The organism is Demequina subtropica (assembly GCF_000971235.1).
Taxonomy (GTDB): domain Bacteria; phylum Actinomycetota; class Actinomycetes; order Actinomycetales; family Demequinaceae; genus Demequina; species Demequina subtropica.
In genome coordinates, this window is the sequence record NZ_BBMB01000009.1 from 53871 (window position 1) to 110719 (window position 56849).

The window sequence follows — 56849 nt, forward strand, 5'->3', positions numbered from 1 at the left end:
TTCGAGGGCAACCCCTGGCTCTTCGCGGTGGGCGCCGGGATCTTCCTCTTCGTGGTGCTGGGCATCGGTGTGCTGATCTCGACGGTCTCGCAGACCCAGGCTCAGGCGATCCAGCTCGCGATCATGCTGCTGCTCCCGCAGATCCTGCTGTCGGGCTTCATCTTCCCGCTCGACGCGATGCCGACCGCGATCGCGGCGATCGGGCGCTGCCTGCCCCTCACGTACTTCGTCGAGATCGCGCAGGGGATCTTCCTGCGCGGCGCCGGCATCAGCGCCCTGTGGATCCCCTTCGCGGTCCTCACGGGGATGGCTCTCCTGGTGTTCTCCGCCGCGGTCCTGCGGTTCCGGCGCGATCTCGCGCCGAGCGCGCACCACCGGGCGAAGGCGAAGGCCGCCTGATGCCCGCGTGGGGAGCCCACGGGCTCACGGTCGAACGGGGCGGACGCGCGGCCCTCGCCGACGTCACCCTCACCGTCGAGCCCGGCGAGATCGTCGCGGTCGTGGGCGGCGACGGTGCGGGCAAGACCACGTTGCTGCGCGCGCTCGCGGGCGCGATCGCCCCGACCTCGGGGGACGTGGCCGCCCCGGCGCTCGAGCGCATCGGCTTCATGCCCACCGCCGCCGGCGTGTGGCGCGACCTCTCGGTCGACGAGAACATCGCGTTCGTCGCCGCGGCCCACGGGCTGTCCGGCGAGACGCTGCGCGAGCGCCGCGCCGCGCTGCTCGCCGGCGCCGGCCTCGAGCATGCGACGTCGCGCCTCGCGCGCAACCTCTCGGGCGGCATGCGGCAGAAGCTCGCGTTCTCGCTCGCGATGCTGCACCGGCCCGACCTGCTGATCCTCGACGAGCCGTCCACGGGCGTCGACCCGGTCAGCCGCGTCGACCTGTGGCGCATGGTGTCGCTCGCCGCGTCGCAAGGCGCGGCCGTGGTGATGGCCACCACGTACCTCGACGAGGCCGAGCGTGCCCATCGCGTGATGGTGCTCGACGCGGGCGAGATCCTGCTCGAGGGGGCGCCGGCGCAGGTGCTCGCGAGCGTCCCCGGCCACGTGGTCGAGTCCGCGGAGCCCGGCGATCCCGGCCGCACGTGGAGACGGGGCCGGCGCTACCGCGTCTGGTCGCCCGACGAGCCGCCGCACGGCACCGCGCGAGTGGCCGACATCGAGGACGCCGTGGTCGCCGCGGCCATCGCGAAGGGGGCCTGAGCCATGGCCGAACTGCTCATCCGCGCGACGGACGTCACGCGTCGCTTCGGGGACTTCACCGCCGTCGACCAGGTATCGCTCACGGTCGAGCCCGGAGAGATCGTCGGCCTGCTCGGCGCGAACGGCGCCGGCAAGACCACGCTGATCCGCATGATCCTGGGCCTGCTGCCGCCCACCGACGGCCGGCTCGAGCTCATGGGGCGGGCCCCCGATCGCGAGGGTCGCGCGCGCCTCGGCTACGTGCCGCAGGGGCTGGGGCTGTGGGACGACCTCACGGTCGAGGAGAACCTCGCATTCGTCGACGAGGCGTTCGGCTCGCGCGCGACTGCGGTGCCGGAGGCCCTCGCGACCTCGCGCGAGAGCCTCGTCGGGGGCATCGGCCTCGGGCGTCAGCGCCAGCTCGCCTTCGCCGCGGCGCTGGGCCACGGGCCCGAGCTGCTCGTGCTCGACGAGCCCACGTCGGGCGTGGACCCGCTGTCCCGCGCACGGCTGTGGGACACCATCCACGAGAGCGCCGACGCCGGCGCGGGCGTGCTCGTCACCACGCACTACATGCAGGAGGCCGAGCAGTGCGACAGGCTCGTGCTGATGTCGCAGGGGGTCGCGGTGGCGTCCGGGCAGCTCGCGGACATCGTCGGCGGCACCACTGCGCTCGCGGTGCGCACCGAGCGGTGGCAGGACGCCTTCGCCGCGCTCGACGATGCGGGGGTCCTGGTCATGCTCTCGGGCACCCATGTGCGCGCGGTCGACGCCTCGGCGGAGCGTGTGCGCGCTGCGCTCGGAGGCCTCGAGGCCGAGCTCGAGGCGGTGCCCGCGACGCTCGAGGAGGCGATGGTCGCGCGCGAGCGCGCGGCGGCCTGAGCGCATCGTCCCCGGTCCGAAGGCGCATGCGCGCGCGGCGGCGCGTGCGTCCCGGGCCGGCCCCGCGCGATGCCTAGGGTGGGCCGCATGACTCGACGCATGCGTGCCTCCGACGCGGTGCTCGCGCTGTGGCCCGCGGCGGTGCTCACGGCCGCGGGCGTGGCGGGATTCGTCGGGCTCCTCGACTGGGTGCGCGAGAACGAGGAACTTGCGCGCGTCGACCAGCCGCTGCTCGAGCTCCTCGCGGACCAACGCTCGCCCGGGCTCGAGACCTTCTTCTCCGTGGTGTCGTTCGTGGGCGGGCCCGCGGTGCTGCCCGTGGTGGTCGCGCTGATCGCGCTGGTGTGGTGGCGCGTGTCGCGCTCGTGGTGGGAGCCCGTGCTGCTGGTGGTCGCGATGGTGATGTCCACGGCGCTCACGGTGGTGCTCAAGGCCGTGGTCGGGAGGGACAGGCCGGCGGACGTCCTCATGGTGGTGCCGGGGGGCGAGTCCTCCGGCTCGTTCCCCTCGGGCCACACGGTCGGCGCGACGACGCTGGTCCTGGTGGTGGGCTACCTGCTCTGGCATGAGGATGCCGAGGCGTCGTGGGCGCTCACGGGCTGGGTGCTCGCGTCCGCGGCCATCATCGCCGCGGTCGGTGCGGCCCGCCTGTACCTCGGCTACCACTTCCTCACGGACGTCATCGCCGGCCTGTGCGTCGCGCTCGCGGTGCTCGGCGTGGTCGTGGGCGCGGAGCGCTGGCACGATCTCTGGCTCGAGCGGCGCGACCCGCCCGCGCGGCCTCGCGCGCTCGCCGCGGCCGACGAGGACCTCGTATGGATGCGCGACGCGGGCGATGACGGCGACGCGGAGGCGGCGGAGGCCGAGCGAGGCGTCGAGGGCGACGGCCGCTGAGCGGAGCGGTCCCGGCGACGATGCCGCGCAGTGAAGGGCCCGAAGACGAAGGTGCCCCGGGAGGTCGGCTGCGCTGGGGGGCACCGCGGCCGTCCCTCCCGGGGACGTCTTCAGCGATCTGGGCCGTTCTCAGGCCCGTCGCATGGTTCAGTGTAGGGCCTGACCATGGTCACGGCAACGAGGATCGCAACGTTTTTTCCACGCATGTCGCGGCGCCCCTCGCGGCGCCGTGGGATCGCTCCCAGGGGGCGGCTACGAGGCGGTGATCTCGATCTCCATCCCGCGGGTCCGGTGGTCGCCCACCGAGCAGTACAAGGTGTAGGTCCCCGGCTCGAGCGTGACCTCGAACGAGTCGGTCTCGCCGGGCTCGATCACGGCCGTCGCGCCGCCAGGGTCGCCCTCGAGCACGAGGTCGTGACCCATGGCGCCGTCGTTCGTGAGCACGAGCTCGACCGGCCCCGCCGGCACATCGGTCGCGCTTGCCGCGAAGGCGTACTCCGTCGCGGAGACGTCGACCACCGTGGCGTTCGTCTCAGGGGATGAGACGGAGGGGGCGTCGGCGTCGCCGCCGCACGCGGACAGCGCTCCGACGAGCGTGAGGACCGCGATCGCGGTCACGGGGCGAGACGGGGACAGGCGCATCGTGACCTCCTGACCGGACCACGGTACGTCCGCATCGTGGACGGTGACCGTAACGATTCGGTCACGCCGTACGGGACGCTCCGCGCCGAAAGTTTCAGGAATGTAAAACATCGCCTCCCGTCCGCGATCCGGCCCAGGCGCCGTGCCAGGATCCTTTGCCACGACCGCTGCGCGCTCAGTCGCCGGTCGACACCTGCACAAGGAGGGCAACACCCATGCGGAACCCGTCCCACCTGCGCCGCGCTGCCGTGGTCTCCGGCATCGCCGTCACGGCGCTGACGCTCGCCGCCTGCTCCGGCGGCGACTCCGACACGGACACCAGCGGCGAGCCCGCCGACGGCGGCTCGACCAGCGAGGCGCTCATCGTCGGCACCACCGACAAGGTCACCACGCTCGACCCGGCCGGCTCGTACGACAACGGCTCGCTCGCGGTCCAGACCCAGGTCTTCCCGTACCTGGTCAACACGGACTACAACAGCACCGACGTGGTCCCCGACCTCGCCGAGACCGCCGAGTTCACGTCGCCGACCGAGTACACGGTCACGCTCCCCGAGGGCCTCACCTGGGCGAACGGCAACGCGCTCACCTCCTCGGACGTGAAGTTCTCCTTCGACCGCAACCTCGCGATCGCGGACCCGAACGGCGCGTCGAGCCTGCTCTACAACCTCGACAGCGTCGAGACGCCCGACGAGACGACCGTGGTGTTCCACCTCAAGACGGCGGACGACCAGGTCTTCCCGTTCATCCTCACGAGCTTCCCCGGCGCGATCGTCGACGAGGAGGTCTTCGCGGCCGACGCGATCACGCCCGACGAGGAGATCGTCGCGGGCAACGCCTTCGCCGGCCCGTACACGATCACCTCGTGGGACTTCAACAAGACCGTCGAGTTCACGCCCAACGAGTCCTACCAGGGCCTGCTCGCAGCCCCGGTCAACGGCGGCGTGATCCTCAGCTACTTCGCCGAGTCGTCGAACCTCAAGCTCGCCGTCCAGGAGGGCGACATCGACGTGGCGTACCGCTCGCTCTCGGCGACCGACGTCGAGGACCTCTCGGGCAACGACGCGGTGCAGGTCGTCAACGGCCCCGGCGGTGAGATCCGCTACATCGTGTTCAACTTCGACACGCAGCCCTACGGCGCGGCGACCCCCGAGGCCGATGAGGCCAAGGCTCTCGCGGTCCGTCAGGCCGTGGCCGACCTGGTCGACCGCGACGCGATCTCGGAGCAGGTCTACAAGGGCACCTACACGCCGCTCTACTCGTACGTCCCCGAGGGCTTCGCGGGCGCGACCGAGTCGCTCAAGGAGCTCTACGGCGACGGCGCGGGCGCGCCGGACGCCGACAAGGCGGCCCAGACCCTCGCCGATGCCGGCGTGGAGACGCCGGTCAAGCTGAGCCTGCAGTACAACCCCGACCACTACGGCCCGTCCTCCGGCGACGAGTACGCCCTGGTCAAGTCGCAGCTCGAGGCCACGGGCCTGTTCGAGGTCGACCTCAAGTCGACCGAGTGGGTCCAGTACTCCGAGGACCGCACCGCCGACGTCTACCCGGCCTACCAGCTCGGCTGGTTCCCGGACTACTCGGACGCGGACAACTACCTCACGCCGTTCTTCCTCACGGAGAACTTCCTGGGCAACCACTACTCGAACCCCGACGTGGACGAGATGATCCTCGCGCAGGCCGTCACCACGGACCCCGCCGAGCGCACCTCGCTCATCGAGGAGATCCAGGACACCGTCGCGGGCGACCTCTCGACCCTGCCGCTGCTGCAGGGCGCGCAGGTCGCGGTCGCGGGCGCCGACGTCTCGGGCGTCACCCTCGACGCGTCGTTCAAGTTCCGCTTCGCTCCTCTGACGAAGTAGGGCATCGCGCCGATGGGGCAGCCGGACAGCCGGCTGCCCCATCGGCCTGTCCGTTCCATCCCGGGAGCGCGCTCCCGGAAAAGTGAGGTACCCCATGTCGACGACGACTGACGTCGCCGCGGACGCGGTCTCCGAGCCGCCGCCCGCACTCGCACCCAAGGCCGCCCGTGGCGGCGGATTCGGACGCTACGTCCTGGTGCGGCTCCTGCTCATGATCCCGACGGTGCTGATCCTCGTGACGCTCGTCTTCTTCCTGATCCGGCTCACCGGGGATCCGATCACCGCCGCGCTGGGCGGGAGGCTCCCGGCCGATCAGCTCGCCGAGCGGATCCACGAGGCCGGCTACGACCGTCCGCTGATCGTCCAGTACCTCGAGTACCTCGGCCAGATCCTCACCCTGGACTTCGGCAACACCATCACCGACAACCAGCCGGTCACGTCCGTGCTCGCGGAGTACGGCGCGGCCACGCTCGAGCTCGTGACGTACTCGCTCGTCGTCGCGTTCCTCATCGGCATCCCGTTCGGCCTCATCGCCGCCGCCAACCGCGACCGTTGGCCCGACGCGGCGCTGCGCGTGAGCGCCATCTTCTTCTACGCGACGCCCGTCTTCTTCGCGGGCCTGGTCGCCAAGCTCGTGTTCTCCGTCTGGCTCGGCTGGTTCCCCGTCTCGGGCCGGGCCGGCGTGCGTACCGAGCTCGCGCTCGGCCGCGACGGCGGGACCGGCATCTACCTCATCGACGCGATCCGCAGCGGCAACGGCGAGTACGTGTGGGACGTCCTGTCGCACGCGGTGCTGCCCGCGATGACGCTCGGCCTTCTCACCGCCGGCATCTTCCTTCGGCTCGTGCGCACCAACGTCATCGGCACCCACAACATGCCCTACATCGACGCCGCACGCTCCCGGGGCGTCAGCGAGTCGCGGCTGATCCGCACGCACGCGTACCGGCCGGCGCTCATCCCGATCATCACCGTGATCGGCCTGCAGATCGCCCTCATGCTGGGAGGCGCGGTGCTGACCGAGACCACCTTCGAGTGGCAGGGGCTGGGCTTCCAGCTCGCGAAGTACCTGCAGGCGCGCGACTTCGTCGCCGTCCAGGGCATCGTGGCGCTCATCGCGATCATCGTCGCCCTCGCCAACTTCATCGTCGACATCATCGCGGCCCTGATCGACCCGAGGGTGAGGTACTGAGATGACCACGTCCCGTCTGCTCGGCCGCCTGCCGGTCGTCCACCAGCTGCGCCAGGCCGTCGGCCTGCAGCGCGGCATGCTCGTCGCCGGGCTCGTGCTCACCGGCGTCTTCCTGGTCCTCGCGGTCCTGGCGCCCGTCCTCGCCCCCTACGGCTACTCGCAGCTCTCCGACGAGTCCGGGAACTTCGGCGCCCAGCAGGCGCCGTCCGCCGAGCATTGGCTCGGCACCACGGTCGGCGGGTACGACGTGCTCTCCAGGGTGATCTGGGGAGCGCGGACCGCGCTGCTCGTCATCATCGTCGCGGTGCTGCTGTCGGTGTTCGTGGGCATCCTGCTGGGGCTCGTGTCGGGCTACCTGGGCGGCTGGGTGGACCGCGTGCTCGTGGTCGTCGCGGACGCGATCTACGCGTTCCCGACCCTGCTGCTCGCCATCGTCGCCGCGATCGCCATCTCTGGCGGCCAGTCCGGCCTGTGGTCGGGCGTCTTCGCTGCCGCGATCTCGATCACCGTCGTGTTCATCCCGCAGTACTTCCGCGTGGTGCGCGCCGAGGTGGTCCGCGTCAAGGCGGAGGCGTTCATCGAGTCGGCCAAGGTCATCGGCGCCTCCACCCCGCGCATCATGTTCCGCCACGTCCTGCGCAACTCGACGCGCACCCTGCCCGTGATCGTCACGCTCAACGCGGCCGAGGCCGTGCTGACGCTGGCGGCGCTGGGCTTCCTGGGACTCGGCATCGAGCCGACCTCCGCGGCGGAATGGGGCTTCGACCTCAACAAGTCCATCAGCGACGTCGCCGCGGGGATCTGGTGGACGGCGGTCCCGCCGGGCATCGCGATCGTGCTGGCCGTGCTGGGCATCACGCTCATCGGCGAGAGCCTCAACGACCTCGCGGACCCGCGCCTGCGCGCGCGCCGTCGAGGCAAGGGCACGCCGGCCGATGCGGTCGCGCAGTCGGAGCCCGTCGCGCGTGAAGAGCTGGGAGAGGTGCAGTGATGGCAGGCGAGAGCACGAACGCGGTCGAGATCCGCGACCTCAACGTCACCTTCGCGACGGACGGCGGCGACGTGCACGCCGTGCGCGGCGTGAGCCTCGACGTGCGCCCCGGCGAGGTGCTCGCCATCGTGGGAGAGTCGGGCAGCGGCAAGACCGTCACGGCGCGCACGATCCTGGGGCTGCTGGGTTCCACCGCGGTCACGAGCGGCGCGGTGGTGGTCTCCGGCACCGACGTGGTCGGTCTCGACGCGTCGGGGCTTCGCCGCCTGCGCGGCGAGAAGGCGGCCATGATCTTCCAGGAGCCCTCGATGGCGCTGAACCCCGTGTTCAGCGTCGGCTGGCAGCTCGCGGAGGGCCTGCGCGCGCACGGCCGCATCTCGAAGGCGGAGGCGAAGGCCAAGGCGGTCGACATGCTCCGGCGCGTCGGGATCCCCGAGCCCGAGCGGCGCGTCAACGACTACCCGCACCAGTTCTCCGGCGGCCAGAAGCAGCGCATCGTCATCGCGATGGCGCTCGCGATGCAGCCCGCGGTGATCATCGCGGACGAGCCGACCACGGCGCTCGACGTGACCGTGCAGGCCGAGATCCTCGACCTCCTGCGCCGCCTGCGCGATGAGGAGGGGACCGCGATCGTGCTCATCACCCACAACATGGGCGTGGTGGCGGATCTCGCCGATCGCGTCGCGGTGATGCTGCACGGCGAGGTCGTCGAGACCGCGCCCGTCGCGGACATCTTCGACGCGCCTCAGCACGAGTACACGCGGCGCCTGCTCGACGCCGTGCCGCGCCTCGAGGCGGCCGACCGGCCGCCGCTGCCCGAGCCCGCCGCGGCGCCGCTCGTGGTCGCCAAGGACCTCATCATCGAGTACCCCGGCCGCTTCGGCCGGCGCTCCACCTTCCGCGCGGTGCACGAGGTCAGCTTCTCGATCGCGCCGGGCGAGGTGCTGGGCCTGGTGGGCGAGTCCGGATCCGGCAAGTCGACCATCGGCCGCGCGATCGCGGGCCTCACGCCTGTCGCGGGCGGCTCCCTGCAGGTGCTCGGCACGGAGATGCTGGGGGTCAAGGAGCGCGAGTTCCGGCCCAAGCGGCGCGAGATCGGGTTCGTGTTCCAGGATCCGGCGACCAGCTTCAACCCGCTGCTGACCATCGCGGACAACGTGGCGGAGCCGCTTATCGTCCACGGCCAGGCGAGGCACGCGGGCGACGCCCGGTCCAAGGTCGATGAGCTGCTCGAGGCGGTGCAGCTGCCGGCGACGTTCGGCGACCGCTACCCGCATGAGCTCTCGGGAGGCCAGCGTCAGCGGGCGTCGCTCGCCCGCGCGCTCGCGCTCGACCCCAAGCTGCTCATCGCGGACGAGCCGACGTCCGCCCTGGACGTCTCGGTGCAGGCGCGTGTGCTGGAGCTGTTCATCGAGCTCCAGGAGCGCTTCGGCTTCGCGACGCTGTTCATCAGCCACGACCTCGCGGTGGTGGACATGCTCGCCGACCGCATCGGCGTGCTGCACCAGGGTCGCCTGGTCGAGGAGGGCACGGGTGCCGAGGTGCTCGGCGCCCCCAAGGACCCCTACACGCAGCGGCTGCTTGCGTCCCTGCCCGTGCCGGACCCGGCCGAGCAGGCGAAGCGCCGCGAGGAGTGGGCGGCGCTCAGCAGCTGACCGACGCCCCTCCCGGCGCATGCAGAACGCCCCCGCCTCCGACCTTCGGGTCGGGGACGGGGGCGTTCCGCGTGCGGAGGCTAGACCTCCCGGCGGCGCATGACCATCAGCCCGGCGCCCGCGAGCATGAGCGCGACCGCGACCACGAGCAGCCCTGCCGGCTCGGCGCCGGTGGAGGCGAGCTCCTCCGCCTCGTCGGCGTCCTCGGTCGCGGGGACGGCGGTCTCCTCGGCCGTGTCCTCGACCGCGATGTCCTCGTCCTCGACCACGGTGTCCTCGTCCTCGTCCTCGACCGCGGCCGGGACCACAGTGACGGTGACCGATGCGGTGGCGCCGGCGAGCGTCGCGGTGATGGTGTGCTCGCTCGCGTGCGGGAAGGTCACCGAGAGCCCATCGACCACGTCGGTGCCCACGGAGCTCGACAGCACCGCCGACGACGTGTCGACCGTGCGGCCGAGGTGGTCGGTTCCCGTCACCGTGAAAGCGAGCGAGCCGCCCTGGTCGACGGACGTGGCCGACGGCGTGAGGGTGAGCTCCACATCGGTCACCGCGTAGACGGTGACGTCGCCCGTGAGGACCGTGTCGGCGTCGAGCCAGTCGCCGGAGCCATCGGCCGCGAGGTTCCAGCCCATGCCCGCCGGCGCGGCGGGGAGGGTGCGGTAGCCCGCGTCGAAGGTCGGGGCGTACACGCGCACGGGGCTGTGGGAGGTCCCGCCCGCCGAGTCGAACGACACCTCGAAGTTGTGGCCGGTGATCGTGACCGAGGAGATGCGCCACGTGGCGATGGAGATGACGCCCTCGTTGTGGATCTGGCCCAGGTCGCTGATGGCGCCGCCGTTGGTCTCGTCGCCGACGGCGCCCAGGATCCTTCCCGTGGAGGTGACGTGCACCTCGGGTCCGGTCGGGTCGGAGTCCATGACGGACAGGTACCCGCTCGCGATGTGGAGCGTGCCCGCGACCTCGAGCGAGCCGAAGCCGGTGGCACCGTAGCCCGCGCCGATGACGGTGGTCGGGCCGGAGATGCTCGTGCCGCCCGAGACGGTCACCACTGCGCCCGAGGCGATGACGACGTCGCCGCCGTCGCCGCCGTAGCCGCCGCCGATGCCCGCGCCGTAGTCGCTGCCCGTGACCGTGACGGTGCCGGCGTTGACGGTGACGTCGCCCGCATCGGTGTAGTCGGCGCCGCCGATGCCGGCGCCGAGGCTGTCGCCCACGGCCGTGACCGTGCCGCCGTCGATGACGAGCGCGTTGCCGGCGTTGACCTGGATGGCCGCACGCGTCATGGACGGGGCGGAGGCGGTCAGCGTGCCGCCGCCCACCGAGTCGTCGATGGTGAGCGTGTGGCCGCCCGTGATGCCGAGCGAGTCGGCGTCGAGCGAGTGGCCCGCAAGGTCGAGCGTGAGGTCGCACGTCGCGTCGACGGTCCCGACCGTGAGGTCTGCCGTGAGCACATGGGACGTGGCGCCGCTGCAGCCGCTCATGAGCGTGGTGAGGCCGCCGGCGCTGGCGGTCGCGTACACGGTGAGGTCGCCCGTGAGCACGGTCGAGGACGTGAGCCACGTGCCGCTGCCGTCGGACGCGGTGTTCCACTCGGTGCCGGCGGGCGGGGTCGGCAGCGTGCGGTAGCCCGTGTCGATGGTCGCGGCGTACACCTGGATCGCGTCGGGGCCCGTGGCGCCGGGCACCGAGAAGCCGATGACGGAGTTGTAGCCGGTGACGGTGACGCCGTTGACGTAGCCGGTCTCGAGCGCGATGACGCCCTGGTTGTGGACCTGGCCGTCGCCCCACATCGTGCCGCCCGCGGTGGTCTCCGAGCCCGGCTCGCCCATGATGCGGCCCGTGGACGTGACCGTCACCTCGGGTCCGCCGACGATCGAGTCGGGGACCGTGAGGTTGCCGGAGCCGATGCGGAGCGTCCCCGCGATGGTGAGGGCGTCCATGGCCGTGCCGCCGTAGCCCCGGCCGACGATCGACGCGAGGCCGGACGTGGTGGAGGCGGTGACGTCCGCGCCGGCGCCGATGGTCACGCTGCCGCCGTCCTCGCCCAGACCGCCGCCGATGCCGGCGCCGCTGTAGCCGATGGCGTCGACCGTGCCGGACTCGATGACGAGCGAGCTCCCCGCGTGGATCTGGATGCCCGCGCGGCTGTCCACGCCCGTGGCCGTCAGCGTGCCCGTGCCGCCGGCGCTCGAGTCGGTGATGGTGAGGTCCTTGTGATCGGTGCCGAGCGACCCGAGCGTGAGCGCGTGCCCGGCGAGGTCGATCGTGAGGTCGCACAGCGTGTCGACGATGCCGCCGGACGTGATGTCGGCGGTGAGGACCACGGTGTCGCCGTCGACGCAGGACGACTGCACGGCGTCATCGAGCTCCGTGATGTTGCCGACCGGGATGGTGGTGGCGGCGTGGGCTGCGTGCGCGGTGGCAGGCAGGAGGAAGGCGGCGACGAGGGTCGCCGAGAGCATGCGGCGCACGGGTGCCTTTCGGGGGGACTTCTGGGGACCCTCAGCGGCACCCCAGCGCGAGGCGTGCGGGCACGCCTCGCGCACATCCAACCACAGGACGGCACCGAGTGCCGACACTGTGACGCACGTCTCTCCCGGGGTGAAATACCTGGTAGAAGCGCAAGCAGGCTAGTCCCCGGCGCCCGCCTCCAGCCCGGTACGGATCGCGTCCATCACCGTCGGGTCGGCCAGCGTGGTGACATCCCCGGTGGGTCGGTCCTCGGCCACGTCGCGCAGCAGCCGCCGCATGATCTTGCCGGAGCGCGTCTTGGGCACCTCCGACACCACCAGGATGGTGCGCGGCTTGGCGAGCGAGCCGATCTGCCGCCGCACGTGCTCGCGCAGCGCGGCGGCCACCTCCTCGCCGTCCTCGGGCACCCCGTGGGCGTCGCCGCGCACGATGACGAACGCCACCACGGCCTGCCCGGTCACCTCGTCCGAGGCGCCGACCACGGCGGCCTCCGCGACCCAGGGGTGCGCGACCAGCGAGTGCTCGATCTCGGTGGTGGTGAGCCGGTGCCCCGAGACGTTCATGACGTCGTCGACGCGGCCCAGCAGCCACAGGTCCCCGTCGACGTCCTTCTTGGCGCCGTCGCCCGCGAAGTACATCCCGTCGAAGTGGTTCCAGTACGTCGAGACGTACCGGTGCCGGTTGCCCCAGATGCCGCGCAGCATGGAGGGCCACGGCTCGGTGATCACCAGGTACCCGCCCTCGCCGTTGGCCACGGGGCGTCCCGCATCGTCCACCACCTCGACGCTGATGCCCGGGGTCGGGGTCATCGCCGAGCCGGGCTTGGTCGAGGTCACGCCCGGGAGCGGGGAGATCATGATCGCGCCGGTCTCCGTCTGCCACCACGTATCCACGATGGGGCAGCGGTCCCCGCCGATGACCCGGCGGTACCACATCCAGGCCTCGGGATTGATGGGCTCGCCCACCGAGCCGAGCAGCCGCAGCGAGCTGAGGTCGAACTGGTTCGGGATCGCCTCGCCCCACTTCATGAACGTGCGGATCGCGGTGGGGGCGGTGTAGAGGATGGTGACCTTGAACTGCTCGACGATCTCCCACCAGCGACCCTCGTGAGGCGTGTTAGGGGTGCCCTCGTAGAGCACCTGCGTGGCGCCGTTGATCATCGGCCCGTAGACGATGTACGAGTGCCCGGTGATCCAGCCCACATCGGCCGTGCACCAGTAGACGTCGTCCTCCTTGAGGTCGAAGACGATGCGGTGCGTGTGGGCCGCGCCCGTGAGGTACCCGCCGGTCGAGTGCCACAGGCCCTTCGGGGTGCCGGTGGTGCCCGACGTGTAGAGGATGAACAGCGGGTGCTCGGCCTCGACCCAGACGGGCTCGTGCTCGGCCGGCTGCGGATCCACCGCATCGTGCCACCAGACATCGCGCCCCTCGGTCCAGGCGGTCTCCTGCCCGGTGCGCCGCACCACCAGGACGTGCTCGACCGAGGCGCACGGCTCGGGATGCGCGGTGCCCTCGCCGTGGCTCGCGAGAGCCTCGTCCACGAGCGGCTTGAGGGCGAGGTGCTGGCCGCGACGGTTGCCGCCGTCCGCCGTGATGACGAGCTTGGCCTCGGCATCGTCGATGCGCTGGCGCAGGCTCTCCGCGCTGAAGCCGCCGAAGACCACCGAGTGGATGGCGCCGATGCGCGCGCACGCGAGCATCGCGACCACGGCCTCGGGGATCTGGGGAAGGTAGATCGCGACGCGGTCGCCCGTGCCGACGCCCAGGCTGAGCAGGCCGTTCGCGGCCTTCTGCACGCGCTCGTGGATGTCGCGGTAGGTGAGCGTCTCCGTGTCGCCGGGCTCCCCGACGAAGTGGAAGGCGACGCGATCGCCGCGTCCCTCGCGCACGTGGCGGTCGACCGCGTTGTCGCACGCGTTGAGGGTGCCGTCGTGGAACCAGCGCGAGACGGGCGCGTCGGACCAGTCGAGGATCTCGGTGAAGGGGGTGCGCCAGGCGAGCCGCAAGGCGGCCTCGCGCCAGTACTGGAGCCTGTCGACCCCGGCCTTCTTGTACTCGTAGGAGGTGGCGTTCGCGTGTGCGGCGAACGCGGCGTGCGGCCTGAACGACCGCGACTCGTGGTGCAGGTTCTCGAGGGTATGGGCGACGTTGTCCATGCGCGTCACCCTAGGACGAAGGTCCCAGGCGTGTGAAGCGTTTGTTAGATGGCCTGGTAAAGACCGGTGTCGAGGCTCGCCGCGCGGATCGCGCCCGTGCGTGCGAGCCTGGGGTGATGAGTGGAGCAGAAGGATTCGACTACCGCACCCGCACCAACGGCGAGGTGCACATCTTCCATCACGGCAAGCTCGCGAAGATGCTGCGCGAGCGGCCGGCCGAGGACTTCCTGGCGGCCGTCAAGGACGGCGATGCGCAGGAGGCCATGGCGGCCGCGGTGGGCAACGACGGGCAGGGCGGGGGAGTGCAGGGCTCCGCGACGGGCCCGGGCACCCACCTGCACGGCAACGGTGCGGCGCACCCGCACCAGGAGTTCCGCCGCAAGAGCGGCTGAGCCGCCGGGGCGCTACTCGACCGTGAACTCCGCCGCGAGCGAGATGGCGACGGCGGGCGGGACGTCTGCGATGTACTCGACGGGCACCGCCCGCTCGAGCACCTCGGCGAGCACGTCCTCGGGGACGTCGCAGTTGCGCGCGAGCAGGTTGCCCTCGGCATCGACCTGGTCGGTGCAGTGCTCCTGGATCAGGGGGTCGTCGTAGAGCGCCGTGTAGCCGGCGTTGTACTGGAGCCCCGCGAGTCCCGTGATGCCCTCCTCGGACAGCACGCGAGCGATGGCTGCGGGCTCGCCCAGGATGATCGGGGACCACTGGTAGACGCGGTAGGTGCCGGGTGTGAGGCTCTCGTGCTCCGCGTTGAACGCCGCGGTCTCGTCCTGCTTCGCCGCGATCTCGTCCTCGGTGGCCGTGGACCAGTCGAAGCCCTGCCAGATCGCGTTCAGCTCGTCCGCCACGTCGCACAGGGTGGAGCCGGTGAACTCGACGTTGCTCTGCGTGAGCGTCGTTTCGCCCGGGGTGGCCACGTAGTACTCGGGCACGAACTCGGCGCCCCATCCCGGGGTCACCACCACATCGTCCCGCGTCACGATGATGCTGCCCTCGGAGGCCAGGAAGCCCAGCCCCGCGGTGTCGGTGGTGTAGCCGGGCACCACGGTGACCGTGTCGATGCCGGCGACCTGGCGGAGCGCGGCGTCGACCTTGGGGAGGACGCCGTTCGCCTGATCCGTGTCGGGCGTCCACGTCTCGCCGCAGGCAGGCGGCTCGAACAGCCCGTCGACGGAGGCGTCCACCTCGGACAGGCGGAAGGTGAGATCCACCGTGTCGCCGCTCGTCGCGGCGGTGCTCGGGCCCGCCGTGCTCGGCGCCTCGCCGGTGTCCTGCGAGGCCTTCCATGCCTTCACCCCGAACCACCCCGCCGCGGCGGAGGCGACGGCGACCACGAGTGCCGCGAGGGCGAGAAGGAACTTGCGCATGGATGTCCTCGGCAGGGGTGGGCTCAGCCCACCGTCGACGCGAGGGGGCTGTGGCGAGGATACGTCATCTGGGCGGCATGTCCGATGCGGCTCGCCCGAGCGCGGGGGCCGTGGCCGGGGCCGTCGCAGAGCCCCTCGCCGGTCCCCGGAAGGGGCGCGCGATCGCGGTCCTCCCGATCAGGAGGTCGCGGCCGCCACGCTGTCCCAGAGCCACCCGGCCCCGAAGCCGAGCGCCAGGCCCATCACGCCCACGAGGGCGCCCATCAGCGTCTTGTTCATGCGTGCCCCCGTTCGATGTACCTGTCCCGCCGGTGCCTGCGACGGTGACGGCCGTCGCGGCAACAAGTTCCCCCTGAGGGGACGGTACCGCGCTCAGGCCTCCCGGTCGCGGCGAGCGGCCAGTGAGAAGCCCCACAAGGTGACAAGGGCCACAGCGACGAGGCCGACGACGACGGCCGGACGCGGGCGCGCCGAGGAGCGCAGGCCCACGGGACGGCGGAACACGAGCATCCCCCAGCCGTGGCGGCGGGCGGCCCTGCGCATGGTCCTGTCGGGGTTCACGGCGAAGCCGTGGCCCACCGCGTCGAGCATCGGTGCGTCCGTGATGGAGTCGGAGTACGCGTACGAGCGCGAGAGGTCGTAGCCGTGCTCCTCGGCGAGCTCCTGGATCGCGTACGCCTTCGCCGGCCCGTACGCGTAGAAGGAGATCTCGCCGGTGAAGCGCCCGTCCGCGACCTCCATGCGGGACGCCACCACGGCATCGGCTCCGAGGAGCCGCGCGATGGGCTCGACCACCTGGTACGCCGATGCGCTGACGATGACCACGTCGCGGCCGTTGGCCTGGTGCCGTCGGATGAGGTCGAGCGCCTCCTGGTACACGATCGGGTCGATGTGCTCGTGCAGGGTCTCGGCGACGATCCCCTCGACGTGCGCGACGTCCCAGCCCGCGACGAGCTCGCTGAGCGCGTCGCGCAGCCGCGAGGTCTGCTTCTCGTCGGCGCCGCCCACCTCGAAGAGGAACTGCGCGAAGGCCGTGCGCAGGGCCTTGGTGCGTGTGATGAGGCCGCCCTCGAAGAACGAGCGCGAGAAAGCCATGGACGACGACCTCGCGATGATGGTCTTGTCCAGGTCGAAGAACGCCGCGCTGCGGGGCGATCCGGTTGCCTCCATGGCGTCACTCTAACCGGGGGCGCCGACCCCGCTTCGCGTGCCGATGTCCCCGGTCCGTCGGCGTGCGATCGGGATCCACGGTCGGGCGCCGATCGCGCCCGCGGCGCGCCGATCCCGAGCACAGTGGCGCCGTGACCTCACCCGCCGACGTGCTCGCACCCCTCCTCGCGCTCCCCGGCGTGACGGACGTGCTCCTCCACGATCCGGGCGGAGCGTGGATCGATCGCGGCGACGGGCTCGAGCGCCGCCCGCTCACGCTCGACGGACCCGAGCGCGTGCGCGACCTCGCGGTCGCGCTCGCGGCCTCGGCGGGCCGGCGCCTGGACGATGCGGAGCCCACCGTCGACGCGCGCCTCCCGGACGGCACGCGCCTGCACGCGGTGCTGCCTCCCATCGCCGACGGCTGCACCGCGATCTCCCTCCGGCGCGTCCGCGAGGTGCCCTTCGCGCTCGCGGACCTGGTCGCGGCGGGCATGCTCGCGAGAGAGCTCGCGGAGCTGCTTCGGGGGCTCGTGCGGGCGCGCGTCCCGGTGCTCGTCTCGGGAGGCACGGGGGCGGGCAAGACCACCCTCCTGGCCTCGCTGCTCGCCCTCGCGGAGCCGACCGAGCGCATCGTGCTCATCGAGGAGGCGGGCGAGATCGCGGTGAGCCACCCGCATGTGGTGCGCCTGGTCGAGCGTCGGCCCAACGTCGAGGGCGCGGGCGGCATCGGGCTCGACCGGCTGGTCCGCGAGGCGCTGCGCATGCGGCCCGACAGGATCGTGCTCGGCGAGTGCCGCGGCGCCGAGCTCCGCGAGGTCCTTGCGGCGGCGAACACCGGTCATCGTGGATCGCTCACCACGGTCCATGCCAACTCGGCGGGGGACGTGCCCGCGCGGTTGGCCTCCCTCGCGATGCTCGCGGGGCTGTCCCCCGCCCAGCTGGCCTCGCAGGCGGGCGCGGCGTTCGCGGTGGTGATCCACGTCGAGCGGACCGCTCGAGGCCGCCGGGTCGCGGAGGTCGCGCGCCTCGAGGCGACCGGCGCCGAGTTGCGCGTCGCGACCGCGGCGGTGCTCGACGGCGGCTCCCTGCGCTTCGGTCCCGCCTGGATGGGCGTCCGCGCGCTCGCGGAGGGAGGCTCCGCATGAGCGAGGGGTGGGACGAGTCGTTGCCGCGCGTGGTCGGCCTGCTCCGCGCGGGCCTGCCGGCGGCCGAGGCGTGGCGCAGGGCCGGGGTCGTCCTGCCGACGCCTCCGGTGGACGGGCTCGATCGCGCGGTCGTCGCGGCCGCGGGCCTCGCCGAGCGCACGGGGGCGCCGCTCGCCGCGATGCTGCTCGCGATCGCGCGCGCGGCGGCCGACCAGCGCGAGTCCGAGGCGCTCCGGCGCGCGGCGCTCGCCGGGCCGCGCCTCAGCGCGCGCGTGCTCGCGTGGCTGCCGCTCGCGGGGATCGGGATGGGCGCGCTCGTCGATCCACGGACGCTCGGCGTGCTCGGCGCGACCCCGCTCGGCTGGGCGCTACTCGCGCTCGGCGCGGTGCTGACGTGGGCCGGACGGGCGTGGACGCGGCGCATCGTCCGCCGTGCCGAGGAGGTCGGAGGGGAGCACGATGCGGTGGTGGCGGCCGCGGCGCTCGTGGGCGCGGCGCTGGGCGCCGGGGGTCCGGTCGGCGATGCGCTCCGCGCCGTCGCCGAGGCGTTGGGGGAGCCGGGGCTCGGCGAGGTCGCGCTCGCGCTTCCGGGCGGCGGCGGCCGGCCTCCTCCGCGCGGGTCGCGATGGGAGCCGGTGGCGCGCGCCGTGGTGCCGGCGGTCGCGGCGGGTGCGAGCCCCGTCCCGTCGCTCGCGGCCGCGGCCGAGACGGCGGCCCGGAGATCCCGGACGGAGGCCGCGATCGCCGCGGGCGAGCTGGGCGTGAGGATCGCGCTGCCGCTCACGCTCTGCCTGCTGCCGGCCTTCGTGGTGGTCGGGCTGCTGCCTCTGCTCGTCGCGGTGGTGGGCGGGACTCTCGGGGGTGTGGTCGGGGGAGGCGGGCGCTAGCGGGCCTGCTCCGGCTCGGCCTCGGCGGAGTCGGGCGCGGCGTCCACGTGGACCAGCATGTGCGGGACGCGCGTGAGCAGGAGCCACACGGGCAGCACGGCGACGCACAGGATCGGCAGCACGGCCGCGGTGCCGCAGATGAGCGCGGCGCCGAACAGCGCGATCCAACCGTCGCGACCGATCGCGAACAGCACGCCGAGCACGCCGGAGGCGATCGCGAGCGTGAGCGACATCCCGGGCACGACCGCGTGCGCGAGCAGCCCGAACGCCACGCCGGTGAACAGCGCGGGGAAGATCCGGCCGCCGCGGAAGCCCGAGGCGCCCGAGATCACGATCGCCGCGAGCTTGACCAGCACGATCACCACGAGCGCGCCGATGCCGTACTCGTCGCGCTCCGCGAGGATCTCCGCCGTCTGCTCCGCGCCCTTGAACATGGTGATCTGGCCGCCGACGAGGGCCAGCACGCCGAGCAGGGCGCCGCCCACGGTCGCGTAGGCGACGGGGTGGCGCAGCCGCCGCGCGAGCCGGTGGGCGGGCGTGAAGGCATAGGCCGCCAGGGCGCCGACGGCGGCGCCCGCGGTCGCGACCGCCGAGGCGGTGAGAAGGTCGACCCATCCGGGCGAGTACTCCGGCAGGCCCATGTCCCAGCTGGTGCCGCCAAGCAGGTGGTAGGTCATCGCTCCCGTGCCGGCGGCCACGAGCGGCGCGAACAGCCGGTCCCACAGCTGGCCGGGCTGGGCGCCGCCCATCACCGAGGTGAGCACCAGCGCGGAGGCGACCGGCGTTCCCAGCATCGCCCCGAGCATCGCCGAGGTCGAGATCATGAGCACCACGGGCACGGGCACCTCGGGCAGGAGGCGCCGGTAGACCACGACCGCGAGGCCGACCGCGATCATGATGATCGGCCCCTCGGGCCCGAGGCTCACTCCGCCCGCGAGGCCCAGGATGAGCGCGACGGCCACCCCGGGGAGCGTGCGCAGCGGGAGCGGGGCGGAGACGAGGTCCACGGTCGCGGTGTCGTGGCCCCCGTGCCCGGGAGCCTTCCACAGCGTGAGGCCCACGAGCGCGCCGGTGACCGTGAGGATCAGCGCGGCCCACCACCGTGCCTCGCCGTCGACGCCGAGCGCATGCGGCAGCGAGTCCCACCACACGTGATGGAGGACCTCGGCGATCGCATCCACCCCGAACAGGATGAGCGCGCCTGCGACCCCGAGGATCGCGGCGGGCACCGCGCTGCGCGCGAGCACCCCGGCGCCGGGGCTGGAGGTGTTGTCCGACATGCTTCCCCTCGGCCGGGTGGTGGGCGCGGGCCGGTGCGGCCCCGTTCGCCACTCTAGAGCTGCATCGTGGCCGAGCGCAGGGCGCATGCCGGCGCAGGTCGCAGGTCGCAGGGCCGCGGCGCGCGCGGCGGCGGCGCGCGATGCGTCCCGTACGCTGGCGGCGACCGGGAGGATGCGGATGGACACGCAGGCGGACGCGCCGCGGCTGCTGTACCTCGTCAAGCAGCTCGAGCTGGCCGTGCGCGCGCGGCTCGACGCGGTCCTGCGCGAGCATCGCATCACCGTGCCGCAGTACACGGCGCTCACCGTCCTCGAACGGCACCCGGAGATGACCTCGGCGCAGCTGGCGCGGCACTCGTTCGTGTCGGCGCAGGCGATGGACGGCGTGGTGCGGGCGCTGCTCGACGCGGGCCTCATCGAGCGGCATGCCGATCCGTTCCATGCGCGGAGGCTCGTGATCTCCCTGACGCCCGCGGCCCATGTGCTGCTCGCAGGCTGCGCCCCGGACATCGACCGCATCGAGGCAGAGGCGTTCGGCGCGCTGACGGTGCGCGAACGGGCGGACCTGGCCGGTTGGCTCGGCGATGCGCGGGCCGTCCTCGGGGCATCCGGAGCAGGGCCGGCCGCACGGGACGATGCGGACAAACCTTGACTTGTTATCAACTTCCTTGATAATCGAAGGGCGTGGGCGGCACAACGGTGTGCCGCGGTGGTCCACGCGTCGACGAAGGGAAGTGCGATGATCCCGACAACGGTGTCAGGACGGGCCCGCGGCGGCCGAAGGCAGGGGGAGGGCCGGCGCAGGTCAAGGGTCGCCGGGGCGTTGGCGACGCTCGCGCTTGCGGGCATCGCGATCGCCGGCGCATCGACGGCCGCGCAGGCGCATCCGCATGGGGGCAAGGGACTCCCGCGCCTCTCCGCGGCGGTGCCGGGAGCGCTCCAGGAGTGCGAGAGCCTCGCGGGCTTCGCGTTCGCCTCGACGGTGATCACCACGGCCGAGGTGGTCCCGGCCGGGACCCTCACGAACGCCGGCGCCGACGTGGGCGAGCACTGCCTGGTGCAGGGGCACATGAACGAGCGCGTCAGCGGATTCGATGGTCGGACGTACCGCATCGGCTTCGAGATGCGCCTCCCCGTCGAGTGGAGCGGGCGGTACCTCTACCAGGCGAACGGCGGGCTGGACGGCAGCGTCTCGACCGCGACCGGCACCTTCACCGGCGGCCAGCTCCAGAACGGCCTCCAGATGGGCTTCGCCGTCCTCAGCTCCGATGCGGGCCACACGGGCGCGCAGATCCCCGTGTTCGGCTTCGAGCCGCAGGCGCGTCTGGACTACGGCTACCAGGCGGTCGGCACCCTCACCCCCATGGCGAAGGCGCTCATCGCGGATGCCTACGGGCGCGGCCCGGATCGCTCGTACATCGCGGGAGGCTCGAACGGCGGCCGGCACACGATGGTGGCCTCGGCCCGCTACGCCGACGAGTACGACGGCTTCCTCGCGATCGCCCCCGGCTTCAACCTGCCCCAGGCCGCGGTCGCCCAGATCTGGGGTGCGCAGCAGTGGGCGGAGGTCGCGACCGACCCGGCGGACCTCGCCACCGCGTTCACGCAGGCCGAGCGTGACCTGGTCGCGGCGGCCTTGATCGACCGATGCGACGGGCTCGACGGGCTCCGCGACGGCCAGGTCCTCGACACCGACCGCTGCCAGCGCATCTTCTCGATCGACCGCGCCGTGCCTACGTGCGACGGTGATCGGGACGGCTCGTGCCTCAGCGCCGAGCAGAAGGCCGTGATCGCCCGGGTGTTCGCGGGTGCGACCACGAGCGACGGGGCGGAGATCTACAGCAGCTTCCCGCTCGACCCGGGCATCACCCAGGCGGGGTGGGGCTGGTGGAAGTTCACCGCGTCCGTCCAGCTCGACCCGCTCGCCGTGGGCACCGTGTTCGGCACGCCGCCCGCGTACATCGCGGATCCGCTCGCCGTCGACATCGACGCCGCGGCGGAGTCGATCTACGCGACCTCCGGCCCGTACACCGAGAGCGGCATGGAGTTCATGACGCCGCCCGAGCCCACGGATCTCGACACGTTGCGCGATCGCGGCGCGAAGATGATCGTGGTGCACGGGACCGCGGACGGTGTCTTCTCACCCGACGACACGGCCGCGTGGTACGACGATCTCGACGCTGCCTACCGCCACCAGGCGGACCAGTTCGTGCGGTACTTCGAGGTGCCGGGCATGGGCCACGTCAGGGGTGGTCCCGCGACCGATCAGCTCGACGGGCTCGGCGCGCTCATCGCGTGGGTCGAGGAGGGCCAGGCGCCCGACCGCATCGTCGCCACCGCCCGCGGCGAGGGCAACGCCGGTGGGGTCAACACCGAGGTCCCTGCGACCTGGGCATCCGACCGCAGCCGCCCCCTGTGCCCGTATCCGCTGGTCGCGCGCTACCGTGCGGGCGATCCCGAGGAGGCCTCGAGCTTCGTGTGCAAGCCCAGCGGGGGAGGCCACGGGCGCGGGTAGCCGACCCGAGGGAGGCGGCGCGGCGCGCTCCGATGCCGCGCCGCCTCTCCGCGCGCGATGTCCCCAGGCCCGGCGGGGTGCGCAGTTCTCGCCGGTTCGCGAGAGGCACGATGCGCGCGCCGCGGAGGTCGCGCACCGTGGGAGGCCCCTGGAGAAAGGAGCCCCCATGGAACGCAGGGACCTGCGCTACGACGAGGGCATGGCGACGGTCGAGTACGCGCTCGTGACCGTCGCGGCGGCCGGATTCGCCGGCCTGCTGGTGGTCATCCTCAAGTCCGACGAGGTGCGCGAGCTGCTCGTGGGCATCGTGCGCAGCGCGCTCGGGGGATGAGGAGGCGCGGCGACCGCGGCTCGGCGGCGCTGGAGCTCGCTCTCGCGCTGCCGGCCGTGGTCGTCGTGCTCGCGTGGATGCTCGCCGCGGTCCACGCGGCGGCGGTGGGCGTGTCGCTTCCGGCCGCGGCGCTCGCGGGAGCGCACGCCGCGACGGTCGCGGGTGACGATGCCGGCGAGGCGGCGGCGCGCCGCGCCGCCGGCGGGGACGCGCAGGTCGCCGTCGTCCGAGGCGGCGGATGGGTCGAGGTCACCGTCGCGGTCGACCTCGGATGGCCGTGGGGCGAGCGATCCGCGCGGGCCGCGCTCCCGGCCGAGCGGTGACGGAGGTGAAGCGCCGCATGGACGATGCGGGCGCGGGCGCCGTGGTCGCGCTGGCCGTCGTGCTCGTCGCCACCGCGCTGGTGATGCTCCTCGCCGCCGGCGTCGCGCGCATCGCAGCGCAGTCGCGCGCCCAGGCCGCCGCGGACGCGGCCGCGATCGCCGGCGCCATCGTGACGCGGGCCGAGGCGGCAGGCGGAGTCTCGGAGGGTGCCGCATCCGCGTGCGCCGTGGCGGGCCGGGCCGCCACGGCGGTCGGGGGCGAAGCCGTCCGCTGCGACGTCGATCCCACCGGTGCCGTGGTGGTCGCGGTCGAGTCCTCAGGAAGGACCGCGCGAGCACGGGCGGGGTGGAAGGGTGTCGGCGGCGGCCCGGGCTGAGGGGGGTCGGGCCGCCGCCGACGGTATTCCTGACACCGGACGGCTGAGGGATCGTGCCGCTGTCAGGAAATCTGTGGGCGCCAGCGTCGGCGCCTGTCCCACCGATTCAATCTGGTGCGACGGCAACAATTCCATAACGGCACAGGGCGTGTCCGCTCAGTCCTGCGTAAAATGTGACATTTCCCACACGTGGAACCTTGGCGACATTCCGAGATGTCCGGTATGCGACCGCGCTCGGATCATGCAGGGGTGTCGGGGTGCGCGCCTAGCGCACCGTCACCGTGCCGAGCGACGTCCACACCTGGAAGTCCACGGCATCGTAGGCGTCAGGAGCCACCCCGATCGCCGCGTCCGATCCGGTGCTCGATCCCGACGTGCCGCCGCCGGTGGCGGCGAGCCCCTCGTCGCCCGGCGTGAGGAGCGGCTCGCTGCTCCCGAACCCCAGGTCCGCGTCGCCGTCGCCGAGCCGCGCCTCCTCCTCGGTGGCCCAGTCGTCCTCCATCGTGACGATGCCGCCGCCGACGCTGAGGTAGTGGCTCGCGAGCAGGGTGTACGTGCCCGGCTCGACCTCGCTCGCGCCTGTGTCCGTCCAGCAGCCGTCCACGTCGCGCCAGAGGAACGAGCCCGCGTCGGTCGCGTGCGCGGCGAGCGTGGTCGACCTGTCGACATAGACCATGCCCTCGGACTCGGCGCCGTCGGCCGCGAGCATGTCCTCCGCGTAGGCGTCTCGCCGCGGGTCCACGGTGTAGGCCTCGGCGACCACCCGTCCGTCGCGGACCAGGACCAGCTGGAGCTCGTCCTTGCCCCAGAACTGCGTGAGGTCCCAGTCCGACGTGTTCGCGATGGTGCTCGTGACCACGGGGTTGCCGTCGACCACCCACCCGTAGCTCACGTCGATGGCGGCGGGCGCCTCCACGTCGACGTCGAGCAGGTCGATCTGGGCCGAACGCGCCGGGAACGCCGTGCTCCCGCAGCCGAACCACGCCCCGTCGAGGCCGCCCGAGAAGTCGCTCGAGACCGTCCAGCGCTGCGTGCCGGGCGCCATGTCCCAGGCGCCGGCGAGCCCCGCGAGGTACAGCTCGCGCGCCGTCGCCGGGTCGAGCGCGGCGTCGTCCACCGCGCTCGAGGGCTCCGTCACGGGAGGATCCACCTGGACCGGCGCCGGGTCGTCCGACCCGCCGAGGTAGGCGGCGAAGGGGTCGTCCGTCGCGTCGCCGGTCACGGTGAACGGCATCGGCTCGCTCACGAGCCGGAAGAAGTCGTCCGCGGCGATGCCCGGGTCGGGCGTCTGACCGGCATCCGCGCCTTGGAGCGCCATCACCTGCCAGAGCTCCTGTGTGAGCACCAGCGAGTAGTCACCGGCCGGGAGGGTGGCGCCATCCCAGCAGTTCACGAGCGGCACCTCTCGCATCTCCATACCGATCGCGTCGGACATCAGCTGCGACGTGTACGAGTCGCCCTCGGGCATCGTGCTCGACGCGTCGACGGTTCCGACCACGATGCCGTCCCACAGCACCGCGCCGGCGATCCCGAACGTCTCGAACTCCGCGTCGATGCTCGAGGCGAGGCCCGCATCGAACGTGAGGATGCCGTCGGACACCTCGGGCGAGGTGACGGAGGCGTTGATGGTCGCGAGCGGGTCGTCGCCCGTGTCGACCTGCGGCAGCTCCTCGCCGCACACGCCCCACGCGAGCGACGATGCCGCACCGCCGCCGGCGGCGTCGGCCTCGGCGCTCATGTCGCCCGCGTCCCCGGTGCCGCCCATGGCGCCGTCCTCCGCGACCGCGGCCTCCTCGGCAGGCATGTCCGCGGAGGTCGAGGCGGAGCCCGCCATGCCGTCCATCGCGCCGGCCACACCGAACCCCAGCACCACGACCATGCCGCCCGCGAGCGTGCCGTTCGCGCCCATCCGCAGGCCCCGCTGCGTGGCGACGCGGCGGCGTGCGCGCGCGGCGTCCACCTCGAGCCCCTCGAGCGGGGCGCGGTCGGCTGCGCTCCTCAGAGCCTCCGAGAGCCTCATGTCACTCGCCTTCCTTCCGTCGCCGTGCGGAGACGTCCACCGCATCGGCCTCGTCGTGATCCTCGAGCGGCCCGAGCAGCAGCTCGAGCCGTCCCAGCGCATCGTGCAGGTACCGCTTGACCGAGCCGGGCGCGAGTCCCAGCTGGTGCGCGATGTCCGGCACCGTGAGGTCGTCGAAGAAGCGCAGCACCACGCACGCCCTCTCGCGAGGCGTGAGGGTGGCCAGGGCCTCGAGCACATCGGCCGAGGCCTCGACGCCCGCGAGCGGGTCCACGGCCTCGGTCGTGGGCCGGAACAGGTGCTGCACCCGGCGCCAGCGCTGCTCGCGGCGGTAGCCGTCGATGTAGACCGTGGTGATCGCGCGGCGCACGTACGCCTCGGCCTTCGTCGCCGTCAACCCGGGCCGAGGATGCGCGAAGGTGCGCACCAGCGCGTCCTGCACCAGGTCCTGTGCCAGATGGCCGTTGCCGCACACCAGGTACGCGTACCCCAGCAGCGCGCGCTCGCGGTCCCGCATCAGCTGGCTCATCGTGTCCCGCCAGTCGCCCATCGCGTCCCCCACCTCGTCGTGCCTCGCAGTATCGACGTGCGTGCCCCGGAAAACGTTGGGGCGCACCGGTCGCGCTCGTGGCCGAGTCGCCTAGAGTGGCGAAATACCCCATGCGGGCGTGACAACGGAGTCGCGTCGGGGAGACGTCAGGGAGGACGTATGCACGCAGCCGCCACCGCCGTCGAGGTCTCCTCCGGGAGCCTCACCGTCGTCGTCGTCATCGGCGTCATCGCCGCAGTCTCGCTGCTCGCCTCGTGGCTGCTGCGCGCGCAGGTCCTCAAGGCCCCCGACGGCACCGAGAAGATGAACGACATCGCGACCGCCGTCCAGGAGGGTGCGTCGGCCTACCTGAGCCGGCAGCTTCGCACCCTCGCGCTGTTCGCCGCGCTCGTGTTCGCGCTCCTGTTCCTCCTGCCCGGAGACACGGGCGTGCGCATCGGCCGCTCCTTGTTCTTCCTGCTGGGCGCGGGCTGCTCGGCGACCATCGGCTACATGGGGATGTGGCTGGCCGTGCGGGCGAACGTCCGTGTGGCCTCCGCCTCGACGCGCCAGGGCGGACGCGCCGAGGGCGCCCGCATCGCGTTCCGCACGGGCGGTGCCGTGGGCATGTCGGTGGTCGGCATGGGCCTCGGCGGCGCGGCGGCGGTGGTGTTCCTGTACCGGGACGATGCGGCGGCGGTGCTCGAGGGCTTCGGCTTCGGGGCGGCGCTGCTCGCGATGTTCATGCGCGTGGGCGGAGGCATCTTCACCAAGGCGGCCGACGTGGGGGCGGACCTCGTGGGCAAGGTCGAGCAGCACATCCCCGAGGACGATCCACGCAACGCCGCGACCATCGCGGACAACGTGGGCGACAACGTGGGCGACTGCGCCGGCATGGCCGCGGACCTGTTCGAGTCCTATGCCGTGACGCTCGTCGCGGCGCTGATCCTGGGCAAGGCGGCCTTCGGTGAGCAGGGGCTGGTGTTCCCGCTCATCGTCACCGCGATCGGGGCGCTCGTCGCGGCGCTCGGCGTCGCGATCACCAAGGTCCGGGGCGACGAGCCCGGCCTCAAGGCCATCAACCGAGGCTTCTACACCGCGGCCGTGGCGGGCGCGGTGCTCGCCGCGGTCGCCTCGTACGTCTACCTCCCGTCGTCGTTCGCGGACTTCGACGGCAGCGCGGTCGAGGATGCCTCGGGCGACCCGCGGGCCATCGCGACCGTCGCGGTGTTCGTCGGGATCGGCCTCGCGGGCCTCATCCTGTGGATCACGGGCTACTTCACGGACACCGCCAAGCGCCCGACGCGCCGCGTGGCGCGCACCTCGCTGACCGGCGCCGCGACCGTGGTGCTCTCGGGCATCGGCGTGGGCCTCGAGTCGGCGGTGTACACCGCGACCGTCGTGGCCGGCGCGATCGTCATCCTGTTCGCCGTCTCCGGCGGCTCGATCGCGCTCGCGCTCTTCCTGGTCGCGCTTGCCGGCTGCGGGCTGCTCACCACGGTGGGTGTGATCGTCGCGATGGACACGTTCGGCCCGGTCTCGGACAACGCGCAGGGCATCGCCGAGATGTCGGGCGATGTCGACGAGGAGGCCGCCAAGACCCTCACCGACCTCGACGCGGTGGGCAACACCACCAAGGCCATCACCAAGGGCATCGCGATCGCGACGGCCGTGCTCGCGGCGACCGCGCTGTTCGGCAGCTACTCGGACGCCGTCACGCACGCCCTCGAGCAGGCGTCCGCGAACGCAGCCGACTACTTCAGCTACGAGATCATCCATCCGCTCACGCTCGTGGGCGTGATCATCGGCGGCGCGACGGTGTTCCTCTTCAGCGGGCTCGCCATCGACGCCGTTACGCGCGCCGCAGGCGCGATCGTGTTCGAGGTCCGCCGTCAGTTCCGCGAGATGCCGGGGATCATGGACTACTCGCAGCGTCCCGAGTACGGGCGCGTGGTCGACATCTGCACGCGCGACTCGCTCCGCGAGCTCGCGACACCCGGCCTGCTCGCGGCGATGGCGCCCATCTTCGTGGGCTTCGCGCTCGGCGTCGGCGCGCTCGCGGGGTTCCTCGCGGGCGCGATCGGCACGGGTGTGCTCATGGCGGTGTTCCTCGCCAACGCCGGCGGATCGTGGGACAACGCGAAGAAGATCGTCGAGGACGGCTATCACGGCGGCAAGAACTCCGCGGCGCATGAGGCGACGGTGATCGGCGACACGATCGGCGACCCGTTCAAGGACACCGCCGGCCCGGCCATCAACCCGCTCATCAAGGTGATGAACCTGGTGGCGCTGCTCATCGCGCCCGCCGTGGTGGCGCTCAGCTACGGCGGCGGGGCGAACAGCGTGTGGCGGACCGTGATCGCGGGCGTCGCCGCGATCGTCGCGGTCATCGCGGTCGGTCTCGCGTCGCATCGTGCCCACGCGGGCGGCATCGCGAGCGAGGCCGATGCGGCGGAGGCCGAGGAGCATCACGACGAGCCCGCGCGCGAGCTCCAGTAGCGCGACGGCTCCCGCCTTCCGTGGGAGGCGCCGGGGCTGGTAGAACATGCACATCTCGACTCGCTCGAGGGGTCGAGAGGCAGGGCGATGAACCGCGAGGCCCGACGCGAGCACGCGCGCAGGTGGCGGCAGGCGTGGGGCGACGTGGCCTCGTGGGCGGTGTTCTGGGCGGCCCTCATCGCTGCGCAGCTCTGGCTGGTGGATCGGCTCTTCGCGGACGGCTACTCGTTCCTGCGGTCGCTGCTCGTGTGGATCGCGGTGCCGCTCGTGTCGCGCTGGGCCGCGCGCGCCTGGCTTCGCGTGCAGCCGTGGCGCTTCCCCGTGGAGCCGATGCGCGTGCACGGCGAGCGCACGGTGCGCATCACCGCGTGGGGAGCGCACCGGATGCGCGTGCTGTGGACCGTCTACATGGAGGCCTCCACGGGGCTGTCCTGGACCGAGCTGGCCGATCGCAAGGACGCGAGGAGCCCGCTGGTGGTGCGCGCGGGGCTCTCGGACGAGTCCGCGATGGACCTGGGCCTGCTGCTGGAGGGCCACGGGGCGACGGTCGTCGTCGAGTAGCCGCGCCGGCGACGGATCTCGGGTAGAACAGCCTCATGTCGACTCGAACCGCGAAGCGCGGGTGCCCCGCATGAGCCGCGGGGCGCGCTGGGCCATCGTCCTGTCCGGGATCGTGGCCTGGGGTGTGGTGCTCGCGGTCCTGTCCACGACCCTCCCGATCTGGGTGATCGCCGTGGCGCTGCTGGTGCCGGCGGTCGTCATGGAGGCGCCGATCCGCAGGTTCCTGGGTCTGGCGCCGCTCGGCCGTCCGCCCGCCCGCGAGCCGGGTCCGTTCACGGTCACCGTGACGGCCTGGGGCGAGACCCCGGAGCTGGTGCTGGAGGCGGCGCGCGAGGAGGGGGCGGACGTGCGCCAGCTCCGCACCGTGCGCGAGGCCATCGAGAAGGGGGCCCCGCTCATCGTCCGACGGAACGTATCGGAGGACGCCGCGCGTGAGGTAGCGGGCAACCTCGAGCGCGCCGGCGCGGTCGTCGCGGTCGAGGAGGGCGGCGGCTGAGCATGGCGGAGCCGCGCCCGTCCGTGCTCGTCGACATGTCGCTCCACCCGGAGGCGCTCGCGCTGCTGCGCGCCGCGGCCGAGGTCGCCGTGCTCCCTCGCGGGGGCAAGGAACGGGCCCGGGCGATCGCGACCGCGGCCGGAATCGTCGCGTACGGGCCGCCCGGCACGGCCGAGCTCGAGGCGGCCCCGCGCCTGCGCGCGCTGGCGGTCCACCTTGCGCCGCCCGAGGTCCGCACCCTCGCGAGCGAGCGGGGGATCGCGCTGCTCGAGTCGACCCGCCTGTGGCGCACGGTCGCGGAGCACACGCTCGCGCTGCTGCTCGCGACCCTGCGCCGGGTGCCTGCCGCCGACAAGGCGATCCGGGACGGCCGCTGGCCGCGCGAGGACCTCAAGGTCCCGTACTCCGGCCGCGATCTCGCAGGCTCGACGGTCGGCGTCCTGGGTGCGGGGCGCATCGGCGCACCCCTGCTGCGCATGCTCGCCGCGCTCGAGGCGCGACCGTTGTTCGTGGACAAGGTCCCGCTCCCGGACCTCGAGTCCGCGACGGGCGCACGCCAGGTGGGCCTCGACACCCTGCTCGCACAGTCCGATGCGATCGTGGTCCTCCTTCCTCTCGACGAGGTCACGCGGGGCACGCTCGGCGCCGCCGAGCTCGCCCGCATGAAGCCCGGCGCGATCCTGGTCAACACCGCGCGCGGGCCGGTGGTCGACGAGGACGCCCTCCTCGAGGCGTTGCGCTCGGGGGCCCTCGCGGGCGCCGGGCTCGACGTGCACGGGGACGAGCCGCTCCCGGCGGATCATCCCCTGCTCGCGCTCGAGCGGGTGGTCGTCACCCCGCACCTGGGCGGGTCGACCCTGGAGTGCGACCTCGAGCTGGTCGAGGGGCTGCTCGCCGCCCTCGACGGCGGCGGCGCGGCCCGCTCCTGAGGGCGCCGAGGTCTCATCCTCGTCACGATGCGGGCACCTCCCCGCGGTGCGGCAACCTCCGGGACACATGCCTCTGGGAGCATGCGGCCATGAGACGCTCGACCGCACCCTTGGCCGGAGTCGTCGGAGCCCTCGTGGTGGTCGAGGCGACGTCCGGCGTCATCCAGGGCTTCTATACGCCGCTGCTGCCCGATATCGCCCGCAACCTGGGCATCCACGATGCGGACGTCAACTGGTTCGAGGCGGCCCAGCTGCTGCTGAGCGCGATCGTGGTGCCGCTGCTCGCACGCCTCGGCGACATGATCGGGCACCGGAAGGTCCTCATCGGCTCGCTCGTGGTGACGGCGGCGGCCTCGTGGGCGATCGCCTTCTCGGGCGAGTTCTGGCTCTTCACCCTCGTCTGGGCGATCCAGGGCTTCTACGTGGTCTGGCTTCCCATGAACGTGTCGATCATCCATGCGCGGGCGCGCAAGCATGAGAACACCGCGGAGCTCACCGCGAAGGGCGCCGGCCTCATCGTGGTCGCGCTCGAGGGCGGCGCGATCGGCGGCGCGCTGCTCGCGGGCCAGCTGGGCGGCATCTTCGCGGACCGGCTGTGGCTCACGCTGTCGGTCCCTGCGGTGCTCGTCACCGTCGCGCTCGTCGTCGTGATCTTCAAGGTCGAGGACCCCGGTACCAGCGCCGGCGGCCGCATCGACTCGAGCGGCACGGTGCTGCTGAGCCTCGCGCTGCTCTCGATCACCGGCGGGCTCTCGCTGGTCCGTGTCAACGGCTTCACCGTCTGGGTGTGGGCGATGGTCGCGATCGGCCTCGCGCTCCTGTGGTGGTTCGTACGCGTCGAGAAGCGCAAGGACGACCCGCTGATCGACATGTCGCTCATCGCACGTCCCACGCTGTGGCCCGTGATCCTCACGTCGGCGCTGTTCGGCGTCTCGGTGCTCGGTGCGCAGGGGCCGCTGTCGACGTTCGCCGCCACGGATCCCACCGAGGTGGGCTACGGCCTCGGCCTCGACTCGGCGTCGCGCTCGTACCTCATCGGCGCGTACGTCTTCTCGCTGCTCATCGGCGCGGGCGTGTACGCGCGGCTGTCGCGCCGCTTCGCACCGCGCGCGGTGCTGCTGGGCGCCGCCGGGATGGTCTCGGCCGGCTACCTGCTGCTGATCCCGCTGCACGGCGACGTCGTGACGGTCACGTCGCTCATGGTGGTCGCGGGGCTCGGCTCGGGAGCGCTCGTCGCCGCGCTGCCCGCGACGGCCGCGGCGGCGGCGCCGCCCCACCAGACCGGCGTCGCGACCGGCCTCACCAACACGACCAAGACCCTCGGCGGTGCCTTCGCGTCCGCGATCTTCGCGCTCGCGCTCTCCTCGGGGATCGACGATGCGGAGACGACCGCCGCACCGCTCGCCGGGTACCAGGCGGTGTGGGCGATCTGCGGCGTGACCGCGCTCGTCGCCGTCGCCGCCATGCTCACCGTCCCCAAGGCCGCCTTCACGTCCGCCGACCCCGAGGCGCAGGGGCTCGGCGATCGCTCCGACGCCATGGCGCTCGAGGCCATCGGTGCTGATGTGGTGGTCTCGGAGCAGTCGGTGCCGCGTCGCGAGCAGACCGAGACCGACGAGGAGGGACGCGCGTGACCGTCCCCTCCGCCGAGGCCGTCGCCGAGCACCTCGCCGCGCTGGTCCGCATCCCCACGGTGACCCCGAAGTATGCCGGCCCGCACGACGAGGCGACGGCGGCGAGCTTCGCGGCGCTCCACGACGCGCTGCGCACCTTCTATCCGCGCGTCTTCGCGCACGCGGTCGAGGACATCGGCCGCGCGGGCCTGCTCATCCGCATCCCCGGCGGCGCCGCCGACAGGCCGCTCGTCCTCATGGCCCACCAGGATGTGGTGCCGGTGCCCGCGGACTGGGCCGCCGAGGGCTGGGAGCACGAGCCCTTCGAGGGCGCGATCGTCGACGGCTGGGTCCACGGCCGCGGCACGCTCGACGACAAGGGCGCGCTCACGGTGATGCTCGAGGCGGTCGAGTCGCTGCTGGACGAGGCCTGGACCCCGCCGCAGGACGTCTACGTCCTCATGGGAGCCGACGAGGAGTCCTACGGCGACTGCGCCATCACCGCCGCGTCCGTGCTGACCGAGCGCGGCATCGTGCCGTGGATGGTGCTCGACGAGGGCGGCGCCGTCGCCACCGGCGCGTTCCCCGGGCTCGACGGCGAGGCCGCCGTCATCGGCGTCTCCGAGAAGGGGATCGTCGACGTGCGGCTCACGGTCGAGGGCCTGGGCGGTCACGCCTCGACCCCGCCGCGCGAGTCCGCGCCCGGCATCCTGGCCAACGCGCTCGCGCGGATCGAGGCGCATCCGCACCCGGCCGAGGTGAACGACGTCTCCGTCGAGATGCTCGAGCTCGTGGGCGGGCGCCTGCGTGGCCCGCTCGGCGCGCTGCTGCGCCGTGCCTCGTCCCTTCGCGGGGTGCTCGCGCGGGTGATGCCGCGCCTCGGCCCCGAGCTCGCGGCCATGGTCCGCACCACGGTCGCGATCACGCAGCTCGAGGGCAGCCCCGCGCACAACGTGCTCGCGACGCGCGCCACGGCGGTGCTGAACCTCCGCGTCGCGGTCGGGTCGAGCGTCGAGGAGGCCGTGGCGCATCTCCGCGCGGTCGTGAAGGACAGCCGGGTGGAGATCGAGCCCGAGCTGCCGTCGGAGCCCTCGCCCGTGTCCCCGCGCGGGGACGATGCACGGTGGGCAGCGATGCTCGAGGCCGTGGGCGCCTCCTATCCGGAGGCGCTCGCGATCCCGTACGTCATGCTCGCCGCCTCCGACTCGCGGCACCTCGCTCCGATGTCGGGCGCGACCTACCGCTTCGCGCCGCTGAGGATGTCGAAGCCGCAGCGCGAGGCGGTGCACGGGCCCAACGAGAAGGTCGAGGTCGAGTCGCTGGGCCGCGGCGTCGCGTTCTACCGCGCGCTCCTGACCTCCGACAGACTGGGGTGATGGTCCCGATCATCCGCCGCATCGACCCCGAGGACTGGGCGCGGGCGCGCGACCTCAGGCTCGAGGCCCTCGCCGACCCGGCCGCGGCCGTCGCGTTCCTCGACACCCTCGAGGTCGCGCGCGCCCGACCGGACGAGTTCTGGATCGAGCGGGCCGCGCGGGCCTCGCACGGCGGCGAGGCGCTGCAGCTGCTCGCTGAGGACGGCGAGACGCTCGTCGGGACGGTGACGGTGCTGGTCCAGGGCGCCGGATCCGCAGACTACTTCGGCGCGATCATCCCCGAGCGCCGGGCGATCCTGGTGGGCGTCTACCTCGCGCCCGCGGCGCGGGGGACGGGCCTGATCGGCGCGCTGGTGGAGCGGGCCGTCGAGTGGTCCCGCGCGCAGGGGCTCGCCCTGCTGCACCTCGATGTGCACGCGGACAACCCGCGCGCGCGGGCGGCCTACGAGCGGCTCGGCTTCCGCGCCACCGGGCACGAGTTCGAGACCGCGATGGGCCACGAGCTCCAGATGGCCCGCGCGCTGTGAGGCGCGCGCCGCACTAGCCTCGATGGCGTGAGCCTCGACACCCCCGCGCTTCCCGATCCCGCCTCCGCCGACGCGCTGCGCGGCGACCTCGCCGACTGGACCGTCGACGCCGTCGAGGCCGTGGTGGGGGAGCGTGCGATGCGCGCCTTCTCCCGCGAGCAGGTGCTGCCGGCCCGCCTGGCGGCCCGCGCATCGTCCACGCCGCAGGCGACCCTGACGCGGCTGTTCCTCCTGGGCGACACCGTGGCGACCTCCGAGCTCGACGCCGCGCTTCCCGCGACGGGCGCCGACGGTGCGGCGCGCATCGGCCTGGTCGAGCTCTCGGGCGGGGAGGCGCGCGCGCGGGTGGATCTCCGCCCCTACGCGGCGATCGAGGACGACGGCGAGTCCCGGTGGTGGGTCGCGTCCGACCAAGGCGAGGCGGTCACGGGCGCGCGCCTGCGCGCCGATCACGTGCTGGGCATCGGCGGGGCGTCGCTCACCCTCGCGGGGATGACGATGCGCGCGCCGGTCGGTCGCGTGCTGGACCTCGGCACGGGGTGCGGGATCCAGGCGTTGCATGCGTCGCGCCATGCCGCCGAGGTGGTGGCGACCGACATCTCGCGCCGTGCGCTCGCGTACGCCGCCTTCAACCGTGCGCTCAACGCGGCCGGTGCGTGGTCGCTGCGCGAGGGATCGATGCTCGAGCCCGTCGCGGGGGAGGAGTTCGACCTGGTCGTGTCGAACCCGCCGTTCGTCATCACGCCCGAGGGCGCGCCGAGCTTCGAGTACCGGGCCTCAGGCGTGCCGGGCGACGGCATCGTCTCCTCGCTCGTCTCCTCGGTGGGAGGCGTGCTGGCGCCCGGAGGGGCTGCCCAGATGCTCGGCAACTGGGAGATCCGCGGCGAGTCCTGGACCGAGCCGCTCGAGGCGTGGCTCGCGGCCTCGCCGGCGCCGCTCGACGCGTGGGTGATCGAGCGCGACGAGCTCGACGCCGCCGAGTACGCCGAGACCTGGCTGCGGGACGCGGGAGTGACGCCCGAGCGGGGGCGTGCCGAGTTCGAGGCCGCCTACCAGGCGTATCTCACGGACTTCGACTCGCGAGGGGTGCGGGCGATCGGCTTCGGGATGGTGCTGCTGCGCCGACCCGTCGGCGGGGCCCCCACGCTGCGCCGCCTCGAGCAGCATGAGGGCCCGTTGCAGGAGCCTTTCGGCGGCTACCTCGTCGCCGCGCTCGCGGCCCACGACCGCGTCGCGTCCATGTCCGACGCGGAGCTCCTCGACACCGCCTGGACCGCGGCCGCCGATGTCACGCGCGAGTCCTACGGGCCCGTGCTCCAGGCTGATCCCTCCTACCTCCTGCTCCGCCAGGGTGCGGGCCTGGGGCGCTCGGTGTCGATGGACACCGCGCTCGCCGGCTTCGTCGGGGCCTGCGACGGCGAGCTCACGGCGGGCCAGATCGCGCACGCGCTCGCGGCGCTGCTGGACGTGCCCGCGGGCGCGATGCTCTCCGGCCTGGTCCCGGCGATCCGCGAGCTGGTGGCGGACGGCTTCCTCGCCTAGGCGCGACGCGCCGGCGAGTGACCAATCTCACTGGGAGTTTCCTGGGAATTCACCGCGATGCCAAGGCATTGCCATGGCTTGGGGCGGGGCCTCTTGGCTTTACCGGCCCTTGGTCCCAGGGTGAGGCACGCCACACCAGATACGGGACCCAGGTCCGAAGCGGTCACCGAGGCGCAAAACTACCCTTGAAGGGTGACATCGACGTTCGCCGCAGGAGCCGGGGTGCAGGCCGCCTCAGACGCCCTGCGACCCTCCACCATGGGTGAGAATGACGGTGTCGAGGCGGCGCTGATGCACGACCATCGCCCCCTCGCCGATGAAATCCCACACGACGGTGTGTCGGCGCGTCCCACGACGCCGCGTCGGCGCACCCTGAAGACGTCCGGACCGGTCGTCAGAAAAGGACGCCGCGGAGATCCCGCGGCATCGCCGACGCAGGAGGCACCCCCCATGTCCACCACCGAGATCGACATCACCGCCATCGCCGACGAGACCGCCGACGGGCTGGTCATCGCGGACTTCCTCACCTCCTGCACCCACGCATGGCCCGGCCGCATCGCCGCGACGGTCACCCTGCAGGGCTGCCCGTGGCTGTGCGCGTACTGCGGCACGCCGGACAGCCACGACCCGACCGGCGAGGGGCGGGTGACGTGGCAGCGCGTGCTCGAGCAGCTCGAGTCCCACCGCGGCCTGGTCGACGCGGTCGTGTTCGGCGGCGGCGAGCCCACCCGCCAGGACGGCCTCCTCCCGGCCATCCGCGAGGCGCGCTCGCTCGGCTACGCGACCGGTCTGCACACGATGGGCGCCCACCCGGGCCGCCTCGCGTCGGTCCTTCCCGAGGTCGACTTCGTCCGCTTCGACCTCAAGGGCACCCCGGGGATGTACGAGCACATCACGGGCTCCGACACCGCCGGCTTCCAGGCGTGGGCCTCGCTCGAGGCGATCCACGAGTCGGGCGTCGACTACGAGGTCCAGCTGATCGTCGACCCGACCGTGCACACGCGCGAGTACGTCCTCGACACCGTACGCGAGGTCATCCACCGCGGCTTCCACGCCCCGGTGCTCCAGCAGCCGCGCCGCGCGGGCGCCTCGGCGGGCTACCGTCGAGCGCTGCGCAACCGTGGCCTCTACGACGTCATCACGCACGAGGACCTGCCGGACCTCGCGCGCCGCTGAACCAGGCTTCCGAAGGCCCCCGTCGCTGTCGCGGCGGGGGCCTTCTGCATGTCCGGAGCGGTCCTCGGCCGGGCCTGCGTCGTCGCCTGTGCGGCGTGCGCGCCGCCGCTCGTCTGGGCCTTCGGTCCCAGGAAAGCCGGGCGCTGCCAGGAGCGTCATTCCTGATAGCAGCGTTATTTTACCTAACCGTGACATGTCAACTGATGTTTCGGCGATGTTTCGGGGCCAACGTCCCGGAAGGCGGCGACGCTGGGACGGAAGGGTTCTAGGTGACAGCTCAACCAATCCCCGAAAGGAACCATCATGGTCACCAAGCTTCGCATCGTCGGCGCGGGTCTCGCCCTCGCAGGAATCGGCTTCCTCGGCGCCGCCGGCTTCGCCTACACCGAGGTCGCCGCCGGACAGAACTCGCTCCAGAAGTTCTCCGAGGCCCAGGGCGTCGAGCTCGCCTACGACGAGGACGGCAACCTGACCGACCACGGTTCCGTCGAGGGCGCCGAGGCCATCCTCGACCGCCTCGAGAACGAGTGGGGCTACAAGGTCGTGGACTCCGAGCTCGACCCGAGCGACCCGCTCGTGAACACCGGCACCGAGTACATGTACCAGATGGCCACCGTCGCCACCCACATCCTCTCGGGCACCCAGCCCGTGACCGTCACGGAGACCACCGAGTATCTCGGTGAGACCTACGAGCCCGGCGAGTACGAGGTCCCGGTCGACGGTCAGTACTGGGCCGACTTCGAGTACGGCAACGAGATCGCCATGCAGGTGCGTGCCCAGGCGTGGACCGGTGTGGCCCACGGCCTCTTCGGTGAGCTGGGTGTCGGCTCCGTCACCGCCTCGACCCTCAAGCTGGGTCTCGGCATCGTCGGCCTGATCGCGGGCCTCGGCGCGCTGTTCCTCGCCCTCGGTGGTGCCACCTTCTGGATCGCCGGCGACGTCGCGAAGCGCGACGCTGCCCGTGCCTCGGAGAAGGTCGCGGAGCCCGAGCTCGCGACCGTCTGACGCCCTCAAGCGCCTCCCACGAGCGGGAGGGTCCTCCGGGACCCTCCCGCTTCGTCGTCCCCTCACCCTTTACCAGGGCGGAAGCGGGTGGGTACGCTCGGCCCCGTGGTGCACGGGGTGTTCCGGTTCGAGGACTTCGAGCTCGACCCTGCCCGCTTCCAGCTCACGCGCGCCGGGCGGCCGGTCCGGGTCGAGCCGCGCGCGTTCGACCTGTTGCGCCTGCTCGTCGCGCACCACGATCGGGTGGTCACCAAGCAGGAGATCCTCGAGCACGTCTGGGGGACGGAGTACGTCAGCGACGCCGCCCTCACGACCGCGCTGCGCACGGTACGCCGCGCGGTGGGTGACACCGGCGCGGATCAGCGCGTGATCCGCACGGCCCACGGGCGCGGCTACCAGCTCGTGGCGCCCGTCCGGGTCGTCGGTCCGGCCGGTGACGATGCGCGCCACGCCCCGCCCCGCATCGTCGCCTCCCCGGCGATCGCGGACGACGCCCGCCCGAGCGCGGCGGCGCAGGAGATCCGCTACTGCGCCGCGGCGGACGGCGCGCGCATCGCCTATGCGACGGTGGGCGAGGGCCCGGTGCTCATGAAGGCCGCGAACTGGATCACGCATCTCGACCTCGAGTGGGACAGCCCGGTGTGGTCGCACTGGGTCCGCGGGCTCGCGCGCGGTCGCACCCTGGTGCGCTACGACGAGCGCGGCTGCGGCATGTCGGACTGGACCGTGCCCGGGTTCTCGTTCGAGGACTGGGTGACGGACCTCGAGACCGTGGTCGCGGCCGCGGGGCTCGAGCGCTTCCCGCTGCTGGGGGTGTCCCAGGGCGCGGCGGTCGCGATCGACTACGCCGCGCGGCACCCGGAGCAGGTCTCGTCGCTCATCCTCGCCGGCGGCTACGTGCTGGGCCGCATGAAGCGGGCGCGCGACGATGCGGAGCGTGCGGAGGCCGCGCTCGACATCGACCTTGCACGCGTGGGCTGGGGTCGCGAGGACCCGACGTTCATGCGGGTGTTCGCGTCGCAGTTCCTCCCGCGCGGCTCCCAGCAGGAATGGGACGAGTTCACGACCTTCCAGCGGCGCACCACGTCCGACGAGAACGCGGTGCGGTTCCTCGAGGAGTTCGCGCGCATCGACGTCACGGCGCAGGCGGCGCGGGTGCGGTGCCCGACGCTGATCCTGCACTCGCGCGACGACGGCCGCGTGCCGGTCGAGCAGGCGCGAGCGCTCGCCTCCCTGATCCCCCGCTCGCGGCTGGTCCTCCTCGACAGCGCGAGCCACCTCATCGGCGAGGGGGAGCCCGCGTGGGACGATTTCCTCGCGCACATCGACGACTTCCTGTCCGATCCATCCCATTCCTGAGGAGATCTGAGGGAAGTCCTGGGGGACTCCTGCGCGCTGCCCGGACACCGTTGTCCGGAGGCGAAGCCCCTCGTACGGTCGCAGCAACCCCGCGCCATCCGGGGTTCCGCCATCGATCCTGAGGAGTTCCCTGTGTCCCCGAGCACCTTCCCCTTGCGCTACGCCGCGGCCGCGACGCTCGTCGCCGGCCTCATGGTGGTCGCGCCCGTCCTGGGCGGCGCCGCCGCCCTCGCCGAGGAGCCCGATGCTCCCGGCGCGCCGAGCGCCTCGCCGACCGCCGTCGCGAGCGCGCCGTCTGCCGAGCCCGCCGCCGAGCCTGCGGTCGTGCCGTCCGAGGGGGACGTCACGGCCGAGCCTGCCGCCGTCGAGCCTGAGCCGGCCGTCGAGCCTGAGCCCGCCGCTGTCGAGCCCGAGCCCGCCGTCGAGCCCGAGCCGACCCCCGCATCGTCCCCCTCCGAGGACGCCGAGGCTCAGGACTCTCCTGCGGCCGTGCCCGTCGTCGAAGAGGACGCGGCGCCGGTGGCGCTCGCGCTCGAGAAGTTCCCGGCGGAGCCCCCGGCCGAGGAGCTCGAGTCGCCGTTCCTCGGCGCGGACGGCTGCGAGTACGACTTCGTGATCCAGGAGGGATCGCTCAGCATCGCCGACATCTCGGGCTGCACCGACGTGGTGGTGCCCGAGGCGATCGGCGGCTTCCCCGTCGAGCGCGTGGGCGCGTTCTCCACGGAGGTCACGATGTCCGGCGCATCGCAGTTCACGTCGCTCGTGCTGCCGGACTCGCTCTTCGCGGTCGGGCCGGGCGCCTTCAAGAACGCCGATGCGCTGGTGAGCGTCGACTTCGGCGCGGGCGTCCAGCGCATCGAGGGCCGGGCCTTCGCGGACGCCGATGCGCTCACCGCGATCACGCTGCCCGGCTCGGTGAGGTTCGTCGGAGCCCGTGCCTTCGAGGGCTCCGGGTCGGTCGCGAGCCTCGACCTCGGCTCGGTGCAGCAGGTCGAGGGCCTCGCGTTCTCCGGGCTCGGCCAGGTGACCGAGCTCGTGGTGCCCGCGACCGTCACGCGTGCCGCGGACACCGCCTTCGGCAACATGCGAGAGCTGCGGACCCTGCTGGTCGAGGGTGATCCGTCGGCGTTCGTGCGGTTCACGTTCGTCGGGTCCACCTCGCTCCAGGAGGTCGAGTTCCGCAACCGCTCCGCCTCCGCGACCATCGCGGCGAACATGTTCGTGGGCGCGGGCCTGAACGCCATCCCGACCGTGTTCTTCCGCGACGGCGCCTTCGGGAAGAGCTGCGCGCTCGAGGACGGCGAGACCCTCAGGTTCGGCGGGGCGACGATGCTCCCGCAGTGCCTCTTCGATGTCACCTTCGACCTCGACACGGGTCTCCGGAGCGAGCTGAAGCAGTTCAACATCCGTGAGGGCTCCGTGGTCACGGACGTGCCCACGGTGGAGGTCCCCGAGGGCAAGGTCTTCGCGGGCTTCTCGCCGGACGTCGCAGAGCCCGTGGTCGCGGACACGACCTACGTCCCGGTGTTCGTCGACCCTGTCCCGGGCGACTACGTCCCGAGCGAGGACGACCTGATCGACGAGAAGCAGTGCTGCTTCGTCGCTCCCCCGACGGTCCAGGCGGGGCAGGAGCTGACGCTCACGATCGTCCCCGAGGAGTCCGACCCGACCGGCACCCCTGAGCCGAACCCGACCGGCACCCCTGAGCCGGGTCCGACCGGCACGTCCGAGCCGGACCCGATCAAGCAGGCCGTGCCGCCGATCGAGCTCCCGGAGGACCCGGAGGAGGAGGCGCTGCCGGAGGACTTCGACCCGAACGACTTCATCGACGTGTTCCTCTTCTCCGACCCGCTCGAGCTGGTGATCACGGGCTTCACCCAGGACTCGGTGACCGTGCTGGTGCCCGAGACGGTCGAGCCGGGCGAGCACAAGGTCGCGGTCTACTCGGTGTTCGGCGAGCTGTTCGGCTGGCAGCCCATCACCGTGACGGCCGCCCCGGCCCCCGCGGGCGAGGTGCCCGGCGAGGACGCTCCCGAGGCCGACGACCCGGCCGGCGAGGACGACGAGGCCGCGGGCCAGGAGGACGACGACGTCGTGCCGATCGCGCAGGAGGACGGCGGTCAGGTGGCGGGTGCGGTCGACGACGAGCAGGTCGCCGGGGTGACCGGCGCCGTCCTCGCCTCGACGGGCGCCTCCCATGGGCTGCCCGCGCTCGCCGGTGCGCTCGCGCTCATCGTCGCGGGAGGCGTGCTGCTCGCCAGCAGGGCCCGGATCGTGGGGCGGCGGTCGCGGCTGTAGCCCACGGCGCGATCAGATGGCGGTCGCGCGGCTCCGGTGGGGTGGCCACCCCACCGGAGCCAGCCGCGCGTCACAGCCCGAGGTTGCGCGCGAGCACCTCGCGGATCGACTCCCACCGGTCGGTGCGCGCGGCCAGCAGCGGCGCACCCTCCTCGACCGCTGGGACGTACCCGCTGCCGTCGACGCGGCCCACGGTGAACCCGGCCTCCGCGGCGAGCGCCGCGCCCGGCACGTGGTCCCACGGCTTGGCGCGCGTGTAGACCAGGTAGCCCACGTCCTGCAGGACCAGGTCCGCGTAGTCGAAGCCCGCGCACATCCTCAGCTCGTCGTAGCCGCCCAGCTCGTGCTCGGCGGCGAGCAGCCCCTCGCGCATCGAGTCGACCGCGTACCGCACCGACACCGCGCCGCGCGGCTCCTGCATCGTCAAGGAGGCCCGCGCATCGTCCCCGCGGGAGCGTTCGACGCCCGCAACGAGCGAGCGCCCGTCGAGGAACGCCCCGACGCCGCGCAGGCCCTCGAACATGCGGCCCTGCTCGGGGTGGTAGATCCAGCCGCCCACGGGCTCGCCGTCCTCGACCAGGCCGACCATCACCGCGTAGGTGTCCGAGCCGGCCACGAAGTTCGCGGTGCCGTCGACAGGGTCGACCGTCCACACGGTCCCCTCGGTCGCGAGCAGGCGGGTGAGCGAGGGATCGTCGGCGGTGGCCTCCTCGCCCACGACCGGCACGTCGAGGATCTCGCGCAGGAGCGGGGTCAGCGCCCGCTCCGCGGCCTCGTCCGCCTCGGTCACGTAGTCGCCCGGGCCCTTGAGACGGATGTCGCCCTCGGCCAGGGCGCGGAAGCGCGGACGGATCTCGGCGTCGGCGACGCGGCGCATGGCCGCGCCCACCGCCGCGCGCTGTGCGGCGTCGAGCAGGGGTTCCATGCGTCCATCGAACCACGGCGGTGCCTGGGCGGACGATGCGCCGCGGCCCGGTCACGCATCGTTCACCTCTCCCCAGGTCCCGGTGGCGTCGTCGCACCCCGTATGTATATTGAGTGCGTCTCAGGCAGGTGAAGCCGCCGGGGCGCACATCCCAGAGAGAAGGTTCCATGGCCCGCAAGCTCGTCATCGTCGAGTCGCCCACCAAGTCGCGCACCATCGGCGGCTTCCTCGGCGCCGACTACGACGTGGTGTCGTCGGTGGGCCACATCCGCGACCTCGCCGAGCGCTCGGAGCTGCCGGCCGAGCTGAAGAAGTCGGACATCGGCAAGTTCGCCATCGACATCGACGCGGGCTTCCAGCCGTACTACGTGGTCAACGCGGACAAGAAGAAGATCGTCGCGGACATCAAGAAGCGCCTCAAGGAGGCCGACGAGCTCTACCTCGCGACTGATGAGGACCGCGAGGGAGAGGCGATCGCCTGGCACCTTCTCGACGTGCTCAAGCCCAAGGTGCCGGTCAAGCGCCTCGCGTTCCACGAGATCACGCGGGAGGGCATCAGCCGGGCGCTCGAGCAGCCGCGCGAGGTCGACATGGAGCTCGTCGAGGCGCAGGAGGCGCGCCGCCTGCTCGACCGTCTCTACGGCTACGAGGTCTCGCCTGTCCTGTGGCGCAAGATCCAGTCGGGGCTGTCCGCCGGCCGCGTGCAGTCGGTGACGCTCCGCCTGGTGGTGGACCGCGAGCGGGAGCGCATGGCGTTCCAGTCCGCCGAGTACTGGGACCTCAAGGGCACCTTCACCGCGACCGAGGGCAAGGACGCCGGGCGCAGCTTCGACGCCAAGCTCACCTCGGTGGACGGCAAGCGCGTCGCGACGGGCAAGGACTTCGACGACCGCGGCGTGCTCAAGAACGACAAGGTGGTCCACGTCCACGCGGCGCTCGCGGGAGCGCTGGCGGCGGGCCTCGCGGACTCGACCTTCACGGTCAACGGCGTCGACTCGCGGCCGTACAAGCGCCGCCCGGCCGCGCCCTTCATCACGTCGACGCTCATCCAGGAGTCGAGCCGCAAGCTCCGGCTGGGTGCGCGCCAGGCGATGGGTGTGGCGCAGGCGCTGTACCAGAAGGGCTACATCACCTATATGCGTTCCGACTCGCCGGTGCTCTCCGGCGAGGCCGTGCGCGCCGCCCGCAAGCAGGCGACGGCGCTCTACGGCGCGGACGCCGTCGCGGCGAGCCCGCGCATCTACGCCTCCGGCGACTCGAACGCGCAGGAGGCGCACGAGGCGATCCGTCCCGCGGGCGACACGTTCCGCACGCCCGACTCGCTCCGCACCGAGCTCACGGGCGACGAGTTCCGCATGTACGAGATGATCTGGAAGCGCACCCTCGCCTCCCAGATGGCCGATGCCGTGGGCACCACGTCCACCGTGCGCATCGGCGCGACCACGGCCGCGCACCACGCGGTCGAGTTCTCCGCCTCCGGCACCATCCTCACGAGCCCCGGCTTCATGGCGCTGTACGAGGAGTCCCGCGACAAGGCGCGGTACGAGGAGGACGAGCAGAAGGTCGAGAAGGAGTCGCGCCTGCCGGTGCTGGCCGAGGGCCAGAAGGTGGACGCGGACGGCATCGAGCCGCTCACGCACGCGACCACCCCGCCGCCGCGCTACACGCAGGGCTCCATGATCAAGGAGCTCGAGGACCGCAAGCTGGGCCGCCCGTCGACGTACGCCGCGATGGTCGACGTCATCATCGACAAGGGCTACGTCAACGTCGAGAAGCAGGCGCTGGTGCCCACGTGGCTCGCGTTCGCGATGATCCGCCTGCTCGAGGACCACTTCGCGTGGCTCATCGACTACGCGTTCACGGCGGACATGGAGGAGGACCTCGACAAGATCGCGTCCGGCCACATGTCTCGCGTGGACTGGCTCAGCGAGTTCTACTTCGGCTCGGGAGCCTCGGACGACGAGGGCCGGGCGCAGGGGCTCAAGCGACTCGTGGAGGACCTCGGCGAGATCGACGCGCGCGCCAACTCGACGTTCGAGATCGGTGACGGCATCGCGCTCCGCGTCGGCAAGTACGGCCCCTACCTGGAGCGTGAGGTCGACGGAGAGAAGCAGACCGCCTCGGTTCCCGACGAGCTCGCGCCCGACGAGCTCACCGTCGCGAAGGCCGAGGAGCTGCTCGCGAACCAGGGTGGCGACGAGCGCGTGCTGGGCCAGCACCCCGAGTCGGGCCTCGACATCGTCGCGAAGGCCGGCCGCTTCGGCCCGTACGTCACCGAGGTGCTGCCCGAGGACGCCAAGGGTCGCCCGAAGACCGCGAGCCTGTTCAAGTCGATGGACCTCGAGACCGTCTCGCTCGAGGACGCGCTGCGCCTCATGAGCCTCCCGCGCGTCGTGGGCGTCGACCCCGCGACGAACGAGGAGATCACGGCGCAGAACGGCCGCTTCGGCCCGTACCTCAAGAAGGGCACCGACTCGCGCACCATCGAGTCCGAGCAGCAGCTGCTCGACATCACGCTCGAGGAGGCGCTCGCGATCTACGCGCAGCCCAAGCGCGGGCGCGGCCGGGCCGCGACGCCGCCGCTCAAGGAGTTCGGCGACGACCCGACCTCGGGCAAGCCGATCGTCGCGAAGTCGGGCCGGTTCGGCGACTACATCACCGACGGCGAGACCAACGTGACCATCCCCAAGGCCGAGTCCGTGGAGTCGCTCACGCCCGAGCGCGCCATCGAGCTCATCGCGGAGAAGCGCGCGAAGGGCCCGGCCAAGAAGCCGGCCCGCCGCACCGCCGCGAAGAAGCCCACCACCCGCGCGAAGAAGAAGTGAGGCGCCGTGCCTGACCAGAAGCAGCCCGGCCCCCCGCCCGAGCCTGCACGATCGACCGGCTTCACCTTCCTGGGCTATCTCGGTCTGATCCTGGGTCTCGGTGCTGTCGCGCTGACGGTCGACTCCGGCTCCGTCGAGGTGCTGGGCTTCTCGTTCGACTGGCCCGTCATGCTGATCGCGGCGGTGGCGTTCGTCGGCGGGCTGCTCGCCGCCCGCTTCGGTCCGCGCAAGGGCGACCTCTAGCACCAGGCCTTCTCGACGCCCTCCGCCCGGAGGCGTAGGTTCGAGTCAACCCGGCACGCCTCCCCGGCGTTCATGTGTCGGGAGGGGCCATGGACGATCTCGAGCACGTCGTCGGCGCGCTGTACGCGTCGGCGTTGCCGCGCCTGTGCGCGTACGGCTACCTCCTCACGGGATCGCAGTCCGACGCCGAGGAGCTGGTGCAGGCGGCCATCGTCAAGGTCTTCACGCGCCGTCGCCGGTTGGACGGCGCGCGTGCCGCCGAGGCCTACGTCCGTGCCGCGATGCGGACCCTCCGCATCGACGAGGCTCGGCGCGCGAGCCGGTGGCGGCGAGTCATGCCCGGCCAGGCGATCGCGACGGCGGCGGCGGACCACAGCGAGACGCTCGCTCAGGAGGACGAGGTCTCGCGGGCCCTGCTGTCGTTGCCGCCACGCGCGAGGGTCGCCGTCGCGCTGCGCCATTACGACGACCTCAGCATCGAGGACGTGGCCGCGGCCATGGGTGTGACCGAGGGGACGGTGAAGTCGCTGCTGCATCGGGCGCGTGAGGTGCTCGGACCCTGGCTCGACGCGCGCGACGGGGACGGCGACGGCGAGACGGTCGAGGTGGCGGGCGAGCATCCGCACGCGCGCCTTCATGCAGGACGGGGGCGGTCGCGATGAGCGGGGACCTTCTCGAGGCCGCGGAACGGCACGGCGCCGAGTCCGCGACCATGCTCGCGGCGGTGGGCGCGGGTGCGGTGGTCGACAGGATCCGTGCGCGGCGTCGGCGCCGACGGGTCGTCTCGACGGTGCTGCTCGCCCTCGCGGTCCCGGTGGCGGTGGTCGCGGGCGAGGCGTGGGTCGGGGACGGCCCCGATGCGGTGGATCCCGCGTCCCCGGCGACGGTGGACATCAGGCTCGACGCCCCGCTGGCCCCCCAGGTGCGTGACGCGATCGAGCGGGGCGACCACGCCGCCATGCGCGCGCTGTTCGCCGCGGGGGCGGACCCGGGCGCCACGGTGGGGTGGGACCCGTACCACTACGTGGAGCAGGCAGCGTCGAGGTGCGACCTGGAGGCGGTGGCGATCCTGGAGGACGTGGGGGCGCCGCGGGTCTCGCCCGACGATCCCGAGGTGGACCTCGCCGTCACGCATGCGGTGAGGTCCTGCGAGCCGGACGTGGTCCTGGCGCTCCTCGACTCCTCCCCGGTGGGCCTCACGCGCGACACGCAGATGTCGCTGGTCGCGCGCCAGGGGACCCGTGGCACGCTCCTCGCGCTCGTGGCGCGCGGCTACCCGATGCAGATCGACGGCGAGTGGAGCGCCCTTCTCGACGCGGCGCGCAGCGGCCGCACCTCGCTGGTCGCGACCCTGCTCGACGCGGGTGCCGACCCGACCGCCGTGGTCGACGGCGTGCGCATCGACCGCTGGATCGCCACGGCGCGCTTCCCGGAGGAGATCAAGGCGCTCGTCGCGGAGGCGTCCGAGCGGTGGGCGCAGGTGCCGGAGTGGCCCTGAGCACGCCGCCCGTGACTAGGCTGGCGGCATGAGTGCACCGCTGCCCATGTCCGCGCCTGCCGTCCGCTGGGGGATCCTCGGCGCCGGAGGCATCGCCCACAAGCTCGCCGACGCGGTCAACCGCTACACGGCCTCGCAGGTGATCGCCGTCGGCTCGCGCAGCCTCGAGCGCTCGCAGGCCTTCGCGGACGAGATGGGCGTGCCGACCGCATACGGCTCCTACGAGGAGCTTCTCGCCGATCCGGACGTCGACGTGGTCTACGTCGCGACCCCGCACAGCCACCACCACGAGCACGCGCTCATGGCGATCGAGGCCGGGAAGCACGTGCTGTGCGAGAAGGCGTTCACGCAGAACGCCGCGCAGGCGCGCGAGGTGGTCGCGGCGGCGCGCGCCAAGGGCGTGTTCCTCATGGAGGCCATGTGGACGCGCCACCTCCCGCACGTCCACGCCCTGCGCGAGCTCATCGTGCGCGGGGAGATCGGCGACCTGGTCTCGGTGCAGGCCGACCACGGGCAGGCGCTCACGCACGTCGAGCGCATGTGGAACCCCGAGCTCGCGGGCGGCGCCCTGCTCGACCTCGGCGTGTACCCGATCGCCTTCGCGCACGACCTGCTGGGCGTCCCGGAGCGCATCACCGCGAGCGGCCGCCTCAGGGAGACGGGCGTCGACGGCCAGGTGTCCGTGGTGTTCGACTACCCCGGCGCCCAGGCGATCCTCACCACCACCATGGAGGTGCGCACGCCGAACGTCGCGCTGATCGGCGGCACCGAGGGCTACGTCGAGGTGCACGACACGTTCTACACGCCCACGTCCTTCACGGTCACCAAGGCGGACGGGACCACGTCCTTCTTCGATGGCGACGTTCCCAACGGCTTCCAGTACGAGGCCGCCGAGGTCGCGCGCTGCATCGTCGCCGGGGACACCGAGAGCGCGCTGCTCACGCTCGACCATTCGATCGAGGTCATGGAGATCATGGACGAGGTCCGCGCGCAGATCGGGCTCGTGTACCCCAACGAGCAGTAGGACGATGCGCGGGCCGGCCGTGCACGGCGCGCACCGGGGCGTCGCACCCCACCGGTAGATTCATGCCCATGGTGTCTTCGGGGTTCTGGGTGGTGTTCGAGGGCGCCGACGGCGTGGGCAAGACCACGCAGGTCGAGCTGCTCGCGGCGCACCTGCGGTCCAGCGCGGGCGGCGCGCGCGAGGTGCTCACCACGCGCGAGCCCGGCGGCACGCCGCTGGGGGTCGAGCTGCGCCAGGCGATCATGCACGGCGATCATGTCGCGCCCCGCGCGGAGGCGCTGCTCTACGCGGCCGACCGCGCGCACCACATCGCCACCAAGGTCCGCCCAGCCCTCGAGGCCGGCACCGTGGTGCTGCAGGACCGCTACCTCGACTCGTCGGTGGTCTACCAGGGAGGGGCTCGCGGCCTGGGCGACGAGGTCGAGCGGATCTCGCTGTGGGCCACGGAGGGCATGCTGCCCGACCTCACCGTGGTCCTCGACATGGCGCCCGACCCCGCGCGGATGAGCCGCGACCTCGACCGGGTCGAGCGCGAGACCATCGCGAAGTCGGAGCAGATGCGCCAGGGCTTCCTCGCGCGGGCGGCGCTCGACCCCGCGCGCTACGCGGTCGTCGATGCGGCCCGCGTCGTCGAGGCCGTGCATGCGGCCGTGGTGGAGGCGGTCACCCGCGCGATGGGCCGTCCGGACGCGCTGCCGCTCGAGCCTTGGGGTACCCCATGAGCGTCTGGAACGAGGTCGTGGGCCAGGAGCGCCCCATCGGCCCGCTGCGCGCAGCGATCGACGATCCAGGCTCGATGACGCACGCCTGGCTCATCACGGGGCCGCCGGGCTCTGGCCGCTCGTACGCCGCCCGGGCGTTCGCGGCCGCGCTCCAGTGCGAACGCGGCGGCTGCGGCGAGTGCCGCGAGTGCTCGACCGCGATCGCGGGGACGCATGCCGACGTCACCCTGGTCGCCACGGAGAAGGTCACCATCGCGATCAGCGAGGTGCGCGACCTGGTCTCCCTCGCGGCCACGGCGCCCAGCAGGGGCCGCTGGCGCGTGATCGTCGTGGAGGACGCGGACCGCATGGCCGAGCGCACCTCGAACGTCCTGCTCAAGTCCATCGAGGAGCCGCCGCCGCGCACCGTGTGGGTGCTGTGCGCGCCGAGCCCGCAGGACGTCGCGGTGACCATCCGCAGCCGCTGCCGCGTGGTGGGGCTGCGCACGCCGGCGCCCGAGGCCGTGGCGCAGCTGCTCGCCGCGCGCGACGGCACCGACCCCGCGCTCGCGCTCGAGTGCGCGCTCGCGGCGCAGAGCCACATCGGCGTCGCCCGCCGCCTCGCGCGCGATCCGGCCGCCCGCGCCCGGCGCGACCAGGTGCTCGCGCTCGCGACCGACATCCGCGGCGTGGGCGACGCCGTCTTCGCCGCCGCGGACCTGGTCGAGGTGGCGGAGTCGGACGCGAAGGCGGCGACGGAGGAGCGCGACGCGGAGGAGCGGGCGCAGCTCATGACCACGCTCGGCGTCGAGGACGGCACGCGCATCCCGCCCGCGCTGCGCGCGCAGCTGCGACAGCTCGAGGAGGACCAGAAGCGTCGCGCCACGCGCCACAAGCGGGACGTGCTTGACCGCGCGATCACGGACCTCATGTCGCTGTACCGCGATGTCGCGATCATCCAGACCGGCGCGACGGTGCGGCTGGTGAACCTCGCCCACGAGGGCCACATCCGTGACCTGGCCGAGCGCACCGCGCTCGCGGACACCATGCGCTGCCTCGACGCGCTCGGCACGGCGCGCGACCGCCTCGCGGGCAACGTCGCGCCCCTGCTCGCGCTCGAGGCGATGGCGCTCGACCTGCGCCCGCGCACCCAGGCGCGTCGCTAGGGTGGCCGCATGAGACGCCGCCTCGCCTCGATCGCCGCCCTGCTCGCCGCATCGTCCCTCCTGGCGGCGTGCACGCCGGACAGGACGCAGGTCGAGCCCTCGGACCCCTCGGTCGGGTCCATCGAGGACCAGGGCCAGATCGTCGCTCCCGACCAGGCTGCGGTGTACCAGCAGGAGGCCTCGTGGAGCCGCTGCGGCGAGCTCGAGTGCGCGACCATCCAGGTGCCGGTCGACTGGAGCGACCCCAACGGCTCGACCACGGACCTGGTCATCAACAGGCACACCGCGACGGACCCCGGCGCGCGGCTCGGCAGCCTGCTCATCAACCCCGGTGGACCGGGCGGGAGCGGACTGGACCTCACCGAGTCGTTCGTCGCGATGGCGGGAGAGGACGTCCTGGCGTCGTACGACATCATCGGCTTCGATCCGCGCGGGGTGGGTGAGTCCTCGCCGCTCGCATGCGGCGACGCCGCGGAGATCGACGAGTACTACCTCACCGATCAGATCCTCGACACCGAGCAGGCGATCGAGGACTCTCGCGCGGCGACCACGGCCTTCGCCGAGCGCTGCCGCGAGCTCAGCGGGCCGCTGCTCGAGAACGTCGACACCTCCTCGGCGGCTCGCGACATGGACGTGATCCGCGCGGTCGTGGGAGACGAGCAGCTGCACTACCTCGGCTACTCGTACGGCACCCAGCTGGGCGCGACCTATGCCGAGCTGTTCCCCGAGAACGTGGGCCGCATGGTCCTCGACGGCGCCGTGGACTTCACGCTGCCGGTCGAGGAGCAGGCGAAAGGCCAGGCCGCGGGCTTCGAGGGCGCGCTCATGAACTTCATCGACTGGTGCCTCGCCGAGCAGGAGGCCTGCCCGCTCGATCGGGACCGCGAGGCCGCCCGCCAGCAGGTGCAGGACATCGCGCTGCAGGCGCGCGACGAGGGCTACCGGACCCCGGACGGCGACGTGGTCAACGGGAACCTCATGGTCTACGGCATGGTCGTCACGATGTACGACGAGGCCTCGTGGGTCTACCTCGAGGCGGGGCTGAGCGAGGTGCTCGACCGCGGCACCGCCGACATCTTCAACCAGCTCGCGGGCTTCTACCTCGACAAGGACCCGACCACCGGGGAGTACCTGTCGAACAGCCAGTGGGCCTTCACCTCCATCGGCTGCCTCGACGGCGGTGAGACGGAGTCGTACACGGTGGACTCGCTCGCGGCCTTCGTGGAGTCGATCGAGGAGGCGTCGCCGACGTTCGGCTGGTGGTTCGGCTCGTCGCTCGGCTGCGACGGCTGGCCGTGGACGGCGAAGGAGCCCGTGACGGCGCTCGAGGCGGCGGACGCGGCCGCGCCCGTCCTGGTGATCGGCACCACGCATGACCCGGCGACCCCGTACGCGTGGGCCGAGTCGCTGAGCGAGCAGCTCGCGAGCTCCACTCTGCTCACCTACGAGGGCGAGGGCCACACCGCCTACGGGCGCTCGAACCAGTGCATCCTCGACGCCGTCGACGGCTATCTGGTGGACGGCGAGATGCCGGTTTCAGGAATGCGCTGCTGAGGCGCTATCATTTCTACCCGTGCCCCTCGGGGCGCACCCGGTGTCCCGCGAGGGGCACTCGCCGCCTTAGCTCAGTCGGCAGAGCGATTCACTCGTAATGAATAGGTCGTGGGTTCGATTCCCACAGGCGGCTCCATCAGGAAGGCCCCGGTCCGTGAGGATCGGGGCCTTCTGCGTTCCCGCCCTGGCGGCGTTCCGCTCCCCCTGGCGGCGTTCCGCTCCCCCCTGGCGGGACATGGGTGCCGGATATCGCGCAGATCCGACACCCACGTCCCGCCAGCGCAACGCGTCCGGGATCCGCGGGGCGCCGCTCACCCGAGCGGCCACCCCGTGTAGCCCTCGGCGAGGTAGGTGCGCCCGGCCTCCGACCCCACCACGGTCCGCAGCTCGCCCAGCTGCCGGTGCCGGTCGAAGTCGGTGGCGTCCGGCGCGACGTGGAGCATGCTCGTCATCCACCACGAGAAGTGCTGCGCCTTCCAGATGCGGTCGAGCGCAGCCTCGGCCCAACCGTCGAGGGGTCGCTCGTCCGAGCGCAGCAGCAACCCCTCGAGCGCGCGGGACAGCAGGAACACGTCCGCGACGGCCAGGTTCATGCCCTTCGCGCCGGTCGGCGGCACGGTGTGCGCGGCATCGCCGACGATCGCGAGCCGCCCCGCCCGCAACGTGCGCGCGACGAAGGACCGGAACCGCAGCACATCGCGCTGGAAGATGGGCCCCTCGATGAGGGCGTGCCCCGGCACGCGTGCCTGGAGCGCATCCCAGATCTGGGCGTCGCTCATCGCGTCCGCATCGGCGTCCGGGGCGCATTGGAAGTACATGCGCTGCACCGTGGGCGAGCGCTGGCTGATGAGCGCGAAGCCGTCGGGCGAGTTCGAGTAGATGAGCTCGTCGGCGCTCGGCGGTGCCTCGCACAGGATGCCGAACCACCCGAACGGGTACTCGCGGAAGTAGCCGTCGTGCGATCCGCTGATCGCGCGCCGGACCACCGAGTGGGACCCATCGGCGCCCACGACGAAGTCCGCCGCGATCTCGAGCCCGGTCCCCGCATCGTCCACGGCGACCACGCGCGGGAGCGTCCCGGAGGCATCCTCGACCGTCGTGGCCGTCACCCCGAACCGGATGTCCTGCCCGGCGCCGATGCGCGCGGCGAGCAGGTCGCGCAGCGCCTCGTGCTGGGGGAACAGCCAGACCGACCGCCCGGCGAGGCCGGCGAAGTCGATGCGATGCCCGGCCCCGTCGAAGCGCAGCTCGATGCCGTCGTGGCGGAGGCCGACGGTGTGCGCACGCGACCCCTCGATCGAGGCGAGCAGGTCGATCGTGCCCTGCTCGAGGATGCCTGCACGGATGGTCGACTCGATCTCCTCGCGTGACCGTCGGTCGATGATGATGGACGCGATCCCCGCCTCGGCGAGCAGGTGCGAGAGCACCAGGCCGGCGGGCCCCGCTCCGACGATCGCGACCTGGGTGCGGACGGCTGCGGTCATGATGCCTCCTTCGACGCGGTGTCCGCGTTGACACCGGTGCGTCGCCAGTGTGACGCGCATCCGTCGAGCACGGGCCGAGACTCCCGTTCAATGGGATTGAATAGGCGTCAGGCGGGCGATCGGAGCGCGCGCTCGACCTCGTGCGCGGCGCGGTGCAGCTCCTCGAGCGCGAGGGCGGGGGCCGTATCGCGCGGAAGCACCACCGAGAGCGCGGCCGTCGCGCGCCCGGCGTGGTCGCGCACCGGGACGGCGACCCCGGTCGAGACCTCCTCGATGTATCCCGGCGCGATCGCGTGGCCGAGCCTGCGCACCTCGGCGAGCTTGCGGCGCACCGCGGCGGGGTCCGTGGGGGTCGATGCGCTCACGCGGCGCAGCGGCCGCGCGAGCACCCGCTCCTGGAGCGCGGGCTCGCCGAAGGCGAGGAGCGCCAGCCCCGAGGACGATGCGTGGAGGGGCAGGCGCCCGGCGATCCGCGTGATGTTCGCGCCGGCGTCGGGATCGGAGAGACGTTCGAGGAACAGCGCCTCGTCCTGCTCGAGGATCGCGAGCTGCGTGTGCTCCCGCACGCGCGCCTGCACGCGCTCCATCGCCGGCAGTGCGGCCTGCCGCACGCGCAGCGCGAGCGACGATCGCGTCGCGAGCTCCCACAGTCGCAGCCCCACGCTGATGCGCCCCTCGAGGTCGCGGTCGAGCAGCCCCGCGTCCACCAGATCGCCGACGATCCGGTGCGCGGTCGACGGCGGCAGGCCCGCGCGCCGACCGATCTCCGCGGCGGTCTGCACGGTCCGCGTCGGCGTGAACGTCTCGAGCACGCGGACGAGGCGGTCCGTCACCGAGTCGCCCGAGGAGGAGTTCGCCACGCCTCGCAGGATGCCACAGCCGCCCGGAGTAGCCTCGGACCATGTCGATGGCGACCCCGTCCCTGTCCTCGCCCTGGGCGCCCCTGTCCGCCGAGGCCGTCGCCGCGATGCTCGCGCCCAGCGACGCCCGCTGGTGGCTGTCCGGCGGGGCCGCGCTCGACCGCTGGGTCGGGGTGCCGATCCGCCCTCGCGAGAACATCGACGTGAGCGTCGTGCCAGGTGACCTGCGGGCGCTCGTCGCGGTCCTGCCCGCGGCGCGCAGCGCCTGGATCGCGGCGGGTGACGCGATGCTGGCCCTCGAGGACGCCGAGGACGCCGAGGACGACGCCGACCTCCAGCCAGTGCTGATCTGGGACGACGATGCGCGTGCCTGGGTGCTGCGCGTCAACGTGGAGGACGGCGCGCCTCGGGCGTGGGTCTACCGGAGGGACGCCCGCCTCCAGCTCCCGTGGGATCGCGCGGTGCTCGACCTCGATGGCGTCCCGACCGGCGCGCCCGAGGTCCAGCTCGTGTGGAAGTGCTTCAGCCCGCGGCCCGAGGACGACGCCGACAAGGAGGCCGTGCTGCCGCTCCTGTCGGACGAGGCGCGCGCGTGGTGGGAGCGGGCGCTGCTGACGGTCCACCCGCACTCGTCGTGGACCATCCCCGTGCGGAGCCCGATGTTCCCGGCGCGCGCGAGCTGGAACCGCCCTCAGCGCTGAGCGTCGTCGGTGAACTCGCCGCTGCTGACGGCGTGAAGCACCAGGCGCCGGAACCACCGCTGCGCGGGCGAGAGGTTCATCTCGCGGCGCGTGTAGAGCGCGACCGGCGAGCTCGTGCCCGGCCACGGCAGGTCGGCCGTCTCGAGCGACGGGAACCACCCGCAGAACACGTCGGCGACGTGCCGAGGCAGGAGCGCGACCAGGTCGGTCGAGACCAGCACGGCGGGCACGGTGGAGTGCTCCTCGACCGTGAGGGCGACCTGAGGGACCAGGCCGTGCTCGACCAGCGCCTGCTGGGGGAACACGTGGCCGCCGCGGGTCGAGACGCGGATGAAGCGTCGCCCGTCGAACATGCGCGGTCCCGTGGGGGGCAGCGGATGCGCGCGCGACACCAGCGCCACGTACTCGACCCCGCGCACCGGCGTGCGCCACAGCCGCGAGGTGTCCATCACGGAGACCGTGAGCGCGACGTCGATCGCGCCGCGGACCAGCTCCTCCTCGGCGATGCCGGCGTCGAGACGCTTCACCACCAGGTGAGGGGTCGCGCGCTGGCGACCCAACGCCGCCATGATCGGTGGCAGGAAGGTCTGCTCACCGATCGAGGTCAGTCCCAGGGCGAGCTCGCCGTCGAAGCCCGCGGGGTCGAAGTCCGCGCTGTCGGACACCGTCGCATCGATCTGCGCCAGCGCCTCGTGAAGCGGGCCGAAGAGCTGCGTCGCGCGAGGCGTGGGCACCATGACGTGGCCCTCACGGCGGAACAGGTCGTCGCCGAACCGTGTGCGCAGCCGCGCGAGCGTGTAGCTGACCGTCGGCTGGGTGACGTGGAGCCGATCGGCCGTGCCGGTGAGGCTGCGCATCTCGTAGAGCACCACGAAGGTGCGGAGCTGGTTGAGGTCGGCCAGTGACACTATCGATCATCTCTATGCGGCATCGTTGCTGAATCTATTGGACCACAGTCGGAGGCGAGCCTAGGGTGGGGATCAGACCCACCAGTGACAAGGACGCCACTCGTGCTCAAGGACATCCCCGGCCATGACGCGCACGCCCCGGCCCGCCACGGCGAGACGACGGGCGGCTTCGAGAAGTCGCCCGGCTGGCTCGACTGGTACGACGGCCCCGCGACGCCGACCTTCCGCCTGCCCTCCGGCGCGGTCGACGCGCACTGCCACGTGTTCGGCCCCGGCGCGCTGTTCCCCTACGCCCCGGAGCGGAAGTACACGCCGTGCGACGCCTCGGCGGCGCAGCTCTTCGCGCTGCGCGACCGTCTGGGCTTCGACCGCAACGTCATCGTCCAGGCGACGTGCCACGGCGCGGACAACCGCGCGCTCGTCGACGCGCTGCGCCGCAGCGAGGGACGCGCCCGCGGCGTCGCCACCGTCCGCCGCGACGTCACCGAGGACGCGCTCGCCGAGCTCCACGCCGCGGGCGTCCGCGGCGTGCGCTTCAACTTCGTCAAGAGGCTCGTGGATCGCGTGCCCACCGACTCGCTCGAGGAGATCGTCGCGAAGATCGCGCCGCTCGGCTGGCACGTGGTCATCTACTTCGAGGCGGCGGACCTGCCGGAGCTCTACGACTTCTTCTCCGCCATCCCCACGGACGTCGTCGTCGACCACATGGGTCGGCCGGACGTGACCAAGGACGTGGACGGGCCGGAGTTCGGCCTCTTCCTCCGCTTCATGCGCGAGAACCCGAACGTCTGGACCAAGGTGACGTGCCCCGAGCGGCTCAGCGTCACCGGTCCACGCGCGCTCGACGGCGAGCGGCACGCCTACACCGACGTGGTGCCGTTCGCCCGACGCGTGGTCGAGGAGTTCCCCGACCGCGTGCTGTGGGGCACCGACTGGCCCCACCCCAACCTCAAGGACCACATGCCCGACGACGGGCTGCTGGTCGACCACATCCCTCACATCGCCACCACGGCGGAGCTGCAGCGGAAGCTGCTCGTCGACAACCCCCAGCGCCTGTACTGGCCGGAAGGAGCATGACATGGCACTCGACAAGCCCTACAAGGACATCCCCGGCACCATCATCTTCGACGCCGAGCAGGCCAGGAAGGGGTTCCACCTCAACCAGTTCTCGATGTCGCTGATGAAGCCCGAGAACCGCGAGCGGTACCTCGCCGACCGCGCGGCCTACCTCGACGAGTGGCCGCTCAGCCCCGCGCAGCGCCAGGCGGTGCTCGACATGGACCTCAACGCCATGATGGCCGAGGGCGGCAACATCTACTTCCTCAGCAAGATCGGCGCGACGCACGGCCTCAGCTTCCAGCAGATGGCCGGCTCGATGACGGGCATGAGCGAGGCCGCGTACCGCGACATGATGATCGGCGGCGGGCGCCGCCCCGAGGGTGTGCGCCTCAAGGACCTCGACGGCTGGACGCCGCCGTCGAACGAGAAGGCGACCACGATGCGCGAGGACGCGCCCGCCTGCTACACCTCCGCGCTGTTCACGTCGCACGTGCCCGCGATCGGCGCCGCGATGGACCTCGGCAAGACAGAGGAGCCGTACTGGAAGAAGATGTTCGCCGGCTACGAGTGGACCCGGAAGTGGGCCAAGGAGAACACGCCCGACGTCATCATCCTCGTCTACAACGACCACGCGACGGCCTTCGACTCGACCATCATCCCGACGTTCGTG

At 72.5% G+C, this 56849-nt stretch carries 51 protein-coding genes and 1 tRNA gene (2 of these 52 cut by a window edge); 40 read left to right on the forward strand and 12 right to left on the reverse strand.

Annotated elements, in window-relative coordinates; translation table 11 throughout:
• The 4 genes from AOM06_RS08990 to AOM06_RS09005 all read left to right on the forward strand — a co-directional run.
• Positions 1-399: the end of an ABC transporter permease gene (locus AOM06_RS08990; protein ID WP_062304843.1), read on the forward strand. Its footprint begins 639 nt before the window's first position; the window shows 399 of its 1038 coding nt (coding positions 640-1038); the start codon falls outside the window, past its left edge; the stop codon is at positions 397-399.
• A complete protein-coding gene (locus AOM06_RS08995) occupies positions 399-1205 on the forward strand; it encodes an ABC transporter ATP-binding protein (protein WP_062304846.1) in 807 nt (268 codons plus the stop codon). The genes AOM06_RS08990 and AOM06_RS08995 overlap by 1 nt, the downstream gene beginning before the upstream one ends.
• A 3-nt stretch (positions 1206-1208) precedes the next feature.
• Positions 1209-2066, forward strand: a complete 858-nt coding sequence (locus tag AOM06_RS09000) for an ABC transporter ATP-binding protein (protein ID WP_062304850.1) — start codon at positions 1209-1211, stop codon at positions 2064-2066.
• A gap of 87 nt (positions 2067-2153) precedes the next feature.
• Positions 2154-2960: a phosphatase PAP2 family protein gene (locus AOM06_RS09005; RefSeq protein WP_169747753.1), complete on the forward strand. Its 807-nt coding sequence runs from the start codon at positions 2154-2156 to the stop codon at positions 2958-2960.
• A 252-nt stretch (positions 2961-3212) separates the two neighbouring features.
• Here the strand turns inward: AOM06_RS09005 and AOM06_RS09010 are convergent, their stop codons facing one another.
• Complete coding sequence (locus AOM06_RS09010) at positions 3213-3602, reverse strand: cupredoxin domain-containing protein (protein WP_062304855.1); 390 nt, start codon at positions 3600-3602, stop codon at positions 3213-3215.
• Positions 3603-3817: 215 nt separating this feature from the next.
• Here AOM06_RS09010 and AOM06_RS09015 point away from each other — a divergent pair, with 215 nt between their 5' ends.
• From AOM06_RS09015 to AOM06_RS09030, 4 genes are all read left to right on the forward strand, one after another.
• Complete coding sequence (locus AOM06_RS09015; RefSeq protein WP_062304858.1) at positions 3818-5461, forward strand: ABC transporter substrate-binding protein; 1644 nt, start codon at positions 3818-3820, stop codon at positions 5459-5461.
• A 94-nt stretch (positions 5462-5555) separates the two neighbouring features.
• The gene (locus tag AOM06_RS09020) at positions 5556-6650 is read left to right on the forward strand and encodes an ABC transporter permease (protein WP_062304862.1); all 1095 of its coding nucleotides are present in this window, start codon (positions 5556-5558) and stop codon (positions 6648-6650) included.
• Between the two features lies 1 nt (position 6651).
• A complete protein-coding gene (locus tag AOM06_RS09025; RefSeq protein WP_062304865.1) occupies positions 6652-7641 on the forward strand; it encodes an ABC transporter permease in 990 nt (329 codons plus the stop codon).
• Complete coding sequence (locus tag AOM06_RS09030) at positions 7641-9296, forward strand: ABC transporter ATP-binding protein (RefSeq protein ID WP_062304867.1); 1656 nt, start codon at positions 7641-7643, stop codon at positions 9294-9296. The genes AOM06_RS09025 and AOM06_RS09030 overlap by 1 nt, the downstream gene beginning before the upstream one ends.
• Before the next feature lie 80 nt (positions 9297-9376).
• Here the strand turns inward: AOM06_RS09030 and AOM06_RS09035 are convergent, their stop codons facing one another.
• Both AOM06_RS09035 and acs read right to left on the reverse strand, forming a co-directional pair.
• A complete protein-coding gene (locus AOM06_RS09035) occupies positions 9377-11758 on the reverse strand; it encodes a beta strand repeat-containing protein (protein WP_156163657.1) in 2382 nt (793 codons plus the stop codon).
• Between the two features lie 168 nt (positions 11759-11926).
• Positions 11927-13924: an acetate--CoA ligase gene (gene acs, locus AOM06_RS09040; protein WP_062304873.1), complete on the reverse strand. Its 1998-nt coding sequence runs from the start codon at positions 13922-13924 to the stop codon at positions 11927-11929.
• A 116-nt stretch (positions 13925-14040) separates the two neighbouring features.
• Here acs and AOM06_RS09045 point away from each other — a divergent pair, with 116 nt between their 5' ends.
• Positions 14041-14316 carry a hypothetical protein gene (locus AOM06_RS09045; protein ID WP_082105453.1) on the forward strand — a complete coding sequence of 92 codons (276 nt, stop codon included), beginning with the start codon at positions 14041-14043 and terminating at the stop codon, positions 14314-14316.
• Between the two features lie 12 nt (positions 14317-14328).
• Here AOM06_RS09045 and AOM06_RS09050 read toward each other — a convergent pair whose 3' ends face one another.
• Both AOM06_RS09050 and AOM06_RS09055 read right to left on the reverse strand, forming a co-directional pair.
• A complete protein-coding gene (locus AOM06_RS09050) occupies positions 14329-15291 on the reverse strand; it encodes a hypothetical protein (protein ID WP_062304878.1) in 963 nt (320 codons plus the stop codon).
• A gap of 372 nt (positions 15292-15663) precedes the next feature.
• Complete coding sequence (locus tag AOM06_RS09055; RefSeq protein ID WP_062304882.1) at positions 15664-16461, reverse strand: HAD family hydrolase; 798 nt, start codon at positions 16459-16461, stop codon at positions 15664-15666.
• A 131-nt stretch (positions 16462-16592) separates the two neighbouring features.
• On the opposite strand from AOM06_RS09055, the gene AOM06_RS09060 reads away from it, so the two are divergent.
• Together AOM06_RS09060 and AOM06_RS09065 are read left to right on the forward strand one after the other, a co-directional pair.
• Positions 16593-17588 (forward strand): TadA family conjugal transfer-associated ATPase, encoded by a 996-nt coding sequence (locus tag AOM06_RS09060; protein WP_062304885.1) that lies wholly within the window; start codon positions 16593-16595, stop codon positions 17586-17588.
• Positions 17585-18475: a type II secretion system F family protein gene (locus AOM06_RS09065; protein ID WP_062304888.1), complete on the forward strand. Its 891-nt coding sequence runs from the start codon at positions 17585-17587 to the stop codon at positions 18473-18475. The genes AOM06_RS09060 and AOM06_RS09065 overlap by 4 nt, the downstream gene beginning before the upstream one ends.
• Here AOM06_RS09065 and AOM06_RS09070 read toward each other — a convergent pair.
• Positions 18472-19755 carry an ion channel protein gene (locus AOM06_RS09070; protein WP_062304891.1) on the reverse strand — a complete coding sequence of 428 codons (1284 nt, stop codon included), beginning with the start codon at positions 19753-19755 and terminating at the stop codon, positions 18472-18474. The two genes, AOM06_RS09065 and AOM06_RS09070, sit on opposite strands and share 4 nt — an antisense overlap.
• Before the next feature lie 178 nt (positions 19756-19933).
• Here AOM06_RS09070 and AOM06_RS09075 point away from each other — a divergent pair, with 178 nt between their 5' ends.
• The 5 genes from AOM06_RS09075 (at position 19934) to AOM06_RS09090 (ending at position 23301) form a co-directional block, all read left to right on the forward strand.
• Positions 19934-20407 carry a MarR family winged helix-turn-helix transcriptional regulator gene (locus tag AOM06_RS09075; RefSeq protein ID WP_062304894.1) on the forward strand — a complete coding sequence of 158 codons (474 nt, stop codon included), beginning with the start codon at positions 19934-19936 and terminating at the stop codon, positions 20405-20407.
• 171 nt (positions 20408-20578) lie between these two features.
• Complete coding sequence (locus AOM06_RS09080; protein ID WP_228372907.1) at positions 20579-22270, forward strand: tannase/feruloyl esterase family alpha/beta hydrolase; 1692 nt, start codon at positions 20579-20581, stop codon at positions 22268-22270.
• A 166-nt stretch (positions 22271-22436) separates the two neighbouring features.
• The gene (locus AOM06_RS14435; RefSeq protein WP_082105456.1) at positions 22437-22601 is read left to right on the forward strand and encodes a DUF4244 domain-containing protein; all 165 of its coding nucleotides are present in this window, start codon (positions 22437-22439) and stop codon (positions 22599-22601) included.
• Positions 22598-22924 carry a hypothetical protein gene (locus AOM06_RS09085; RefSeq protein WP_062304897.1) on the forward strand — a complete coding sequence of 109 codons (327 nt, stop codon included), beginning with the start codon at positions 22598-22600 and terminating at the stop codon, positions 22922-22924. The genes AOM06_RS14435 and AOM06_RS09085 overlap by 4 nt, the downstream gene beginning before the upstream one ends.
• Entirely contained in the window at positions 22921-23301 is a 381-nt protein-coding gene (locus AOM06_RS09090) for a hypothetical protein (protein WP_156163658.1), read from the forward strand. The genes AOM06_RS09085 and AOM06_RS09090 overlap by 4 nt, the downstream gene beginning before the upstream one ends.
• Before the next feature lie 265 nt (positions 23302-23566).
• Here the strand turns inward: AOM06_RS09090 and AOM06_RS09095 are convergent, their stop codons facing one another.
• Positions 23567-25321 carry a hypothetical protein gene (locus AOM06_RS09095; RefSeq protein ID WP_062304903.1) on the reverse strand — a complete coding sequence of 585 codons (1755 nt, stop codon included), beginning with the start codon at positions 25319-25321 and terminating at the stop codon, positions 23567-23569.
• A gap of 1 nt (position 25322) precedes the next feature.
• On the reverse strand, positions 25323-25871 hold the full coding sequence (locus tag AOM06_RS09100) for a sigma-70 family RNA polymerase sigma factor (protein ID WP_062304906.1): 549 nt from the start codon (positions 25869-25871) through the stop codon (positions 25323-25325).
• A gap of 159 nt (positions 25872-26030) precedes the next feature.
• On the opposite strand from AOM06_RS09100, the gene AOM06_RS09105 reads away from it, so the two are divergent.
• The 12 genes from AOM06_RS09105 to AOM06_RS09160 all read left to right on the forward strand — a co-directional run bounded on the left by AOM06_RS09105 (position 26031) and on the right by AOM06_RS09160 (position 41231).
• A complete protein-coding gene (locus AOM06_RS09105; protein ID WP_062304909.1) occupies positions 26031-28349 on the forward strand; it encodes a sodium-translocating pyrophosphatase in 2319 nt (772 codons plus the stop codon).
• Between the two features lie 87 nt (positions 28350-28436).
• Entirely contained in the window at positions 28437-28910 is a 474-nt protein-coding gene (locus AOM06_RS09110) for a hypothetical protein (RefSeq protein WP_062304911.1), read from the forward strand.
• 70 nt (positions 28911-28980) lie between these two features.
• The gene (locus AOM06_RS09115) at positions 28981-29406 is read left to right on the forward strand and encodes a hypothetical protein (RefSeq protein WP_062304915.1); all 426 of its coding nucleotides are present in this window, start codon (positions 28981-28983) and stop codon (positions 29404-29406) included.
• 2 nt (positions 29407-29408) lie between these two features.
• Entirely contained in the window at positions 29409-30335 is a 927-nt protein-coding gene (locus AOM06_RS15000; RefSeq protein ID WP_062304920.1) for an NAD(P)-dependent oxidoreductase, read from the forward strand.
• Between the two features lie 89 nt (positions 30336-30424).
• The gene (locus AOM06_RS09125) at positions 30425-31969 is read left to right on the forward strand and encodes an MFS transporter (RefSeq protein ID WP_082105457.1); all 1545 of its coding nucleotides are present in this window, start codon (positions 30425-30427) and stop codon (positions 31967-31969) included.
• Positions 31966-33324: a M20/M25/M40 family metallo-hydrolase gene (locus AOM06_RS09130; protein WP_062304923.1), complete on the forward strand. Its 1359-nt coding sequence runs from the start codon at positions 31966-31968 to the stop codon at positions 33322-33324. The genes AOM06_RS09125 and AOM06_RS09130 overlap by 4 nt, the downstream gene beginning before the upstream one ends.
• A complete protein-coding gene (locus tag AOM06_RS09135; protein WP_062304926.1) occupies positions 33324-33851 on the forward strand; it encodes a GNAT family N-acetyltransferase in 528 nt (175 codons plus the stop codon). The genes AOM06_RS09130 and AOM06_RS09135 overlap by 1 nt, the downstream gene beginning before the upstream one ends.
• Positions 33852-33878: 27 nt before the next feature.
• Complete coding sequence (locus AOM06_RS09140; protein WP_062304929.1) at positions 33879-35393, forward strand: DUF7059 domain-containing protein; 1515 nt, start codon at positions 33879-33881, stop codon at positions 35391-35393.
• A gap of 450 nt (positions 35394-35843) precedes the next feature.
• The gene (locus AOM06_RS09145; RefSeq protein ID WP_062304931.1) at positions 35844-36569 is read left to right on the forward strand and encodes an anaerobic ribonucleoside-triphosphate reductase activating protein; all 726 of its coding nucleotides are present in this window, start codon (positions 35844-35846) and stop codon (positions 36567-36569) included.
• Positions 36570-36872: 303 nt separating this feature from the next.
• Positions 36873-37574, forward strand: coding sequence for a hypothetical protein (locus AOM06_RS09150; RefSeq protein WP_062304934.1), 702 nt, complete (start codon positions 36873-36875; stop codon positions 37572-37574).
• A 105-nt stretch (positions 37575-37679) separates the two neighbouring features.
• Positions 37680-38933: an alpha/beta hydrolase gene (locus AOM06_RS09155; protein ID WP_228372908.1), complete on the forward strand. Its 1254-nt coding sequence runs from the start codon at positions 37680-37682 to the stop codon at positions 38931-38933.
• Between the two features lie 132 nt (positions 38934-39065).
• Positions 39066-41231 carry a leucine-rich repeat protein gene (locus AOM06_RS09160; RefSeq protein WP_062304942.1) on the forward strand — a complete coding sequence of 722 codons (2166 nt, stop codon included), beginning with the start codon at positions 39066-39068 and terminating at the stop codon, positions 41229-41231.
• A gap of 70 nt (positions 41232-41301) precedes the next feature.
• On the opposite strand, the gene AOM06_RS09165 is transcribed toward AOM06_RS09160, so the two are convergent.
• On the reverse strand, positions 41302-42156 hold the full coding sequence (locus AOM06_RS09165; RefSeq protein ID WP_062304944.1) for an inositol monophosphatase family protein: 855 nt from the start codon (positions 42154-42156) through the stop codon (positions 41302-41304).
• Between the two features lie 167 nt (positions 42157-42323).
• Between AOM06_RS09165 and topA the strand changes: the two genes are divergently transcribed.
• From topA to AOM06_RS09210, 9 genes are all read left to right on the forward strand, one after another.
• Positions 42324-44981, forward strand: a complete 2658-nt coding sequence (gene topA, locus AOM06_RS09170) for a type I DNA topoisomerase (protein ID WP_062304948.1) — start codon at positions 42324-42326, stop codon at positions 44979-44981.
• A 6-nt stretch (positions 44982-44987) separates the two neighbouring features.
• On the forward strand, positions 44988-45224 hold the full coding sequence (locus tag AOM06_RS09175; RefSeq protein ID WP_062304951.1) for a hypothetical protein: 237 nt from the start codon (positions 44988-44990) through the stop codon (positions 45222-45224).
• A gap of 89 nt (positions 45225-45313) precedes the next feature.
• Positions 45314-45886 (forward strand): RNA polymerase sigma factor, encoded by a 573-nt coding sequence (locus tag AOM06_RS09180; RefSeq protein ID WP_062304954.1) that lies wholly within the window; start codon positions 45314-45316, stop codon positions 45884-45886.
• Entirely contained in the window at positions 45883-46722 is an 840-nt protein-coding gene (locus tag AOM06_RS09185; RefSeq protein ID WP_062304958.1) for an ankyrin repeat domain-containing protein, read from the forward strand. The genes AOM06_RS09180 and AOM06_RS09185 overlap by 4 nt, the downstream gene beginning before the upstream one ends.
• A 28-nt stretch (positions 46723-46750) precedes the next feature.
• Positions 46751-47746 carry a Gfo/Idh/MocA family protein gene (locus AOM06_RS09190; RefSeq protein ID WP_062304961.1) on the forward strand — a complete coding sequence of 332 codons (996 nt, stop codon included), beginning with the start codon at positions 46751-46753 and terminating at the stop codon, positions 47744-47746.
• Between the two features lie 68 nt (positions 47747-47814).
• A complete protein-coding gene (gene tmk / locus AOM06_RS09195; RefSeq protein ID WP_228372909.1) occupies positions 47815-48468 on the forward strand; it encodes a dTMP kinase in 654 nt (217 codons plus the stop codon).
• On the forward strand, positions 48465-49613 hold the full coding sequence (locus tag AOM06_RS09200; protein ID WP_062304968.1) for a DNA polymerase III subunit delta': 1149 nt from the start codon (positions 48465-48467) through the stop codon (positions 49611-49613). Before tmk ends, AOM06_RS09200 begins: the two co-directional genes overlap by 4 nt.
• Before the next feature lie 9 nt (positions 49614-49622).
• A complete protein-coding gene (locus AOM06_RS09205) occupies positions 49623-51167 on the forward strand; it encodes an alpha/beta hydrolase (RefSeq protein ID WP_062304972.1) in 1545 nt (514 codons plus the stop codon).
• A gap of 60 nt (positions 51168-51227) precedes the next feature.
• Positions 51228-51303: transfer RNA gene (locus tag AOM06_RS09210), tRNA-Thr, on the forward strand.
• Positions 51304-51478: 175 nt separating this feature from the next.
• Here the strand turns inward: AOM06_RS09210 and AOM06_RS09215 are convergent.
• The gene (locus AOM06_RS09215; RefSeq protein WP_062304975.1) at positions 51479-52651 is read right to left on the reverse strand and encodes a 4-hydroxybenzoate 3-monooxygenase; all 1173 of its coding nucleotides are present in this window, start codon (positions 52649-52651) and stop codon (positions 51479-51481) included.
• 107 nt (positions 52652-52758) lie between these two features.
• Positions 52759-53511: an IclR family transcriptional regulator gene (locus AOM06_RS09220; protein ID WP_062304979.1), complete on the reverse strand. Its 753-nt coding sequence runs from the start codon at positions 53509-53511 to the stop codon at positions 52759-52761.
• A gap of 41 nt (positions 53512-53552) precedes the next feature.
• Between AOM06_RS09220 and AOM06_RS09225 the strand changes: the two genes are divergently transcribed.
• Positions 53553-54212 carry a hypothetical protein gene (locus AOM06_RS09225; RefSeq protein ID WP_062304983.1) on the forward strand — a complete coding sequence of 220 codons (660 nt, stop codon included), beginning with the start codon at positions 53553-53555 and terminating at the stop codon, positions 54210-54212.
• Here AOM06_RS09225 and AOM06_RS09230 read toward each other — a convergent pair.
• Positions 54203-55120, reverse strand: a complete 918-nt coding sequence (locus AOM06_RS09230) for a LysR family transcriptional regulator (RefSeq protein WP_082105459.1) — start codon at positions 55118-55120, stop codon at positions 54203-54205. The genes AOM06_RS09225 and AOM06_RS09230 overlap by 10 nt on opposite strands.
• A gap of 102 nt (positions 55121-55222) precedes the next feature.
• Between AOM06_RS09230 and AOM06_RS09235 the strand changes: the two genes are divergently transcribed.
• Together AOM06_RS09235 and AOM06_RS09240 are read left to right on the forward strand one after the other, a co-directional pair.
• Complete coding sequence (locus AOM06_RS09235) at positions 55223-56197, forward strand: amidohydrolase family protein (protein ID WP_304512041.1); 975 nt, start codon at positions 55223-55225, stop codon at positions 56195-56197.
• Position 56198: 1 nt separating this feature from the next.
• A protein-coding gene (locus tag AOM06_RS09240) for a protocatechuate 4,5-dioxygenase subunit alpha/beta (protein WP_082105460.1) crosses the window boundary here: on the forward strand, positions 56199-56849 show its start. It continues 693 nt past the right edge of the window; the window shows 651 of its 1344 coding nt (coding positions 1-651); its start codon is at positions 56199-56201; its stop codon lies beyond the right edge, outside the window.

Bases quoted from the DNA above. Each gene is read 5' to 3' on its own strand.
- AOM06_RS09200 (WP_062304968.1), top strand. From the start codon at position 48,465: ATGAGCGTCTGGAACGAGGTCGTGGGCCAGGAGCGCCCCATCGGCCCG.
- topA (WP_062304948.1), top strand. From the start codon at position 42,324: ATGGCCCGCAAGCTCGTCATCGTCGAGTCGCCCACCAAGTCGCGCACC.
- AOM06_RS09165 (WP_062304944.1), bottom strand. From the start codon at position 42,156: ATGGAACCCCTGCTCGACGCCGCACAGCGCGCGGCGGTGGGCGCGGCC.
- AOM06_RS09105 (WP_062304909.1), top strand. From the start codon at position 26,031: ATGCACGCAGCCGCCACCGCCGTCGAGGTCTCCTCCGGGAGCCTCACC.
- AOM06_RS09205 (WP_062304972.1), top strand. From the start codon at position 49,623: ATGAGACGCCGCCTCGCCTCGATCGCCGCCCTGCTCGCCGCATCGTCC.
- AOM06_RS09065 (WP_062304888.1), top strand. From the start codon at position 17,585: ATGAGCGAGGGGTGGGACGAGTCGTTGCCGCGCGTGGTCGGCCTGCTC.
- AOM06_RS09015 (WP_062304858.1), top strand. From the start codon at position 3,818: ATGCGGAACCCGTCCCACCTGCGCCGCGCTGCCGTGGTCTCCGGCATC.
- AOM06_RS08995 (WP_062304846.1), top strand. From the start codon at position 399: ATGCCCGCGTGGGGAGCCCACGGGCTCACGGTCGAACGGGGCGGACGC.
- AOM06_RS09035 (WP_156163657.1), bottom strand. From the start codon at position 11,758: ATGCTCTCGGCGACCCTCGTCGCCGCCTTCCTCCTGCCTGCCACCGCG.
- AOM06_RS09055 (WP_062304882.1), bottom strand. From the start codon at position 16,461: ATGGAGGCAACCGGATCGCCCCGCAGCGCGGCGTTCTTCGACCTGGAC.
- AOM06_RS09085 (WP_062304897.1), top strand. From the start codon at position 22,598: ATGAGGAGGCGCGGCGACCGCGGCTCGGCGGCGCTGGAGCTCGCTCTC.
- AOM06_RS09045 (WP_082105453.1), top strand. From the start codon at position 14,041: ATGAGTGGAGCAGAAGGATTCGACTACCGCACCCGCACCAACGGCGAG.
- AOM06_RS09070 (WP_062304891.1), bottom strand. From the start codon at position 19,755: ATGTCGGACAACACCTCCAGCCCCGGCGCCGGGGTGCTCGCGCGCAGC.
- AOM06_RS09110 (WP_062304911.1), top strand. From the start codon at position 28,437: ATGAACCGCGAGGCCCGACGCGAGCACGCGCGCAGGTGGCGGCAGGCG.
- AOM06_RS09125 (WP_082105457.1), top strand. From the start codon at position 30,425: ATGAGACGCTCGACCGCACCCTTGGCCGGAGTCGTCGGAGCCCTCGTG.
- tmk (WP_228372909.1), top strand. From the start codon at position 47,815: ATGGTGTCTTCGGGGTTCTGGGTGGTGTTCGAGGGCGCCGACGGCGTG.
- AOM06_RS09150 (WP_062304934.1), top strand. From the start codon at position 36,873: ATGGTCACCAAGCTTCGCATCGTCGGCGCGGGTCTCGCCCTCGCAGGA.
- AOM06_RS09190 (WP_062304961.1), top strand. From the start codon at position 46,751: ATGAGTGCACCGCTGCCCATGTCCGCGCCTGCCGTCCGCTGGGGGATC.
- AOM06_RS09185 (WP_062304958.1), top strand. From the start codon at position 45,883: ATGAGCGGGGACCTTCTCGAGGCCGCGGAACGGCACGGCGCCGAGTCC.
- AOM06_RS09000 (WP_062304850.1), top strand. From the start codon at position 1,209: ATGGCCGAACTGCTCATCCGCGCGACGGACGTCACGCGTCGCTTCGGG.
- AOM06_RS14435 (WP_082105456.1), top strand. From the start codon at position 22,437: ATGGAACGCAGGGACCTGCGCTACGACGAGGGCATGGCGACGGTCGAG.
- AOM06_RS09215 (WP_062304975.1), bottom strand. From the start codon at position 52,651: ATGACCGCAGCCGTCCGCACCCAGGTCGCGATCGTCGGAGCGGGGCCC.
- AOM06_RS09005 (WP_169747753.1), top strand. From the start codon at position 2,154: ATGACTCGACGCATGCGTGCCTCCGACGCGGTGCTCGCGCTGTGGCCC.
- AOM06_RS15000 (WP_062304920.1), top strand. From the start codon at position 29,409: ATGGCGGAGCCGCGCCCGTCCGTGCTCGTCGACATGTCGCTCCACCCG.
- AOM06_RS09225 (WP_062304983.1), top strand. From the start codon at position 53,553: ATGTCGATGGCGACCCCGTCCCTGTCCTCGCCCTGGGCGCCCCTGTCC.
- AOM06_RS09020 (WP_062304862.1), top strand. From the start codon at position 5,556: ATGTCGACGACGACTGACGTCGCCGCGGACGCGGTCTCCGAGCCGCCG.
- AOM06_RS09050 (WP_062304878.1), bottom strand. From the start codon at position 15,291: ATGCGCAAGTTCCTTCTCGCCCTCGCGGCACTCGTGGTCGCCGTCGCC.
- AOM06_RS09075 (WP_062304894.1), top strand. From the start codon at position 19,934: ATGGACACGCAGGCGGACGCGCCGCGGCTGCTGTACCTCGTCAAGCAG.
- acs (WP_062304873.1), bottom strand. From the start codon at position 13,924: ATGGACAACGTCGCCCATACCCTCGAGAACCTGCACCACGAGTCGCGG.
- AOM06_RS09180 (WP_062304954.1), top strand. From the start codon at position 45,314: ATGGACGATCTCGAGCACGTCGTCGGCGCGCTGTACGCGTCGGCGTTG.
- AOM06_RS09095 (WP_062304903.1), bottom strand. From the start codon at position 25,321: ATGAGGCTCTCGGAGGCTCTGAGGAGCGCAGCCGACCGCGCCCCGCTC.
- AOM06_RS09025 (WP_062304865.1), top strand. From the start codon at position 6,652: ATGACCACGTCCCGTCTGCTCGGCCGCCTGCCGGTCGTCCACCAGCTG.
- AOM06_RS09100 (WP_062304906.1), bottom strand. From the start codon at position 25,871: ATGGGCGACTGGCGGGACACGATGAGCCAGCTGATGCGGGACCGCGAG.
- AOM06_RS09030 (WP_062304867.1), top strand. From the start codon at position 7,641: ATGGCAGGCGAGAGCACGAACGCGGTCGAGATCCGCGACCTCAACGTC.
- AOM06_RS09010 (WP_062304855.1), bottom strand. From the start codon at position 3,602: ATGCGCCTGTCCCCGTCTCGCCCCGTGACCGCGATCGCGGTCCTCACG.
- AOM06_RS09135 (WP_062304926.1), top strand. From the start codon at position 33,324: ATGGTCCCGATCATCCGCCGCATCGACCCCGAGGACTGGGCGCGGGCG.
- AOM06_RS09145 (WP_062304931.1), top strand. From the start codon at position 35,844: ATGTCCACCACCGAGATCGACATCACCGCCATCGCCGACGAGACCGCC.
- AOM06_RS09115 (WP_062304915.1), top strand. From the start codon at position 28,981: ATGAGCCGCGGGGCGCGCTGGGCCATCGTCCTGTCCGGGATCGTGGCC.